The organism is Leptothoe sp. PORK10 BA2 (assembly GCF_034932105.1).
GTDB lineage: Bacteria > Cyanobacteriota > Cyanobacteriia > Phormidesmidales > Phormidesmidaceae > Leptothoe.
In genome coordinates, this window is the sequence record NZ_JAYGIG010000023.1 from 1 (window position 1) to 51,334 (window position 51,334).

41 protein-coding genes and 1 tRNA gene are annotated in these 51,334 nt (G+C 51.6%); 29 read left to right on the top strand and 13 right to left on the bottom strand.

Features of this window, described 5'->3' with window-relative positions:
* Both VB741_RS08265 and VB741_RS08270 read left to right on the top strand, forming a co-directional pair.
* Positions 1 to 362: hypothetical protein (locus VB741_RS08265; RefSeq protein ID WP_323364688.1), on the top strand; the 362-nt coding region annotated here is incomplete at its 5' end.
* Between the two features lie 79 nt (positions 363 to 441).
* The gene (locus tag VB741_RS08270; RefSeq protein WP_323364689.1) at positions 442 to 831 is read left to right on the top strand and encodes a hypothetical protein; all 390 of its coding nucleotides are present in this window, start codon (positions 442 to 444) and stop codon (positions 829 to 831) included.
* A 150-nt stretch (positions 832 to 981) separates the two neighbouring features.
* Here the strand turns inward: VB741_RS08270 and VB741_RS08275 are convergent, their stop codons facing one another.
* Positions 982 to 1,377 (bottom strand): hypothetical protein, encoded by a 396-nt coding sequence (locus VB741_RS08275; RefSeq protein ID WP_323364690.1) that lies wholly within the window; start codon positions 1,375 to 1,377, stop codon positions 982 to 984.
* Between the two features lie 460 nt (positions 1,378 to 1,837).
* On the opposite strand from VB741_RS08275, the gene VB741_RS08280 reads away from it, so the two are divergent.
* Positions 1,838 to 2,224 carry a hypothetical protein gene (locus VB741_RS08280; RefSeq protein ID WP_323364691.1) on the top strand — a complete coding sequence of 129 codons (387 nt, stop codon included), beginning with the start codon at positions 1,838 to 1,840 and terminating at the stop codon, positions 2,222 to 2,224.
* A 64-nt stretch (positions 2,225 to 2,288) separates the two neighbouring features.
* Here the strand turns inward: VB741_RS08280 and VB741_RS08285 are convergent, their stop codons facing one another.
* Positions 2,289 to 3,416, bottom strand: a complete 1,128-nt coding sequence (locus tag VB741_RS08285; protein WP_323364692.1) for a tyrosine-type recombinase/integrase — start codon at positions 3,414 to 3,416, stop codon at positions 2,289 to 2,291.
* A 132-nt stretch (positions 3,417 to 3,548) separates the two neighbouring features.
* Positions 3,549 to 3,622, bottom strand: a tRNA-Val gene (locus VB741_RS08290).
* A 204-nt stretch (positions 3,623 to 3,826) separates the two neighbouring features.
* On the opposite strand from VB741_RS08290, the gene VB741_RS08295 reads away from it, so the two are divergent.
* From VB741_RS08295 to rpsU, 4 genes are all read left to right on the top strand, one after another.
* Positions 3,827 to 4,597: a DUF1350 family protein gene (locus VB741_RS08295; protein WP_323364693.1), complete on the top strand. Its 771-nt coding sequence runs from the start codon at positions 3,827 to 3,829 to the stop codon at positions 4,595 to 4,597.
* A 247-nt stretch (positions 4,598 to 4,844) separates the two neighbouring features.
* The gene (locus VB741_RS08300) at positions 4,845 to 5,045 is read left to right on the top strand and encodes a hypothetical protein (protein WP_323364694.1); all 201 of its coding nucleotides are present in this window, start codon (positions 4,845 to 4,847) and stop codon (positions 5,043 to 5,045) included.
* Entirely contained in the window at positions 5,027 to 6,466 is a 1,440-nt protein-coding gene (locus VB741_RS08305) for a tetratricopeptide repeat protein (RefSeq protein WP_323364695.1), read from the top strand. The genes VB741_RS08300 and VB741_RS08305 overlap by 19 nt, the downstream gene beginning before the upstream one ends.
* A 337-nt stretch (positions 6,467 to 6,803) precedes the next feature.
* Positions 6,804 to 7,013 carry a 30S ribosomal protein S21 gene (gene rpsU / locus VB741_RS08310; RefSeq protein ID WP_323364696.1) on the top strand — a complete coding sequence of 70 codons (210 nt, stop codon included), beginning with the start codon at positions 6,804 to 6,806 and terminating at the stop codon, positions 7,011 to 7,013.
* A 296-nt stretch (positions 7,014 to 7,309) separates the two neighbouring features.
* Here the strand turns inward: rpsU and gloA2 are convergent, their stop codons facing one another.
* Positions 7,310 to 7,693, bottom strand: a complete 384-nt coding sequence (gene gloA2, locus VB741_RS08315) for an SMU1112c/YaeR family gloxylase I-like metalloprotein (RefSeq protein ID WP_323364697.1) — start codon at positions 7,691 to 7,693, stop codon at positions 7,310 to 7,312.
* A 354-nt stretch (positions 7,694 to 8,047) separates the two neighbouring features.
* A complete protein-coding gene (locus tag VB741_RS08320) occupies positions 8,048 to 9,175 on the bottom strand; it encodes a metallophosphoesterase family protein (RefSeq protein ID WP_323364698.1) in 1,128 nt (375 codons plus the stop codon).
* 51 nt (positions 9,176 to 9,226) lie between these two features.
* Between VB741_RS08320 and trmB the strand changes: the two genes are divergently transcribed.
* Positions 9,227 to 9,883, top strand: coding sequence for a tRNA (guanosine(46)-N7)-methyltransferase TrmB (gene trmB, locus VB741_RS08325; protein ID WP_323364699.1), 657 nt, complete (start codon positions 9,227 to 9,229; stop codon positions 9,881 to 9,883).
* Positions 9,884 to 9,926: 43 nt separating this feature from the next.
* On the opposite strand, the gene VB741_RS08330 is transcribed toward trmB, so the two are convergent.
* The 3 genes from VB741_RS08330 to VB741_RS08340 form a co-directional block, all read right to left on the bottom strand.
* Positions 9,927 to 10,394 carry a hypothetical protein gene (locus tag VB741_RS08330; protein WP_323364700.1) on the bottom strand — a complete coding sequence of 156 codons (468 nt, stop codon included), beginning with the start codon at positions 10,392 to 10,394 and terminating at the stop codon, positions 9,927 to 9,929.
* 221 nt (positions 10,395 to 10,615) lie between these two features.
* On the bottom strand, positions 10,616 to 11,371 hold the full coding sequence (locus VB741_RS08335; RefSeq protein ID WP_323364701.1) for an aspartate/glutamate racemase family protein: 756 nt from the start codon (positions 11,369 to 11,371) through the stop codon (positions 10,616 to 10,618).
* Between the two features lie 124 nt (positions 11,372 to 11,495).
* Positions 11,496 to 13,946, bottom strand: coding sequence for a glycoside hydrolase family 9 protein (locus VB741_RS08340; protein ID WP_323364702.1), 2,451 nt, complete (start codon positions 13,944 to 13,946; stop codon positions 11,496 to 11,498).
* Positions 13,947 to 14,377: 431 nt separating this feature from the next.
* Here VB741_RS08340 and VB741_RS08345 point away from each other — a divergent pair, with 431 nt between their 5' ends.
* Genes VB741_RS08345 through VB741_RS08355 form a run of 3 tightly spaced genes read left to right on the top strand, consistent with a single transcriptional unit; the run spans position 14,378 to position 18,581 of the window.
* Positions 14,378 to 15,796, top strand: a complete 1,419-nt coding sequence (locus VB741_RS08345) for a GAF domain-containing protein (RefSeq protein ID WP_323364703.1) — start codon at positions 14,378 to 14,380, stop codon at positions 15,794 to 15,796.
* A gap of 2 nt (positions 15,797 to 15,798) precedes the next feature.
* Entirely contained in the window at positions 15,799 to 16,248 is a 450-nt protein-coding gene (locus VB741_RS08350) for a response regulator (protein ID WP_323364704.1), read from the top strand.
* 14 nt (positions 16,249 to 16,262) lie between these two features.
* Positions 16,263 to 18,581, top strand: coding sequence for a hybrid sensor histidine kinase/response regulator (locus tag VB741_RS08355; RefSeq protein WP_323364705.1), 2,319 nt, complete (start codon positions 16,263 to 16,265; stop codon positions 18,579 to 18,581).
* A 199-nt stretch (positions 18,582 to 18,780) separates the two neighbouring features.
* On the opposite strand, the gene VB741_RS08360 is transcribed toward VB741_RS08355, so the two are convergent.
* The gene (locus VB741_RS08360; protein ID WP_323364706.1) at positions 18,781 to 20,205 is read right to left on the bottom strand and encodes a calcium-binding protein; all 1,425 of its coding nucleotides are present in this window, start codon (positions 20,203 to 20,205) and stop codon (positions 18,781 to 18,783) included.
* 456 nt (positions 20,206 to 20,661) lie between these two features.
* On the opposite strand from VB741_RS08360, the gene VB741_RS08365 reads away from it, so the two are divergent.
* From VB741_RS08365 to VB741_RS08390, 6 genes are all read left to right on the top strand, one after another.
* Positions 20,662 to 21,555 (top strand): hypothetical protein, encoded by an 894-nt coding sequence (locus VB741_RS08365; RefSeq protein WP_323364707.1) that lies wholly within the window; start codon positions 20,662 to 20,664, stop codon positions 21,553 to 21,555.
* A gap of 310 nt (positions 21,556 to 21,865) precedes the next feature.
* On the top strand, positions 21,866 to 22,795 hold the full coding sequence (locus VB741_RS08370) for a DUF1822 family protein (RefSeq protein WP_323364708.1): 930 nt from the start codon (positions 21,866 to 21,868) through the stop codon (positions 22,793 to 22,795).
* A 4-nt stretch (positions 22,796 to 22,799) separates the two neighbouring features.
* On the top strand, positions 22,800 to 25,157 hold the full coding sequence (locus VB741_RS08375) for a CHASE2 domain-containing protein (protein WP_323364709.1): 2,358 nt from the start codon (positions 22,800 to 22,802) through the stop codon (positions 25,155 to 25,157).
* Between the two features lie 104 nt (positions 25,158 to 25,261).
* Positions 25,262 to 26,017, top strand: coding sequence for a DUF928 domain-containing protein (locus VB741_RS08380; protein WP_323364710.1), 756 nt, complete (start codon positions 25,262 to 25,264; stop codon positions 26,015 to 26,017).
* Between the two features lie 69 nt (positions 26,018 to 26,086).
* Positions 26,087 to 30,676, top strand: a complete 4,590-nt coding sequence (locus tag VB741_RS08385; RefSeq protein WP_323364711.1) for an ELWxxDGT repeat protein — start codon at positions 26,087 to 26,089, stop codon at positions 30,674 to 30,676.
* Between the two features lie 28 nt (positions 30,677 to 30,704).
* Complete coding sequence (locus VB741_RS08390) at positions 30,705 to 33,182, top strand: CHAT domain-containing protein (protein WP_323364712.1); 2,478 nt, start codon at positions 30,705 to 30,707, stop codon at positions 33,180 to 33,182.
* 351 nt (positions 33,183 to 33,533) lie between these two features.
* Here the strand turns inward: VB741_RS08390 and VB741_RS08395 are convergent, their stop codons facing one another.
* Positions 33,534 to 34,013, bottom strand: coding sequence for an Lrp/AsnC family transcriptional regulator (locus tag VB741_RS08395; RefSeq protein WP_323364713.1), 480 nt, complete (start codon positions 34,011 to 34,013; stop codon positions 33,534 to 33,536).
* A gap of 393 nt (positions 34,014 to 34,406) precedes the next feature.
* Here VB741_RS08395 and VB741_RS08400 point away from each other — a divergent pair, with 393 nt between their 5' ends.
* The 6 genes from VB741_RS08400 (at position 34,407) to VB741_RS08425 (ending at position 41,206) form a co-directional block, all read left to right on the top strand.
* The gene (locus VB741_RS08400; RefSeq protein ID WP_323364714.1) at positions 34,407 to 35,630 is read left to right on the top strand and encodes an ABC transporter substrate-binding protein; all 1,224 of its coding nucleotides are present in this window, start codon (positions 34,407 to 34,409) and stop codon (positions 35,628 to 35,630) included.
* Positions 35,631 to 35,633: 3 nt separating this feature from the next.
* On the top strand, positions 35,634 to 36,788 hold the full coding sequence (locus tag VB741_RS08405; RefSeq protein ID WP_323364715.1) for an ABC transporter ATP-binding protein: 1,155 nt from the start codon (positions 35,634 to 35,636) through the stop codon (positions 36,786 to 36,788).
* A gap of 14 nt (positions 36,789 to 36,802) precedes the next feature.
* Complete coding sequence (locus tag VB741_RS08410) at positions 36,803 to 37,705, top strand: ABC transporter permease (protein ID WP_323364716.1); 903 nt, start codon at positions 36,803 to 36,805, stop codon at positions 37,703 to 37,705.
* A 4-nt stretch (positions 37,706 to 37,709) separates the two neighbouring features.
* Entirely contained in the window at positions 37,710 to 38,543 is an 834-nt protein-coding gene (locus VB741_RS08415) for an ABC transporter permease (protein WP_323364717.1), read from the top strand.
* Positions 38,544 to 38,650: 107 nt separating this feature from the next.
* On the top strand, positions 38,651 to 40,186 hold the full coding sequence (locus VB741_RS08420) for an amidohydrolase family protein (protein WP_323364718.1): 1,536 nt from the start codon (positions 38,651 to 38,653) through the stop codon (positions 40,184 to 40,186).
* 24 nt (positions 40,187 to 40,210) lie between these two features.
* Positions 40,211 to 41,206, top strand: a complete 996-nt coding sequence (locus tag VB741_RS08425; protein WP_323364719.1) for an aromatic ring-hydroxylating dioxygenase subunit alpha — start codon at positions 40,211 to 40,213, stop codon at positions 41,204 to 41,206.
* Positions 41,207 to 41,262: 56 nt separating this feature from the next.
* Here the strand turns inward: VB741_RS08425 and VB741_RS08430 are convergent, their stop codons facing one another.
* On the bottom strand, positions 41,263 to 42,666 hold the full coding sequence (locus VB741_RS08430) for an aldehyde dehydrogenase family protein (protein ID WP_323364720.1): 1,404 nt from the start codon (positions 42,664 to 42,666) through the stop codon (positions 41,263 to 41,265).
* A gap of 85 nt (positions 42,667 to 42,751) precedes the next feature.
* Positions 42,752 to 43,933 carry an iron-containing alcohol dehydrogenase gene (locus tag VB741_RS08435; protein ID WP_323364721.1) on the bottom strand — a complete coding sequence of 394 codons (1,182 nt, stop codon included), beginning with the start codon at positions 43,931 to 43,933 and terminating at the stop codon, positions 42,752 to 42,754.
* Between the two features lie 750 nt (positions 43,934 to 44,683).
* On the opposite strand from VB741_RS08435, the gene VB741_RS08440 reads away from it, so the two are divergent.
* The gene (locus tag VB741_RS08440) at positions 44,684 to 44,827 is read left to right on the top strand and encodes a hypothetical protein (RefSeq protein WP_323364722.1); all 144 of its coding nucleotides are present in this window, start codon (positions 44,684 to 44,686) and stop codon (positions 44,825 to 44,827) included.
* Here VB741_RS08440 and glnT (VB741_RS08445) read toward each other — a convergent pair.
* On the bottom strand, positions 44,817 to 46,142 hold the full coding sequence (glnT, locus tag VB741_RS08445; RefSeq protein ID WP_323364723.1) for a type III glutamate--ammonia ligase: 1,326 nt from the start codon (positions 46,140 to 46,142) through the stop codon (positions 44,817 to 44,819). The two genes, VB741_RS08440 and glnT (VB741_RS08445), sit on opposite strands and share 11 nt — an antisense overlap.
* Positions 46,143 to 46,375: 233 nt before the next feature.
* Here glnT (VB741_RS08445) and VB741_RS08450 point away from each other — a divergent pair, with 233 nt between their 5' ends.
* From VB741_RS08450 to VB741_RS26275, 5 genes are all read left to right on the top strand, one after another.
* Positions 46,376 to 47,149 carry a type 1 glutamine amidotransferase gene (locus VB741_RS08450; RefSeq protein ID WP_323364724.1) on the top strand — a complete coding sequence of 258 codons (774 nt, stop codon included), beginning with the start codon at positions 46,376 to 46,378 and terminating at the stop codon, positions 47,147 to 47,149.
* A gap of 52 nt (positions 47,150 to 47,201) precedes the next feature.
* A complete protein-coding gene (glnT, locus tag VB741_RS08455) occupies positions 47,202 to 48,563 on the top strand; it encodes a type III glutamate--ammonia ligase (protein WP_323364725.1) in 1,362 nt (453 codons plus the stop codon).
* Positions 48,564 to 48,627: 64 nt separating this feature from the next.
* Complete coding sequence (locus VB741_RS08460; protein WP_323364726.1) at positions 48,628 to 49,389, top strand: class II aldolase/adducin family protein; 762 nt, start codon at positions 48,628 to 48,630, stop codon at positions 49,387 to 49,389.
* Positions 49,390 to 49,605: 216 nt separating this feature from the next.
* The gene (locus tag VB741_RS08465; RefSeq protein WP_323364727.1) at positions 49,606 to 50,265 is read left to right on the top strand and encodes a flavodoxin family protein; all 660 of its coding nucleotides are present in this window, start codon (positions 49,606 to 49,608) and stop codon (positions 50,263 to 50,265) included.
* A gap of 676 nt (positions 50,266 to 50,941) precedes the next feature.
* A complete protein-coding gene (locus tag VB741_RS26275; protein ID WP_442786324.1) occupies positions 50,942 to 51,169 on the top strand; it encodes a DUF6597 domain-containing transcriptional factor in 228 nt (75 codons plus the stop codon).
* Positions 51,170 to 51,334 lie beyond the last annotated feature (165 nt).

The window sequence follows — 51,334 nt, forward strand, 5'->3', positions numbered from 1 at the left end:
CAGCCTTTTATCGTCCGCTGGCGGAAGAGGAGCGGGAGGAGATGAGTGAGGAGCAGGTGCAGGCGGTGGCCAGTGTCTGTGTGGAACAGTTAGTGAAGCAGATTGATAACTTGTGCGATCGCTACCAGCTGCCTAATCCCATCACCGGTCGTCCAGGCTCAGCGGCTATTTCGGGCGACCGGCTAGAGAGCATCCTGGAATCCGGCTTTCAGACCATTGCTGAGGCCATTCGGGGCAGTGGATTATCGGTAGATAGTCCGCTGCTGTCTCCGCTAGATTTAGAGCAAGGTGTCGTTATGGATGGGAGTGAGCTAGGGGACATGGAAGAGTATGAAATCGATTTCCCTGAGGAGATTTGCTAACGATTCTTGTGATCAGCCATCCTACTTGGGTGGATTTTTTCTAACCCTTTTGCAATAACCTTGTTTTCTAAGCCATATCGTGAGCGATCTACCTAAACCTCCAGACACCCGCACCGAAGCAGCCAAAGCAGCCCGAGAGAGTTACCTTGAGCTGGCGCGACGGGTGATCGGTGAGCCAACTATTGACTACACCCAGCTCTACCAACGGTTCATTCAAAATGAATGGTCCGCGCTTAAGTTGGATGATGAGGTGTCTTTGGCCGCGCTCAAGTCTGGGAAATCGGCGAAAGATGCCTGTATAACATTGCTGCAAAGCCCTTATGTGCAGCATCAGGTCTATGTCAAAGAGGTGCTCAGAGCTACGATGACTCGCTACGCAAAGGCAACCGTGCAGGAGGCTTTGAACCAGTTAAAGGGGCGACGACAGCCACGAATACAGAAACCCCCAGAGTCAGAGTTAGAACGTTAAGTCACGTTCTATGTAACTTTTGGATGAGGCGGTGGCGCTGAAGGGATTGATTGTGGGGCATTCGCCCGAGATTGAACGCTTCTCATAGTTTTGTAAATGGCTGGTTTTATTCAACATACAAGGCCATGCCATAAGCATGGCCTTGTATGTCTAATCCACCCTGACTCGCTTAGTCAGAATCGCCATTACCTCAGTAGGCCGACCCGTGGCTAACGGACGGCTCCAGTCGTTGGGCTCGGCGTAGTTGAGCTTAAACAGTAAGGCAATGGTATTTTGCACCGCGATGAGGCTGCCCAACAGCAGTAACCGCACATCCTCATAGTTATGTTCAGGTAAGGTTACGCTGACAGGCTGATCTGTGGGCACACCTGCGCCCTGGTTAGTATCAATAAACATGGACTCTGATCTCCAATAAACAACGAGGAGGAAACCAGAGACCATAAAATAGCCACCCCGTGCATAGGTGCAATCCGGGGTGGCATCAGGTACATTAAACCTGCGTTTCCAGGCTGCTTGCTCAGCTTGGAGGGCGTATGTCATCGGCATGGTGTTCCCGCACCTGCCGATGGCGCTAAATTATGGGCTCTGTAGTAAGGCCGTGAACAGCCTAAGGCTTAGATTAGCCACACCATCTGACTGAGTCAAGGGGCAATTTAGTCAATGAGTTTAGATTTTTATAGGGGCTGGAGTTCAATCAAAACAGTAGTTTCAAGGGCTATGCTGATCAGTTAATCAGACATAACTGGTTAGCTTCCTTATATAGTCACTTTATGCTGACACCTTTGGTAGATCCCTTCAAAACCCAGGGTTTTAGGTGACTTGAGTTCAGTCGCGTAGGTTAAAAAAGGTGTCAATCCACCTATATGAAATATTCGACCAAAAACTAAATTAAGTAATATTTCTTTGTCAGCATATAGTCAGCCCAATCTTTGTGTTTTGAATATGATGATCCTATCGAGGCTCATCTTGTCAGAACTAAAAGCGTTTCGTTTGAGGAAAACGGATCATGCTGAACAACACGACAGAACTGTTGCAGCAGATTTCAGTGCAACTTAACCAGGTACTGGATCGCAATCAGAATCTGGAGCAACGGGTAGCCTATCTCACTGATCAACTAGATACCCTCTGCGAGAGATTAGATGGTAAGTCTGCTGACCCTTATCCTATTGGCGGTAAAGATAGTGTTGCCAAGATTTTGGGTGTCCAACCTAATTCCGTTAGAAACTATCACCGTTTCTGGCAAAAGGACCTGCATTACACCAAACCCAGCCCTGGTAAAACAGTTTATAATCTCACCCTGATCAAAGACTGGCAGCTCAATCGCAGTAAGCCAGAACTCCACATTAGAGCGGTTGAAGCCTATGCCCGTCATGATCAAAAATTGCGTGCTTAAATTACATCCAAGTTAAAGCCTACTTTTCTTAATACAAACCTTAAGATTTGAACGTGAAAAAGATTCAGATTCCAATATCTGGCAGGGTTTTTGACCCATCGCTGTTACCGACATAATGCCGGTAAATAGTTTCCACCCGGTCGCCAACAATCTCAGCGACTTTTGCTGGGGTAGCCCCACTGGCCAGAGCATGGGAAATAAATGTGGAACGAGTGTTATAAAGCTTGCGGTGGGGCACGCCTGCTCGTTGTAATGTGAGGGTCCATACCCGCTTGCTTAAGTTGTTGTCGTTAATATAGCCCCCTGTTCTCGGTGCAGGAAAAACTAGGGTGCTTTGACCATAATTATTGGGTCTAATACCTAATAGGAGGCTTTGTATTTTTTTGGAAGGATATATGGTGCGAGCCTTGTGCATCTTGGTAGCCCCTCGCGCACTGTCTCGCTTATAACTCTCCCCAATCCAAATTTGAGAGACATCTTCAGCAATTACCCCCCACCGCAAACCAAGGGCCTCCCCCGTACGACAGCCCGTACCAAAGAGAAAACGAATCAGGGGCGTATAGTACCGATAGGCTCTGGACTCGTCCAGGGCACTGATAATGGCTCGGATTTCATCCAGGGTAAAGGGTTGGGGGGACTCCATGGGCGGCACCTTAAATGCCGAAATCATCGCCGTCCATGGATTTTCCTTGAGTAACCCTGACGCAATGCCCCATTCCCATGCAGCATTGATCACTGAGAAGTATTCCGCTGCGCTAATGGGAGAAATCTGAGTCAGCAGATAGTCCCGAAATAATATAGTGGTGCGCTCGGTGTAGTCAGCAGCCAGCTTGGTGCTGGCAAATTTGGCCAGCTTTTTTTCAACATGCTGATATTTTTCCAGAGTTTTAGCGGCCAATAGTTTGGCCTTGGCCTTGGCAAACTCTGCTAGCAATGACTGACCGGTCAGTTCACGGGAGGCCCTTGCCGTATCGCTCCTATATTTCACTAGGCTGGGTTCAAAGTGCCCAGTGGCCATGTCTATCTCGATTTGCCGGGCTTTCATCTCCGCTGCGGCCCGTCCGATGGACTCGTCAATCAGCCCCAAACTGAATTGGTACCGTTTTCCCTGCCACGACCAGCGCAAGGATAAACGCCCATTACGTTCCAGAATAGCTACTGTACCTGCTTTTGCTTTAGATCGGACTGCCATATTCTTTTGCACCAATCTTGCACCAATATCTTACGTTTTTGGTGCAAATTTATCGAATCTGATGCAACTTAGAACACTCTTATGGAGTATCCTAAGCGTCCAAAACTAACTTATATCAAGTATTTCAGAGAATGGACGTACGCCGACTCGAACGGCGGACCTCATCGATGTCAACGATGCGCTCTAACCAACTGAGCTATACGTCCTTAATGGTCTATTAGATTAACATGCTCGTTCCGTCTGGAGCAACGGATTTTAGAAAGATTACGGAAACCGTCAGGGAGGCATTGTCCGCCTGACCATCACGGGAATGACATCTCCCATGGTTATCCAAGCAAGGGTAGAAGACCGAATCACGGGTCCAGCTAAATTCATCTAGGATAAATCAGAATGTAGAGGGCGACTGATTTATGGACTGGCGAGAAGTGGCGGGTAACTGGCTATTAATACCGCCAAACCCAGTGGGGATTATTCATTTTCTGGGGGGTGCCTTTGTGGCGGCAGCTCCTAGTGTCACCTATGGCTGGCTATTGGAAAACCTCTACGCCCATGGCTATGTCATTATTGCCACGCCGTTTATTAATACCTTTGACCACGGCGCGATCGCAACTGAAGTCCTCACCACCTTTGACCAAGCCATGATCTATCTGCGCCGCCAGGTGATCGGCGATCGCTACCTGCCGATCTATGGCATGGGCCACAGTATGGGTTGCAAAGTCCATTTGCTGATCGCCAGTCTTTACAATGTGGACCGGGCTGGCAATATTCTGATTTCCTTTAATAATTACCCCGCCCGCAAGTCCATTCCCCTATGGGAGCAGGTCGTCCAGTTCGTCCCGGACTTTGCCCCAAATTTTGACATTGAATTCACCCCTAGCCCTGGCCAAACCTTAGAACTCGTTCGCGATCGCTACACCGTTGGCCGCAACCTACTGATCAAATTCCGTAAAGACACCATCGACCAAACCTACGACCTCAGCGATGTCCTATACCAGCGGTTTCCCCAGTTGACCGCCATCCAGATTCTCAAAGGAACCCACACCACCCCCATTGCCCAGGATGTGCGCTGGCAGTCGGGCACATCCTTTACCCCACTCGATGCCCTGGGCCAGTTTGTCAAACAAGAATTTTATCGGGATTTGGCCCAGCTCAAGGAAACCGTCATTCAGTGGTTACAGTAAAAACTGGGGTTCGTCAAAGAACGGTCGTTCAGTGGCTACGGTAAAAGCAGGGCTCGTCAAAGAACGGTCGTTCAGTGGCTACGGTAAAAGCAGGGCTCGTCAAAGAACGGTCGTTCAGTGGCTACGGTAAAAGCAGGGCTCGTCAAAGAACGGGCGTGCAATGGCTACGGTTAAAGCCAGGGCTCGTAAAAGAACGGGCGTTCAATGGCTACGGTAAAAGCTGGGGCTCGTAAAAAACGGTCGTGCAATGGCTACGGCAAAAGCTGAGGTTATCGAAAGGCTTATGGTGCAAGGGTTCGGTGAGGAAAATGCACAAAAAAACGGACAGCACCAGCCAATCAAAAATTCAGCCTACGATGGGACGACGTTCCTAGCATTTGCTGTTAGGGTGGATGAATTCTTCTTTCCTACTGTATTTGGCTATACACTATGCTGCTTCGCTTTCTGACGTTAGGGACTGCCGGTCTATTACTGACAGCTACAGGGCAATCGGCCTGGGCCAATGGGTCCACCTATGGGTCCAACTTGATCGCCCAGGCCGATGAGATCGCCATTCCTGAAACTCCAGAGCCAGACGGCATTACCGCCCCAGATCCGCAGCAGACCCCAGATCCGGTGGACGAGATGATCGGGGCCGGTCTGACCCAGTATCAAAATCAGAATCTGGATGGAGCTAAGGGGATATTTGAACAGGCCCTCGCCGCTGCCCGGACCAACGAAAATCTTCCCCAGGAGTCCTTTTCCCTCACCATGTTGAGCCTAGTAACGGTCAACCAAGGGGACTATGCCACCGCCGCCGATTATAGCCAGCAGGCGATCACGGCCTTAGAAAATGTGGATGATCCCCAGTCCACGGTGGTGGCCCTCAATGTATTGGCTCTTTCCACCCAAGCCCAGGGCAATTTTCCCGATGCCATTGTCCACAGCCAAGAGGCCCTTAAGTTAGCCGAAAGCATTGAGTTTGAGGCGGGAAAACTCAATGCTTTGAGCGTTCTGGCCACTAGCTATAGAACGGTGGGCCAATATCCCTTGGCGTTGGATGCCGCCCAGCTGGCGATTCCGCTGGCGCAGTCACAACGCAATGGCCAAGCTTTTCTCAGTGCCCTCAACGTGGCTAGCTCTTCGCTGCTGGGGCTAGGGGACTATGAAACGGCTCTGCTGGCTTCCCAAGATGCCCTGTCCGTGGCCACCGAACTGGACAGTCAGCCGGATCGAGCCCTGGCGCTGAGTAATCTAGGGCTGGCCCAGTATCGCCTGGCGGATTTTGACCAGGCCATTGAGACCCAAACCAAGGCCTTAGAACTGGCGCAGGAAGTGGATGCCTTGGATGTGCAGTTTACGGCGCTGTATGTGCTGGCCCTGGCCCACTATGACCAGGAAGATTTTGATACGGCGATTGACTTTTATCAGCAGCGGCTAGATCTGAGCCGTCAGACTAATGCCGTCGGTGCAGAACTGCAATCGCTGCTGGGCATGAGTTCGGCCTACTTGGATAATGATAAGTATGAAGATGCGATCGCATCCTTTGAGACCCTCCTCGCCCTGGCGGAAGAGCGCGATCAGCCCATATTTAAAAGCCTTAGCCTGGCTGGCCTAGGCTTTGCCAATGTACAACTGGAAAACTATCCCGTCGCCCAAGGGCATCTGGAAGCAGCCCTGACCCTAGCCAAGGAGCTAGGCGATATCGAAGCCGAATATGGTCTCTTAAGTCTGTTGGCTGAAGTTCACCAAGCCCAGAACGACCCCCAAAAAGCCCAAGAATACGCAGCCCAAGCGGCGGCTCTCGAGGCGGAAGCGGCGGCCGAAGCAGCAGCCGCTAATGAGGCGACAGGTGAGACTTTGGATGAGACCCCAGAAAATCCAGAGTAAGGGGTCAGTAAGACTGATGGGGGAACGGCTGCCCCAGTTCCCCCGCCCCTGTTTGAACTATGGGCGCAAAGCTATATATTAATATTCAAAGCTGTTTGAAACATTGTCTTCGAACAGCTTTTTGATGCTATAAATCTTGAATTTTGTATAGAACAGTTGACTAAAATTAGCTGGTGGTCTTCCAGAAAGTTGTACCCCCTACCCTGCGGTCAAAAAAGTTTTGGTCGTCAATGTTGTTGTGACTAATATTGCATCGCAAACTGTAGATGGCAGACCGCTTAGACTTTGTTTTTTTCTGTCCCCAAATCTAGTGATGAATCAAGGAGTGTTAGGTTAAATGGCCCAGGTCATTGTTGGTGAAAATGAAGGTATCGAATCAGCGCTACGCCGCTTCAAGCGTCAGGTGTCCAGGGCAGATATTTTCTCAGATATAAAAAAGAAACGTTATTTCGAAACGCCGATTGAACGGGCCAAGCGTAAAGCCATCGCCCGCCGTCGTAAACGCCGCTTCACCGACAGCAATAGAGATAGCAATAGAACAGACTGATAGCGCAGCCCCCATCCACACCCCATCCACAACAGAGAAGGGGCGTTGAAGTTAATCTTCAACACCCCTTCGCCATAATTAAAGCTTTAGCCTTTAGGTGGCTCTGCCTAGAATAGTGCCAAACCCCTTAAGGGCAAGCAGTTTAGACATAATGTTTTCTGCTATGTCCTAACTGTACTCCAGCCCAAGGGTGAGCAACGTGCGTCAAATCACATATCTTTAGGATTCACATCACACAAGGGCCTCAAACCCTAGGTAAATTACGGATGCAGCATCAATTTAAATTTACTAGTTGCTCAAATTTCATAGAGTTCTAGGGGCAGCCCATCGGGATCTTGGAAAAATGTAAAACGCTTACCGGTGAGTTCATCGAACCGAATCGGTTCCACTGGGATATGGTGACGCTGGAGATGGGCGATGTTGGGCTCCAGATTTTCGACCCCTAGGGCTAGGTGACGTAACCCACAGGCTTCGGGATGAGTGGGGCGTGGGGGTGGAGCGGGAAATGAAAACAGCTCGATCTGGGCAGTGCCCAGGCGGAGGTCAAGCTTGTGGGAGCGTCGCTGCTCACGCCAGGTTTCGCAAATGATGTCGGCACCGAGCAGGTCGACGTAAAAATGCTTGGAGCGTTCGTAGTTGGAGCAAATAATGGCGATGTGATGGATGGCTTTGATTTGCATGGGAATAAGGGGTGGAATGGGGAATGGGGCGGACGGCCCACCTGGGGTGGAACGGAACAAATGCCCGTAATGCCAGAGGGACTGTTAACCCCATTGCAGGGATTATGACCAAAAGCTGACTTTAAAAAACGCCTATGGTCGACGCTTCGTGTTGGATGGTTTTTCGGGTGGTCTAGGCGATTCACTTTCGCCAGCTCCCCTGGTAGATTGGGGGTGGCTGAAGAAATGCTCGGTGCATTCATCCATTAAAACTAACTTGGCAATTACCCCGGTCCATATGTGGCTGGGGTTTCACTTTGTAGGGCTTTCTTTGTAGGGCTTTTTTGGGGGTAGGGTCTTTAAGCTAGATAGCGCTTAGTTTTTTAGCCATAGGGTGGCGTTGTTATCGATGCAGTGGGGCTGCCCATTGGCGGCGGTGGCGCTAAAGGTGTTGAAATAGCGCTGTAGCTTGGGGGTCAGCTCAGGGAAATCAAACAGGCCATCGCCAGCGGCCACCCCAGACCAAAAGTCCTGCAGTCTTGGGGCCACTTGTTCGGCCTCAGACTGGGATAAGCTCAGCGGTTTGCTGGTCAGTAGCTTCACCATGAAGGAAAATGAGCGTTCGGCCATCCACTGGCGGGAGGTGGCTTGTAGGGTGGGCCAGTCGGGGACGGCCTCGATGCGATGGGAGGTAATGTCTAGTCGGTGGCCTGGGGCGGTTGAACTGGCGGTCAGTTCACAGAGGCGATACGGATGGGGATAGCTGACGAGGGAGCCCGTGGTCACTTCGTACAGCTGGTCAGCCTGGGCCACGTCCTGCACATGGAGATGGCCGGTAAACATGACGGGCACATGGGCCGCCTGCAATCGTTCGGTCAGGGCGCTGGCATTGTTCACCATATAGCGCTGTCCCATGGGGCTGCGGGACTGGTGGGGCAAATGTTCTAGGGCGTTGTGGTGCAGCATCACTAGGGTGAGTTGCTCGGTTTGCGGCTCGCTTAATTGCTCCAGCTGCTGATCCAGCCAGTCCAGCTGTTCTGGGTCCAGATGGCCGCTGTAAAAGGGCTCACCATTGGCCTTAAAGCCGTTGGAGTTGAGGCCAATCAGATGCAGACCGTCTAGGAGCTGATGGTGGTAGTAGGGACGGCTGGGGTCGGTATAGCCAAAGCCCTGGTACAGGTTGACAAATTCGTCTAGGGAAATGGTGCGATCGCATCCCCCATACTTCACCACATCATGGTTACCCGGCACCACATACACCGGAAACGGCAGCTGTGCCAAACGCCGCACTAACCACTGATGGTTTTCCCGCTCCCCATGCTGGACCAGATCCCCCGGCAGCAACAAAAAATCTATTTTCACCTGTTCCAGGTGGTCTAAAATCTGCTCAAACGCCGGAATACTCACCTCCACCAGGTGAAACCGCATGGGCGAATCCCAGATGGTATGGGGCAAAGCGATGTGCAGATCGCTCACCACCGCAAAACGAGCCAAAAGAGCCATAGGAGTTGATAAGGTAGGTAAGCCTAGTACCCATCATCGCCTTTTTCGACCATGTCCCGTGTGCGCCAGCATGTCAATCCCCTTAACAATCGCTATAGCACACCGGTAACACCGCCTCCCTGGGCGGACGTATTTGCCAACCCCCACCAGCCTTTACACATTGATATCGGCTGTGCCAAGGGCTATTTCATTCGGGACATGGCCCTAGCCTGCTCAAACTGGAATTTTCTCGGCCTAGAGATTCGAGAGCCCCTAGTACAGCAATGCCTCCAGCAGCGCCATGAATTGGGCCTGGGCAACATGCATGCCCTATTTTGCAATGCCAATAACTCCCTACGGCCCCTGTTAAACAGCTTGCCTCAGCCGCCCCAGCGGGTAAGCATTCAGTTTCCTGACCCCTGGTTCAAAACACGGCATCAAAAGCGCCGGGTCACCCAACCGCAGCTAGTGGCCGACCTGGCTGAGTATATGCCCCAGGGCGGGTGGGTGTGGCTCCAGTCCGACGTGGAAACCGTGGCTGAGGATATGGTGGAAGTCTTTGCCGCCAATGGCCAATTTAAGCGGTTTCTGGAACCGCCCCATCTGCCCCAACCGGGTGCCACCGGTCCATGGCTGGCGAACAATCCCTTGGCGGCCCCCACCGATCGTGAGCGGGTTACCCTAGCCCAAGGTAAACCCGTCTATCGGGCCTTATTTATTAGGGCCTAGGACAAACCGCGAAAAAACCGTCCGTTGGGATGTGCCGCAGGGGCTATTCCGAAATCTTCAGGGTATAGCGATGGCGACCATCTTGATCAAAAGAGCCCACCCACACTTGATACGCCCCCTTGGGAAACGTACCTTGAATTTGGGCATCCCGACTTTGGCGGCTGGCGTTGTCATTACACCAGACGCTGCCATTCGGCCCTTGAATCAATAATGTGGTATCTGCACCACCGCTATCCACGGCAATGGCGAGCTGGCTAAAATCTTGCTCTAGGGTCAACACATGGTCTGGACTAAGGTCAGCATAGCCCAGGCAAAATTCGCCCCGACTATCCCGGCTGACAATATTGGCGAGGCCATAGGAACCCACGGTTTGACCACCCACTTGGGTGGTTGTAAAGCCCACTGCCAGTCTCATTTCAGTGGCGGCTTGGGCAGCGGCCGCTAATACCAAAGGCAGGACAAGACCGGTCAATTTGAAGGCTGTAGACTTAAACATTGTTGACTTAAACATAGTCACACCTCAGGATCACACACAGAAGATCGGATAGCTCTAACCTATCCACTTTCTCAAAGCTATATAGGGCTAAGATGACGCTTTTAAACACTGGTACAACACCGTCCAGTATCAGGATAAAAAACAACAATCTTAATTTTTAGATTGAGCCCCTGGCAGGCCCCTGGAGATCGCTGGCAACAGCCGGTAGAATCGGGTCAACAGCTGCCAGGGATAGCCTAAGAACGAAATTTCTCAGCCTGGAAATGGGCCCCATAGCCTTGGATAGTTTTGAGTTCCGGTAGACGATATGTTAACTGTTTGCTAGTTGTTTTTCTTAAGCTCACTAAAGACTCTGCCATTTTGACCGCCGCTGCGATCGCATCAATCACCGGCACCCCCAGCCGGTCTTCCAACTGTTGCTCCAGTCCGCTCATGCCCGCACACCCCAGACAAATGGCCTCCGCCCCATCTGTATGAATCGCCAGCAGGCTAGCCTCCGTCAACACATCCAACGTAGCCGCCCGATCCTGTTCCGTATCCAACACCGACAGCGTTGTCGTCCGGACCGAAGCGCATCGCGCCGTTAACCCGGTTTTATGCACTGTTTTTTCCACCATGTCACGCACCCGGTGCAGGGTGGTGACCACACTCCACTTAGCCGCCAGCATATTGGCCACATAGAGACTGGCCTCCGCAATGCCCACCACCGGTCTCGCCGTAATCTCACGGGCCGCTTCAATACCCGGATCTCCCCAACAGGCCAAAATAAAAGCATCGGACTCAGTATCTAAAATAATCTGTTCCAAAATGCCGGGAATCGCCAAATATTCATCATAAAAACTCTCAATGGACTCTGGACCAGTCTGGGGCTGCACCGTCACAATTTCAGTCTGGGGAAACTTAGCACCCTGGGCCGAAGCGTTGATATTAACCGTCATCGGTCCACAGGTATTACCATTGATAATTTTGATGCGGCAGGTGGGCAGGTCCATAGGATGGGGGACAATAACATCCCGCCCATTTTGCCTTATTTATCCAGAATTAACCCAGGAGCCTGGCCATCCCATCCTCTCCCCCGGCACCCTCTATTTCCCCGATCTCTCTCCAGTTTCTACCTTACTGATCCGGTTTCACGCCAACCCCAGATGCTGCGCCAGCACCTTCTTTCTGATCACTGGCCGCCAGGTAACCCCAAGCATAGGCCGTGGGGCCAATGGACTGATGGACCGTAAATTCGGTCACCGGCACATAGTAATAGGAGTCAAAATAGGATTCAGATGTGGGCCATTCCACAGGTGTGGGGCTCGTTTCCTTGGCAAACATGTCCACAGCCCATTGCCATCTTTCACCATGCCCTTGCTCATCTTGCAGATCCATCGGGCCGTAAATCGTAATGCCCGGTGGCGGATCCTGCCCCAACGCCCGCACATCCGCCATCAAGGGCGACTTAGGATTTCTGTGGCCCACACCGATGGTATAAACCATGTTGCTAGGGTTGGCACCGGCGGCAAACTGGGTGGCTAACAGGCCCGCCCGCAAATAGGCGTCGTCCCCCGTCAAGGCATGGGCATGGAACAGGCTATGGGTATGGGGGGTGGTCATGGTGCCCCAGCCAATCGGCAACCCTGAGTCGTTCCACTTAAAGCCCGTACGCTCTATATTCTCAATGTCAGCCTTGGCAGTGCGCACCAACGTGTTGATGGCATTTTGTCGGATCGTCTGATCGGTGGGATGCTCAGTCCGGGCATAGACAAATGCAGCGTCACTATGATTGTGGTTATCCCATTCCTTTAATGGAGCATCCGCATTGGTAAAAACGGTGGTGTCGAGGAAAATCCGATGCCATTGCTCATCCCCTGTCAGGCGATAGAGTTCGGCAGCGGCCAGGTTACGCTCATCATGAACCATGGAATATAGGAAAAAATCTGGGTCCTCTGGCTGTTTCGCCAACTCAGCATTGGCCCAGTTCATCGCCCGAATAGCACTTTCTTGATAGGTGTTAGCTAAGGTCTGGTCATAGGCTGCCAGGACATAGGCCGCCCGCGCCGCCACATTGGCATACATGTAGCTAGACCAAATATCTGGACCGTACACCATGATCGTTTGCGACTCTTGCCAACTCCCTTCTGGCCGCAGGGGATGTCCGGAGGATTCGATGCCACCGGAGACGCCACCCGCCTCATTTTGGAGACGGCGGAACACATCCAACCCCCACAGAGCTTCATCCACAATGTCCGGCAAATTGTTGCCAGATTCAGGCAGGTTGAGGCTGATATCGTTAAAGTACTCTGGATAAAGCTCCACCAGCTCTAGAAATGACCGACTGACCGACAGGTGTGAAATGCGCCGATCCCAGTCGCCTGCATCCATCCAACCGCCCCAAGCCTCTGGCACTTTCTCCTCAGTCCGGGTGGCCATAAGGGCTTCAAAAGAATCAAGGGCGTCCCGATAGTTGAATCCCATTTGGGTATCCATCAGGGGCACGGTGGAACGATAAATCTCCACCCCATCATCGGGATGAAATGGCCGGGGACGCTCATAGTCGGTGTAGGGCTGCTCCAGGGCAATGCCGCTGCGCTGGTGGTACATCCCCCGCGCCGACACATAAAACGCATTCCGCCAGGTATGTTCGCCAATTTCAAATTCATAGGAGGTGCCCACTCCGTCCACATAGACGCGGTACCGCCCCGGCGTGGAAAATTGGCTGAAGTCCATCATGAACACGTCGGTGTCATTATGGTTTCTGCCGCGCTTATTTTTCTCGTCAGCCGCTTGGGAGAGGGTGATTTTCCCGGCATAGACTTTCTCCCCCGTAGCCGTGTCAATCAACCAGAATGCTTTGCCCGCTTCGTAGCTCAGGCCACCCCCATGGCCCATCCAGGTGGACAAGAACGCCACCTTGGCTACGTCATCCGGATCAAAGCCTAGGTGGGATACCTGCACGGCTTCACTGCGGGTTTGTTCGGGTTGATAAACAAACTCAGTATCCTGGAGAAAATTATCGGCAAAGCTGAACCGATAGACTTCGCCGGGGACCAGGGCTGCTGGCAGCTCTAGAAATACGGTGTGCACCATGGGCCACTCAAAGTCCCACGGTCCTGTTTGGGCCATGCCATCGATTTTGCTTTTGCGATAGACCTGGCTGGGGTGAATCTTGTCCCCATCCGCAGTCCTGATTTGGTAACGGCTTAAATCATCGGCACAGTTCGTATCGAGCTTGGAGCCTAGGTATTGATCGGGTAGTAAAATTAGCCCTGGGTCTCCCGGAACGACCTGCCCTAAGGCTTTTCCATTGCGAAATGTCCAACCTTCTTTGCCCTTAACCACGTCACGGGGATGTGCCTCATAGGCCACTTGCTTACCCCGCACCACCTCACCAGTTTCTATCCGTAACGCCACTACGTTTTCACTGACGGTATAAATGTAGGGAACCGGCAGGCGGGTCTGATCACTATCGTTGGTCGAGGCGACGTTAACTAGGCCCAGACTATGGTTAGAGGAGGGCTGAGAGTTACACTGGCCAACGTTGGTCCAACCAAGAAGAAAAGAGAGGAGGCTTTCTAACATCTGCGTACCAGGGAGACGACTGGGAACGGTAGAACTAAGCGATCAATGTCTGATTTTTCTCTGGAAAGTTCCCTATTTTTTATGAACCCTACGGCATGACCAAAGCCAAAGTCTTCACAAACTTCACCCATGCCCCGTGTAACCGTCCCACAGACAATGTTCTCTCTGTATTCACCATGACGAGGGCAACAGGGCTATGCTCACCGCCGCCAATACAAGACCAGGGAAAAAGACACCCTAGAGAAAATATTCGACATTTTTTGAATAGTGTTTGAGTAAACGTGTTGTTAGTAACATTTACCTGCGCCCATTGGCATGGCCTGATAATACGCCCATTAACGATCCTGAACCCTGAGGACAGTTCCTCGATCTGCTAAAGTGACTGTTCAGGCAAGCATTTAGCGACTTCAAGCACAAGCGAGCTGAGCGTTATGAATCCAAATCTATTGGCCAGATTACGCAGTATTTGTCACGATGAAGCTGAGTTGGAGCAGATCCAAGCACTCTTAAGTGAAGAATTTCAAGCGTTGGAACTGCAGGTTCATCACGCTCATTGTCAAATTGATCAGCAGCAAACGTTATTCCGACTGATTACTCGGCTCCGGGAACCCCTGGATCTAGAAAGCATTTTTAAATTGACTGCGGCTGAAGTCCGACAACTTCTGTCGGCAGATCGGGTGGGGATGTTTCGTTTCCATCCCGATACGGGCTGGAATGATGGGGAATTTGTGTCTGAGGATGTGGACCCTGAATTTGATTCTGCGATCGCAAAAAAAATCCACGATCACTGCTTTGGCGATCAGTTTGCCAGCCATTACCAGGAAGGTCAAATCCAGAACGTCACAGATATTCATGATGCCGGGTTGAGCGATTGTCACATCCAGATCCTGGCCCAATTCCAGGTACGGGCAAATCTAGTGGTGCCCCTGTTGCAAGGTCGTCACCTGTGGGGGTTGCTCTGCATTCATCAATGCCGCGCTCCGCGCCAGTGGCAGGAAACAGAAATCGAGTTCGTCCGACAGATTGCGAGTCACCTGGCGGTTGCCCTCCAGCATGCGGAACTATGGGCAGACCTACAAGCAGAAGTGGTCGAACGCCAGCAGGCTGAGCAACGGGCCCAAGAGCTAAACCGAGGATTGCAACAAGCCATTATAGAACTGAAGGCGGTCAATCAAGAACTGGAAGCCTTTAGCTATTCCGTTTCCCATGACTTGCGGGCCCCCTTACGCAGCATTGATGGCTTTAGCCAGGCCCTGCTAGAAGACTGCCTAGAAAACTTAGACGAAAACGGCCAAAACTACTTACACCGAATTCGCTCGGCCACCCAGCGCATGGGAGCATTGATCGATGATTTGATCACCCTATCCCGCGTGACCCGCAACGATATGCACAAAGGAGCGGTTAACCTGAGCCAATTAGCCCATCGCATTTGCCGGGATTTACAACAAGCGTCTCCAGAACGGCAAGTAGCGTGGGAGATCCACCCGGAAATGGTGGCCTATGGGGACCGCCCCCTGCTACAGGTAATGTTGGATAATTTGTTGAATAATGCCTGGAAATATACCTCTAAGCAGCCCCACCCTGAAATTGAGTTTGGGGTAATTATTCAGGAGAATGGTATGACAGCTTACTTTGTGCGCGATAATGGAGTGGGTTTTGATATTTCCTTTGTCGATAAATTATTTCACCCTTTTCAGCGATTGCACGGTATGCATGAATTTTCTGGCAATGGCATCGGTCTAGCCACTGTGCAACGCATTATCCATCGCCATGGGGGACAGGTGTGGGCTGAAGGAATATTAGAGCAAGGGGCCACCTTCTACTTCACGTTGCCAGAAGAGGACGTTTAAGCATGAGCGGACAGGTTGATCATAAAGTCATTCTCTTGGTAGAGGATAATCCCGATGATGAGGCTTTAACCATCCGTGCCCTCAATCGCAACCATATTGGCAATCAGGTGGTCGTGGCCCATGATGGCGTCGAAGCGCTCGATTATCTTTTTGCCACCGGACTGTATGCGAACCGAGATACCAGCCTCAAGCCCGCTGTGATTTTACTGGATCTCAAGCTGCCCCGTCTGAACGGTTTGGAAGTGTTACGCCGCTTACGAGGGAATGACCTGACAAAACTTTTGCCCGTGGTGATCTTAACCACGTCCAACGAAGAGCAAGATTTACTCGATAGTTATAACCTGGGATGTAATAGTTACATTCGCAAACCAGTCGATTTTCTCCAGTTTTCCGAAGCCATCCGGCAGCTGGGGATGTACTGGTTACTGATGAATCAATCCCCGCCGACTTAGGAAGGTAATTGCCTGTGACTGCCCATCTGCGTGTTCTGGTTGTAGAGGATGTAGAAGACGACTTGCTTTTGACGTTGCGGGCGCTACGTCGTGGTGGCTACACCCTGGATTACCTCCGGGTAGAAACGCCAGAGGAAATGCAATCGGCCCTTGATCACCAAGATTGGCACTTGGTAATTGCTGATTACACCTTACCTAAATTTAGTGCCATAGCGGCGTTAAAACTGTTGCAGGCTCACCAGCAGGATCTTCCTTTTATCATTGTTTCCGGCACCATTGGTGAAGAGACAGCAGTTGCTGCCATGAAAGCAGGGGCCCATGACTACATTCTCAAAGGGAATCTTGCCCGGTTAGTGCCTGCCGTTGAGCGAGAATTAAGGGAAGCGGAAGAACGACAAAAACGACAGCAAGCAGAACAGGCTTTGCGGGAAAGCGAAGCCGCGCTGCGACAAAGCCAGCACCAATATCAATCCCTAGCAGAAACCTCCCCCGTTGGCATTTTTCGGACGGATACCCAGGGAAATTATGTGTATGTGAATCGGCAATGGTGTGACATGACCGGGCTGACATTTGAGCAAGCCCGCCAAACAGAGAGTCTTACCCACGCCTTACATCCAGACGACCGTGACCATGTAGTGCAGGCTTGGCAAGCCGCCCTGAAAAAAGGACTGCCGTTTCGGTTAGAGTATCGATTTCAACGTCCCAATGGCACGATTACTTGGGTCTTTGGGCAGGCAGTGCCGGAGCGCAGTAATGATGCAGATGTCTTGGGGTATGTAGGGACTATTACTGATATTAGCGATCGCAAATTCGCCCAGCACCAAGTCCGAGAACAAGCCGCACTTTTAGATGTGACCACCGATGCCATTCTGGTACGAGGCATGAATGGCATTATATCATTTTGGAATAAAGGGGCTGAAACCCTCTATGGTTGGTCTGCAGAGGAAGCCCTCGGCCAAGATGCCGATCAGTTGTTGTATGCAGATGAACCCGATGATGAAGAAATTTACCAATCTTTGATGCGCGAAGGCAGTTGGAAGGGTGAGCGCAAACAAGTGACACAGACGGGGCAAGCCATCACAGTCATGAGTCGATGGACGTTAGTCACCGATGAGCAAGGCCAGCCCAATGCAATTTTGACCGTCAATACCGATATCACCCAGGCCAAGCAATTAGAATCTCGCTTTTTGCGCGCTCAACGATTAGAGAGCATTGGCATCCTTGCCAGCGGGATTGCCCACGATCTCAACAATATTTTGACGCCCATCTATGGTGTGGCCGATCTCTTGCCATTACAGTTACCTGATGTGGACGAAGTCATCCAAAATGAGTTCGAAATCTTGAAAAACAGCGCCAAACGAGGGTCTCAGATCATTAACCAGATGCTCTTGTTTGCCAAAGGCGTAGAGGGTGACCGGTCGCTCCTATCCATCAGATATTTAATTAAAGAAATCAGGAGCTTTGTCCACAATACATTTCCAAAATCCATCGAGATTGCGGTGGATTTGCCTAAAAATATCGATTCTGTAAAAGGTGATGAGACCCAACTCCACCAAGTGTTTATGAATCTCTTTGTCAATGCCCGTGATGCCATGCCCGATGGTGGAAAATTAACCATATCGGCGATGAATCTACAGCTTGATCGGGCTTTTGTCTCCAGTCATCTAAATGTAGAAGCAGGCCCCTATGTTGTTGTCACGGTTGCCGATACCGGCACTGGCATACCGTCGGATAAACTAGCTTACATTTTCGATCCGTTCTTTAGTACAAAACAGGCCCATGGAGGGACTGGATTGGGGCTATCCACGGTTCATGGCATCATTCAAAGTCACGGTGGATTTATCACCGTCGATACCGAGGTCGGCCAGGGCACTCAATTTAGGGTGTACTTGCCCGCCATTGAAGCAGAAGAGATAGTTGAGGCAGAAGTCCTTTCGTTTCCCCTGAGCAAAGGAGACGGAGTCTTAGTCGTAGATGATGAAGCCCCCATTCGTGAAATTGCCCAAAGAATTTTAGAAAGTCATAACTATAAGGTGATAGTAGCAACGGATGGGATAGATGCCATCGCCCAATATACTAAGCATCAAAGCGACATCAAGGTTGTTTTGATGGATATGACGATGCCTTCCTTAGGGGGGGCAAAGGCGATCCAAGTTATGCAAAGAATTAACCCTGAAGTAAAGGTGATTGCGGTCAGTGGTTTACCCAGTAATGAGAAAATTGCATTATCCCTGGGGGAAAACGTTAAAGCCTTTCTCCCCAAACCTTATAATGCGACTGACTTGCTAAGCACTATCCCTACTGTACTTCAGCCTGACTCCACAGTCGGTTAAACCTAGGCTATTCGTGCCCAGGGACCGATTGACCAACGAATACCTAGGTCCATGCGGTGGACGATTTTGTTACTCAATAGTTAATAGTTAGTGAAGCATAGGAAAAGCCGATCGGGTAAACCGATCGGCTTGCACAGTCAATTAGAATGGATCAACTCAGTCAGCTAATTTATTGACAACTGAGCCGACTAAATGATGATTAAACAAACTGGAAGTCTGCTCCTAGAACAACGTTAGTGGTGTCTTGGACAACACCAATCAAGTCGCTCTTGTAGTAGATGGCCGTGTCATTAGCAGCGGTTCCACCGAAGTTCAAGGTCTTGTTGAGGGAGTAGTCGCCAATGCCACCACTCACCTGGAATTTGTCACCTTCGGCATGGTAGAAGTCCTTAATGGTGGCATAGCCTGCACCGAGGTAGAAGGCCTGGGAAGAATCTCCTAAAATAAAGGTATCTGCTCCATCGCTGACTCCCTGGACTCCAGGTGTTGAGGTGCTGAAGTCACCGGACAGAATATCGTATTCGCCTGTGGTGCCGCCGTAGCCGTTGAGACGGTCGTTGCCGCTGCCACCGACGAGGGTATCTGTCCCAGCTGCGCCCAAGATGTAGTCATTACCTGCATAACCAGAGAGGTAGTTGTCGCCTGCGTTACCCGTAATGCTGTTGCTGAGGCTGTTGCCGTAGCCATTGATGTTGCCAGCCCCAGTCAGGATCAGTCGCTCAACGTTGGCACTGAGGGCCTCGGTAATCGATGCTCTAACCGTGTCATAGCCAGCCCCGGCGGATTCGTTAACGGTATCGCCAACATTCTCGACGTAGTAGGTGTCGTTGCCGGTGCCACCATGCATAGAATCAGCGCCCGTACCGCCGTTCATGATGTCGTTGCCTGCGTAGCCGTACATAAAGTCATTGCCTGCGGCCCCCCAGAGGTAGTTGTTACCGCTGTTGCCGGAGATGCTGTTGTTCAGCGCATTTCCGTAGCCGTAGTTATTGCCAGTCCCGGTTAGAATCAAGCGCTCAACATTGGTGCTCAGGATTTCTGAGATCGAGGATCTAACGGTATCGTAGCCAGCCCCGGCGGATTCGTTAACGGTATCGCCCACATTCTCGACGTAGTAGGTGTCGTTGCCGGTGCCACCATACATGGCATCAGCACCCGTACCACCGTTCATGGTGTCGTTGCCTGCGTAGCCGTACATAAAGTCATTGCCTGCGGCCCCCCAGAGGTAGTTGTTACCGCTGTTGCCGGAGATGCTGTTGCCCAGTGAATTTCCGTAGCCGTAATTATTGCCAGTCCCTGTTAAAATCAATCGCTCAACATTGGCGCTTAAGATTTCTGAGATGGAGGAATAAACGGTGTCGTAGCCAGCCCCGGCGGATTCGTTAACGGTATCGCCTACATTGTCGACAATGTAGGTGTCGTTACCAGTACCACCGTACATGGCGTCAGCACCGGTGCCGCCGTTGAGGTAATCATTGCCTGCGAAGCCATACATTCTGTCGTTGCCTGCGTAGCCGTACATAAAGTCATTGGCATTGGTGCCATACAGACTGGGACGATAGATGAAGGGAAAACCGTTGGTGGTGCTGTTGTCGTTGTAATTGCTGCCGTAAACGTTAGCCATGTCTTTTTTCTCCGGGTCAACTAAAGAGTGATTATCAAGTGGTTGGAAGTAGTAGCCATGTTGTGTTGGCTGTTTTCCGTCCGTTCAGTGGTCACTCATGGAGCTAAGCCTGGTTTTATGCAAAAAAATGATTTTTTTTGAAACGGGATGATAGCTAACGGCTACAGCCTTTGTTGTGAAAGGCTTAATGGATTTTTTAAAATAGTGCTTAATGGCTTTAATACTGGAGTTCCAGGATATGGATCATGGGTGTTGCGGATCCTGAGGATGATTTAGCCTAAAAAAACTGGCCCAGGGCCTTTTTGATCGATGGCTGCATCGTGTAAATCAGCAACGGCGAAAATTTATTGCATTTTGCATAAAAAATGATCGATTTTAATGAGTTGGGGGGAAAGGGGTCGATAATCTTGAGGACATCTATATGAATATGCCAATCAAACTTCGTCAATATCGCTTATGGAATCGCATTTTAATCAGCTTATTCTGACTCTTCAGGGTCAATCATCTGAGATGGATGAGGATACCTGTTCTGAGCTAGTGGATATGATGATGCGATCGCGAAAAGTAGGTCGTCCCCCCCGAGGTCAACCCCTCGCAGGGATTTATAAGGAAATTTGCGATCGCATCCGCCACCAGCTCACCCAGCTACTCCAGGACTGCATCGCCAAAGGACTGCTCCAGCCTGACCCCACCTGGGGTTATCAGCTACGCACCCAAGCCACCCAGGAGGCCCTAACCGACCCGCTGCTCAAGGGCCTTGCCCTCGAAGCCCAAAGCCAGCCTCACCCCAGTAGCCTGCGGCAGCATGCCCTACTGCAGCTGGTGGAGGCCATCCGCGCTTGTGGTCGCCTAGCTCGGCCACATCGAGCCAAGTTCACCCCATCGTTTTACACCCTGTTGTACGAGGAGGCCGTCAACCGCACCCTGGTGTACGTTTGTCAAAAGATTGACACCTATGACCCCCATCGGGGCCAGTCCCAAAAGTTCATGAACTGGGTGAATTTTCGTTTGGACCGCATGGTGATTGAGTGCCGTCGTCAATTTAGCGATCGCAATGCCCAAGAACTACCCAACCTGAACGATCTAGAACGGCTATCCCAGCCAGAACCTCCATCCTCCCTGGCCAATGATGTCCGAGACTACATCGCCAATGACCCGGAGGATCTGTTCAAATCCACCCACATTCGCAAGCGTCCCGATGCCAACTTTCAGACCATTGCCCTAGCCCGATTTGCCAATCAAAGCTGGGAGGAGATTTCCACCCAGTTGGAGATCAAAATCCCCACCCTGAGTAGTTTCTTTCAACGCTGTTGTGATAAATTTTCTGACCGGTTCCAAGAGCTGATTTAACGTTTTCTAAGCCCTGGTTTTTATTGTCTACTTTGGTGGGCGCGTTCTACAAATTTTCAATCTTTTCTGTGCGGTTTTGGTGGGCGATGCCCACTCTACAAATTTTCAATCTTTTTCGTGCGGTTTTGGTGGGCGATGCCCACCCTACAATCTTTCAATCTTTTCTCTGCGGTTTTGGTGGGCGATGCCCACCCTACAAACAAATTTTCAATCTTTTCCTTTTGATTTTGGTGGCGGTACCCACCCTCCGGGATTTACCCCTTTTCCCCTTTTCCCCTTCCTTCCCACTGTTCAGCAAAAGAGACCGGCCATGACCTTATCCCTGACTGACTTTACGGTTCCCCTTACCTTAGAACCACACCACCAAGCGGAACAATTTCGGAAACATCAGACATCTGCCCAAAAGGGTAAACAAGTTTATCTCAATACTCTGGCGATTTATGCCACTCAGTTTTACCTGGAATGCCTAGGCTATGAGCTGGATGTAGCCGCCAGTGATGGTTTAAACCCGGTGCAGCAGATGTTGCTGGGCACAGCGGCCCTGGCGGTAAAAGGCTATGGTCAGTTGGAATGTTGCCCCATGGTGGATGGAGAAATGGAGTTTGCGATCGCACCCGAACTGCACCAAGACCGCATCGGCTATGTCGCTGTCCATCTGGACCCCAGCCTCCGCACCGCCACAATGCTAGGATTTGTGACCGAGGCCGCCGACCGAGTCACCCTCTCCCAACTGCAACCCATGGCAAATCTTACCGGGCTACTCACCCCCAGTTTGGCGCAACAGGCAAACGAACAGCTGACCCAGCTCAGTGACTGGCTACAAGATCGGGCCGACGACACTTGGCAAGCATTAGATAACTTTATCAACCCTGCCACCGTTGCCTTTAGAAGCCAAACCACCGAGCCCACCGAAACCACCGAGCCCACCCCCACAAACATCATTGCCCGCAGCAAACGCATTAGCCTCAACGACCATGACATCACCCTGGCCGTTGGCCTCCTACCCCTGGCGGACAACCAAACCGAAATCCAGGTCCAGGTGTACTCCGGGCAGGCCCAAACCTATCTCCCCCCCCAGTTGCGCCTGGTGGTCCAAGATGCCGACAATCTAGACGTGATGCAAGCCGAGGCCCGAGCCACGGAAGCCATCCAGCTAAAATTTACCGGCACCCCCGGCGAACAATTCAGCCTCAAACTGGCCCTCCAAAACGCCAGCATCGCCGAGAGGTTTGTCATCTAAACCCATGGCAGAGAAACTCGTCACCCTAAAACTAGAAGGAGATTGGGAAACTAACGGCTTCCACGTTCTCCTAGAAATTGGCCAAGACGGCGCGCGCCCCGATATCGAAGCCATTGGCACCCTCCCCCCCAATCCGGCCCTGCTCCAACAGCTGCAGGATTGGCAACAGAGCTATCGTTTACTCGATGCCCCATCTCGCATTAAGCCCTTAGAAATCACCTACGTGGGGTCGCTGCACACGGTGGAAACCTGCCATCAGGAGGCCGAAAAACTCGGTAATCAACTCAAATCCTGGCTGCGGTCCGCCCCCTTTATGCCCATCGATCAACCCCTGCGGGAAGAACTCAGCCCAACGGATACCGTGCGCCTGGTGATTCGCACCACCAATCCTCACCTACAGCATTTGCCCTGGCATCTGTGGGATCTGATCGACCGCTATCCCCAGATTGAGCTGGCCTTGGGTACCCCCACCCTCAAACGCCTAGCAGAACGACCCGTCCATCACTCAACGGTCAAGATTCTGGCCATTTTAGGCGACAGCAGTGGCATTGATACCGTCGCCGACCGCCAGCTCCTAGCCTCCATCCCCGGTGCCGAGGTGACATTCCTCGTCGAACCCCAGCGCCAACAGATTACCGATCAACTGTGGGAACAACCCTGGGATTTACTTTTCTTTGCCGGTCATGGCCGCACCGAAGCCGGAGCAGGCAAGATTTTCATTAACCCCCAGGAAAGTCTCACCCTAGAAGAACTGAAATACGGTCTCCGGGAGGCCGTTCGCCAGGGCCTACAGCTAGCAATTTTCAACGCCTGTGATGGCCTCGGTTTAGCCAACGCCTTAGCGCCCCTAGGATTACCCCAAATGATCCTCATGCGAGAGCCCATCCCCGACCAGGTGGCCCAAACCTTCCTAAAATACTTTTTAGACGCCTATGTGACCGGCGAATCTCTATACCTAGCCGCTCGACAGGCTCGAGAACGACTCCAGGGTCTGGAAGACCGCTTCCCCTGCGCCAGTTGGCTACCGATCATTTTTCAAGTCAATCCGGTGCTGCCCCTGCGGTGGTCCCAGCTCACGGTGACCACCGCAGGGGCCAATCCATCGACTCGCTCCGCCCTCAGACCGTTACTCAAACCATCGGTGGGCGGCCACCTCCCCCTCAAAACCCTACTCACCCTCAGCGCCGTCGTCACGGCCAGTGTCGGCATCCTACGCTGGACCGGCGTGCTCCAGCGTCCAGAGTTAGCCGCCTACGACCAGCTCATGCGCCAGCAGCCTGCCCAAACCGTGACCCAGCGAGTGTTGATCGTTGAAGCGACGACGGAAGATGTCAATACCTACGGCTATCCCCTACCGGATCAGGTGTTGGCCCAGGCCATAGACCAGCTCAGTCCCCACCAGCCACGGGTGATTGGTCTAGATATCTTTCGCCCGGAGGCCACACCGTCCAATCCCCTAGGACAACGCTTCCAGGAAAATAATGTAGTCGCCCTGTGCAGCTTTGGCCAGGCCGGGGGGGGTAACCAAGCTGGGATTGCCCCTCCTCCGGAATTACCTGAAGAACAGGTGGGGTTTAGTAATGTGGTGATTGATCCGGATGGCATTCTCCGACGCCAGCTACTCTTTGCCCAACCAGACACCACCAGTTCCTGTACCAGTCGCACCTCCCTAGCCATGCTCACGACCCTACATTACTTAGATGTCCAGGGCATTCAGCTAGAAAATCTAGACCACCAGCGTCTGCGACTCGGGGCGGCCACCCTCGCCCCCATGGGCACCCGCAGTGGAGGCTATCAACACATTGATGATCGAGGGTTTCAGATACTGTTGCGGTATACCCATGCACCGGTGGCCCAGCGCATTACCCTGTCTGAATTAATCGGTGGGGAGGGGGACCTAGAAGACTTGACTGACCATGTCGTCCTCATGGGTATGAGTGCGCCCACATCCAACCCAACAGATTATTTTCTAACCCCCATGGGGACGACGCAATGGACCCAAACGAAAGTACCTGGCAAAGTACCTGGCATTGATATCCATGCCCAGACCATTAATCATCTTTTAGCCGCTGCCTTGGATGAGCAAGCTTTGTTAAAAACTATGCCTGCTATGGTCGACTGGCTATGGATTGCAGGATGGACGTTGATCGGCTGCGGACTAACGGTTAAACGACGGCCCTGGATTCTGTGGCTCTTGGGTTTGGGCATAGGGACGTTGGCACTGTATGGCATTAGTTTTTGGCTATTTACCATCGGGCTGTGGGTGCCCCTAGTGCCCGGTGCCCTGGCTTTAGTGGGGGCCGCTGGCGGGGCCGCTGTCATCCCCCAGGGACAAAAGACGAGCCCCCAAAAAGCAGACTAAAAACTACGACAAAAGCCCCACACCCCAAGCAAAGCCAATGCCAATTCCTGAAAGCTCACTGAAACCATCGTAGTTACAACTTATACGAAGAGGGAATCTATCCTATGTCTCGACTATCGTATTTAACTAATAAATACCTGATTAGCTCTGTCACTGCCCTCATCACGGCCCTCAGTGCGTTACTGACCATGGGGTTACCAGGGCTGGCCCTACAGTACAATCCACCCAACCGGGGAGCCCCCTCAAATACCTGGGATGCAGGCAGCCGCACAGGTCCCTGTGGCGATCTCACAGCGGTCCAGCCCACGGAAACTAACTGGGGGGAAACCCTCAGGTCGCACCCCACCTTTGGTATCTATGTATCTGAACCCGCCACCAACCTGACCTTTGAACTCAAGCATGAGGGCTCCCAAGAGATCCTTCACCGGGTAACGTTTGAGCAATTAGACGGACCAGGCATGAGTCTCTATACCTTGCCAGACTCAGCGCCAGCCCTAGAACCTGACCAGCATTACCGCTGGCAGGTCAGTCTTGAGTGCGAACAATTTAACACCGTCCATATTCAATACAACGATTCCCGAGCAGCGGGCGGCATGATCATACGTCGGGTGGCTAGCGACGAACTGCAGGCTCATTTAGCCACCACCACCGACGCCGATAAACCAGCCCTATTAGGGGCCAATGGCTTTTGGTATGACATGGTCCATACCCTGTTGATACAGCAAGTCCAACAGCCAGAAACAGAACAGTGGACCGATGCCTGGCAACGTGTTTTATTGCACCCCATGGTACAGCTCAATACCCTGATGGAGGCCACAGTTGTGGATGCCTGTTTAGTCCCTAAACCACTGTCAGAGTGAAGGAGGCTTTAATTTTAAATTCTAATCTGCCTCCTCAAACGGTCCTTTAAATTCACGGAGTTTTCTCCCATGCTGCCAGTCGCCCTCCTTGCAGTTACCCTTCAGCCCAGTGCCCTACCTGCTGAACAATCCATAGAGCCTACGGTTCCTAGCGTGCTAGCTCCATCAGGCCAACCGTTGTTTAGCAATGGGACTAGGCCGCCCCTGCTAGCGCAGTCGATCACCCCCGCTGATGCGGGCACAATTGTTACCCCGAATGGCAACCAAATTGACATTACTGGGGGACAGGTTTCCGGTGATGGGGCCAACCTGTTCCACAGCTTCCAACAGTTTGGTCTGAGTGAACAAAAGACGGCTAACTTTGTTGCCAATCCCGAAGTGCAGAATGTATTGGGCCGAGTATTGGGGGGAGATGCCTCCTATATCGACGGCATTTTACGCATCAGCAACAGCGATGCCAATCTGTATCTGATCAATCCAGCAGGCATTCTCTTTGGTCCAAATGCCCGATTAGATTTGACCAGCAGTTTTACCGCAGCTACTGCCGATCGCATAGGGTTTGGCAACAGCTGGTGGGAGGGCTCAGGCACCAGCGACTACGGGCAACTGGTGGGGGACCCTGACCAGTTTTCCTTTAGAACTTTCCAGCCGGGCAGTGTGGTGAATCTTGGCGACTTAGCCGTTGGTGAAAACCAGGACCTGACGTTGCTGGGGGGTAATGTGGTGAATACCGGCAGCGTCTCTGCCCCCGGTGGACGCCTCACCCTGGCCTCCATCACCGGTCCCCAGACGGTGACCCTGGGAGCGATGGAGGGTCTCCTCACCATGGAGCTATCTCCAGAAGAGATTGATTTCACCCTCTCACCCTTGTCTCTTCCCCAGTTGCTAACGGGGGGCAACATCAATGAAGACAGCGGTTTAGTGGTTTCTCCCGATGGCACGGTGTCACTCCAGGGAGTGACCATGCCAGAAGATGGGGGAACTACTGCAGTGGCAGGGGATGTGGCCGCTCGTGCAGGGGGCGAAGTCAATTTATTGGGTCCTCGGGTGGCTTTGGTGGGGGCTACCGTGGATGCCTCTGGGATAGACGGCGGCGGGACTACTCGTGTGGGCGGTGGCTATCAGGGAAATGACAATGTTCCGAATGCGGCCCAGACCTATGTCAGTGCAGATTCAGTCATTCGTGCCGATGCCCTCAGCAACGGCGATGGTGGTCAGATAATTGTGTGGGCTGATCATACCACTCAATTTTTAGGTGAGATTACGGCACGCGGTGGGGCCAGTTCTGGTAATGGTGGCTTTGTTGAGGTATCTGGCAAAGAAAACCTGGCGTTTGTTGGCGATGTAGATGTCAGTGCACCGGCAGGGATTAATGGCCTACTACTGTTGGATCCCCAAAGGGTTGTGATTGGTGCCAATGGTGCAGATAACGCTGAGCTAGATGATGGGGAAATTTTTGCCAGCGATCCAGGCGGTACCTTTAATATATCCAGTGCCAAATTAGTCGAAATCTTAAACAACGGCGATGTGACCATTGCTGCCAGTGAGACCATCACCGTTGAGACCGACATTGATGCCTCTGGGAATGCCAGTAACAACGGTTTGACACTGACCTCTGATTTGATTGCCCTCAATGCTTCAATAATGACGAATAATGGCGATCTTACGTTTGTTGGCCCCGTGTTTATTGGTAACAATCTGGCTCTAAATACGGGCGGTGGCGGTGGCGATATCACCTTCCAGGACACCTTAAATGGCGTCGAAAATAGCTATGATCTAACGCTATTTACAGGGACGGGCGACATTCAGTTTCAAGATGCGGTCGGTGTTTTTAGAAATATCCCAGGAAGCAGTGCCCTGACGTTTCAAATTGCTGATATCAATCCTGATGGCAGTTCCTCTGCGGGGCCATTTACGCCCATCGGTGGCCTGGTGTATTTTGCCGCCGATGACGGCATTGTGGGTAGAGAACTCTGGCGCAGTGATGGCACCGAGGCTGGGACGTTGCTGGTGCGCGATATTTACCCCGGGACAAATAGCTTTGGCAATGCCAACAGTTCGTCTCCCGGTGAGCTCACCAATGTTGATGGGACGCTGTTTTTTACTGCTGAAGATGGTGCTGTGGGTAGAGAGCTTTGGCGCAGTGATGGTACAGAAGTTGGCACCCAGTTGGTGCGAGATATTTACTCAGGTGTCGATGGATTTGATCGTCCCAATGACTCATCTCCGTCAGAGTTGATTAACGTCGACGGGACTCTGTTTTTTACTGCTAAAGATGGTGCTGTTGGCATAGAGCTCTGGCGTAGCGATGGTACCGAAGCTGGCACCCAGTTGGTACGGGATATTTATACTGGAGTGAATGGAGTGGGTGCTCCCAATAGTTCCTCTCCTTTAGAGCTAACCAATGTAAATAATACGCTATTTTTTAGAGCTAACAATGATGTCTTTGGCAGAGAACTCTGGCGCAGTGATGGCACCGAAGCTGGCACTCAGCTAGTACGGGATATCTATGCTGGAATAGATGGATTTGGTAATCCTAACAACGCCTCTCCAGAGGAGCTGACTGATGTCAATGGGACTCTATTCTTTACGGCTGTTGATGGGGTTAATGGCAGAGAGCTTTGGCGTAGTGACGGTACCGTAGTAGGCACTCAACTGGTGGCCAATATCAAACCGGGAGATAGTGCATTTGATGGTCCGACTGTTTTGACTAATGTCAATGGCACCTTGTTCTTTACGGCTGATGACGATGTCAATGGACGAGAGCTTTGGAGTAGCGACGGGACTGGGCCAGGCACTCAACTGGTAGCCGATATTAATCCAGGAGGAGATGACGCCTTTGAGACCTCATTTTCTACTTCGGATCGGAATGGGCTGCTAACCAATGTCAATGGGACGCTATTTTTTACAGCAGATGATGGCACCAATGGACGAGAGCTTTGGAGTAGTGATGGCACCGGGGCAGGCACTCAACTGGTGGCTAATATTAATCCAGGTGTTAGCTCATTTAACGGACCAACCTCTTTGACCAATGTCGATGGCACTCTATTCTTTACCGCTATTGATGGCACTAATGGACGAGAGCTTTGGCGCAGCGACGGCACCGGGGCAGGCACTCAACTGGTGGCTAATATTAATCCAGAAGCTAGCTCATTTAACGGGCCAAATGCTTTGACCAATGTCGGTGGCACCTTATTCTTTACCGTAGACAATGGTGTAAGTGGGACAGAAATCTGGCAAACAAATGGCGTCCCCGCTCCGTTTGTTTTAGGTCAAGTGGGCTTACAAGTGACCGATCCGGGCAATGAGTATAGTGCTAATAATTTCACCGCCCAAGGCGATGTTTTAACAGCAGGGATGACGATAGAAACCCTGGCCGATATAGATGTCGATGGTGACCTCTCAAGTGTGGGTGGGAATCCTATCATGCTTGAAAGTCTTGGCAATATTAAAACCGGGACGATTACCAGTTCTGCCAATGCACCGATTACGCTCAATAGCGCTGGCGACATTACCACGGGTGCGATTCGTGTGCGTGGAGATGCTGCGGTAGATGGGGGAGCGATTTCGGTGACAGCAGGAGGCAGCATTGTGACTACATCAGTGGTTGATGGACAGCCAGCCGAAGTAACGTCACCGGGTCAAAACATTGAACTGACGGCGGGGGACAATATCCTGGTGGGTGCCATCGATACCAATGGATTTAGCACGGATAGTGGAGTCACTCTTCTCACAGAAAATGGAGATATCCAGGTTGATTATGTTGATACCGGTGCCGGGGGGATCGATATTACAGCGGCGGGCTCTTTCAGGGCGGTGGATTCCTTTATAAATAATTTCTCCCCCGGGCCAATCAATTATCCTCCCCTGGTGGACTACCTGGTATCCCAAGGGTATGATCGAGACGAAATTTTAGCTGGTAATGTCTCTCTAGCCAATGCTTTTTTGCCGGTTAGTTTGATTGCTCGTCCTGATGGCTCAAGTCTGCCTGCGGGTGCTTTGAATGCACCGATTACGGTGCGATATGGGGATGCTACGCGGGAAATTGCTAATGTTGAGTATCAAATTGGTGGTAGAGATAGTCGAATTTTAATCCAGGGAGATAGCCAGGAACGGTTTGTTTCAGGGCCTTTTTATGAGGGGCCAGAATTTGTTCCCGTTAACTCTGGTGACAGTCTAGAAGATTTTGATCCAGCCGCCCCGTTTGCCTTTACTAGCGGTGATGGCACACCCTATACCTATCCCTCTGAGGAGTTTCCTGTGGATACAAGTGGTTTAGCCGCTGGGATTGCCATTGGTGAAGGCACTGATAGTAGTCTATATGGTTCGTTGCAAAGTCAGCTATTTGAGGGGGTTGACGGCGGTGGCGGCGGCGGCGGTGGTGGCGGTGGCGGCGGTGGTGGCGGTGGCGGCACTGGTGGCGGTGGCGATAACGTTGTTAAGAATGAAGTTACCACTGTGGCAGAGGTACCTCAGTCAGTTGAGCAAATTGAGAATGACGGGAATTCGAATATATGTGATGAGAACCCAGATAATATTGTCGCCACTAACGATATTCTTTCCATTGATGATGAACTGGTAGCTGACGCTCGATCGGCCTCTAGCCAGCTGATGTCTAATTGTGGTGTTGATGGGGAGGAGGAATCCATAGAGAACTAAATTACAGTTGTCTATGGGGAGAAATGGTATGGGTCACTATCGGCGGCTGTGTAGATTTTTAGGGGGGTTTTTGCTATCCCTATGGCTTACGGTCGGGATTGGGTTTCAGGGGCTGAGAGCGGTGGCGCGCGCTCCATCACTGTCTGAGCAGACTAATCAAGCCCAGACTAATCAAGCCCAGGCTAATCAAGCCCAAGGCCACCTTGAGCAGGGGATGGCGGCCTATCGGTCTGGACAATTGCTAGAGGCCATTGACCATTGGCAACAGGCTGCAGAATTATTTCAAGCACCTCAACAACGGGCGCGGATGTTGGCCAATTTAGCGGTGGCCTATTATGAAACGGGACAATATTTGAATGCTCTGGAAACCAATAAAACAGCGTTGGCGTTATTTTTAGCCCTAGACCAAACGGCGGCTGTAGGTAAGGTGCAGAGCAATTTGGGAAATGTGTATGAGGCGCTTGGAGACTATGCCAGTGCCATAGAGGTCTATAGTGCTAGCCGAGACATTGCTCGGAGGATGGGCAATCAACGAGCAGAAGGGGTGAGTATCGCTAACCTGGGGTATATCTATTCTGTTCAAGGCGATCAAGATGCCGCTCTGGCGCTGTACCGGGAGAGTCTTGCGATCGCAACCGCCCTAAACGACTCCGAAGGCACAAGCCATCGCCTTTTAAACATGGGTCTTGCCTACCATGTCCTAGGCAATATCTCCCAAGCCACCGAACTCTATGAACAGAGTCTGGCCATTGCCCAGGAAAATAACTACGCCACCCTAGAAGCCACCGCCATGAGAAGTCTGGGCATGGCAGCGGAGGATCGCAACAACTATGACCAGGCCATTGACTACTACCACCAGAGTCTGGCCATCATCGAGCCGCTGCACCACCCAGAACTAACGGCCCAGATCCTCAATAACCTGGGCCACACCTATCTGATCGCCCATCGCCTTCCAGAGGCCGAAAATAGCCTCAGGGAGGCGATTCAGCAACTGGACAACCTGCGGGCCAACCTGAACGATGCCCAAGGGGTATCTGTCTTTGACACCCAAATTTATAGCTATAATCTGTTAACCCAAATCTTAGTGGCCCAGGACAAGATTGAAGCCGCGTTGGAAATTGCCGAGTTGGGCCGAGCCCGGGCCTTTGTCAAACTGATTGCCGAACGTTCCGACGATGCCCAACTGGCAGCGGCTAACCAGACACCCAGTATTCAACAAATTCGCCAAATTGCCCAAGACCAACGGGCTACCCTGGTGGAATATACCCTCGTACCAGACGAAAGCTTTAAGGTCCTGGGTAAGCAGCGGGGCAATGCAGAACGGCTATATATTTGGGTGGTTCAGCCGACGGGGCAGGTGGACTTTCGCCAGGTGGATCTGTCCCCCCTACAACAGGAGAAGGGCCTGTCCATTGGCAAGCTGGTGGAAACCAGTCGCGATCGCAGCGGCATTCGAGGCGACACCCGTGGCCGGATCCAACCCGGTGACCAGGTGCGACGCGAAGGCGAGCCCCTGGACTGGAAACCCTATGACGTCATCGCCATCGATCCCCGGGTGGGCACCGTTACCCTGAGTCATCCCGACTTTACCCTGCCCAATCCCGTTGTGCCCCTCAGCGACGTTTATCCAGTCAACGCCTCGTCCTTTACCCCTGTTTTAAAACCCACATCCCAATGGCAAGATCTACACCAACTGTTGATTGCCCCCATTGCCGACCTGTTACCCCAGGACCCTGAGGAGCGAGTAGTTTTTATTCCCCAGGAGCAGTTGTTTCTGGTCCCATTTCCCGCTCTCCAAGCGGCAGATGGCAGCTACCTAATTGAGCACCACACCATCCTCAGTGCCCCGGCAATTCAGATTTTGGGCCTAACTAACCGTCACAATAGTCTCGGCGAGGAACAGCGAGAAAAACAGCCCGTAGGACCGCCCCTGGTGGTCGGCAACCCCAGCCCCATGCCCGAAAACCTCCAGGCCCTGCCCCATGCCGCGACGGAAGCCAATGGCATTGCCACTGTCCTGTCCACCCGAGCCTTAACCGGCCATACCGCCACAGAAACCGCCATCAAACACCGGCTATCCACCGCCCCCCTAATTCACCTAGCCACCCACGGGTTCTTTAACGAAACCAATCCACTCCAAGGCTCCCTGGCCCTCGCCCCCAGCGACGACCAAGACGGTTTTCTCACCGCCGAAGAAATTCTCACCCAGTCCCTCAGGGCTAATTTAGTCGTACTGAGCGCTTGTGATACCGGACGTGGGCAGATTACCGGCGACGGTGTGATTGGTCTATCCCGATCATTTCTAGCCGCAGGGGCAGAAAATGTCATGGTTTCCCTATGGCAGGTGCCCGACGATGCCACCGCCCAGCTGATGATCGAGTTTTATCGACAGCGACAGCATTTGGACAATGCCCAAGCCCTGCGCCAGGCCATGTTGACCACTCGGCAGCAGTACCAGAATCCATTAGCATGGGCCGCCTTTACCCTGATTGGTGCCATGAATTAGGACCCCTGGCATAGCCTGAGGTTCAAATTGCACTGCTTAACACTAACTGCGCTGCTAAAACGTAAATTCGAAATAGCGAACCCATCAGGCTATAACTCTGGAAGTGGATGCAACAGCATTGTCTCCCGAATCACCCGTCGTCATAGGTTCAACATAGTCACCGTGAATCAACCAGTTGCGTATTGTAGAATACCAGACTGAAATCTGTTCTTTAGATCAAGGATTCGACATAGATGGGGTCTAACAACAAGGCTTGAGCAAAGGGGTTAACAAAGGGTCAAACTCAAGAATCTAGCAACTTTAGCGGTTTGAAGATACGAATACCTGAAGCTTCAATAAAATTTAGGATGGCTAACTCAAAATATATTTGTACTCGGCTTTTAGGAGTTTCATGACCACCTGGGATTCATAGCGAATTACCCCTGGAATTTTGTGGAGTTTATCGTAGAAGGCCAACATTTCATCGTGGGCGCCAAAGCAGACATCAATGACAATATTGTGATGGCCAGCGGTAATGGCCACAAACTGAACCTCTTCAATGTCAACGAGGGCCGCCGCCACCGATTCAATTTTATTGGTTTCTACAAAAAGCTGAACAATGACCACATGGGGCGTACCCAAATGCTGCGGATTTGGGGTGGCGTGAACTTTGACAATTTTGGATTTCAGCAGTCGTTGCACCCGGTAGCGGGCAGTGGCTTCCGGTAGACTCAGACGCTTGGATACTTCAGTAAAGGACAGACGACCATCGATTTTTAATAGGCTAATAATTTTGCGATCGAGATCGTCAACGGCAAACAGGGTATTGGATTCAGCGTTTATCTGAGCCATGGCCAAAAAAACAAGTTTTGAGTACTATCTTACTATTTTAGCAATTATTTATCTTGAGATGACTATTGTATTAAATTTGACTATTTAGAATTGCTACTTACTTTAGACTTGCATTCTAGATTTAAGACTTTAGTAACAGGACGATGATCTTATGGATTGTTGGAGGTATGCTTAGTTTTCTCTTTAAAGAACCGAACAACTGGTAGGCGTAGCTGTGGAGTGGGGCATGCGTTTAGGTTGAGGTAATCGTTTCACGTCTAGATTTCTTGCCTGGGCAGGCAGGGCTCAACCCTAACCAGAATATTGTTTGCGGACCACTTTCCTGATATCGCCGCCAGTATGGCGAGCACTTCACCAATCTTTCTTGAACTGTTTTCACATTCGGAGAATTCTATGAACCAGCGATATAACCCCTTGGTGACAGGTCGGGAAATGACCTTTAGCTCCTTGTCTCGCCGCCGTTTTATTCGCTATAGCTCTCTAGCTGCAGGGGCATTAGCCGCCACAAAGTTGACGAGTTGTGGATCTAGTCCAGCCCCCACTGAAACCGAGGCTGCGGATGCTGGAGAGGTTGTCGCAGAGGGTGGTGACAAAATCCTCAGAATCCTTTCTTGGTCGGGTTACGATGAGCCGGAAATCATCGGTCCCTTTGAAGAGGAAATGGGGGTTAAGGTTGAGTTTAAAACCTATGTGGGCGGTGAGCAGATGCTCCAATTTTTTAACCAGTCGCCCCCTGGTACGTTTGACGGCATCATTTCGGATGGAGAGTATGTTGTTAAACTGATGGAGTTGGGTGCCATTACGCCCCTGACGGCTGCTGACTTTCCAAATTTGTCCGACTACAACGCTGTCTATAAGGAATTCCCGGCGTTCTCCCCAGAGGGCAAACTGATGGCGGTCGGGACCCGCTTTGGTAACTACGGTATTGCCTTTAACACTAAGTTTCTGAAGCCGGAAGAGGTGACTAGTTGGGACGTTCTGGCCCGGGAAGATTTGAAGGGTAAGGTAGGTTTCTTTGATTGGTATTTGCCTAACATGGGAAATGCCAGCCTGGCGCTTTTCCCAGACAATCCTAACCCCTACGACCTGACTGATGATCAGCTGGTGCAAGTGAAGGATTGGCTGGTGAAGATTAAACCCAACGTGACGTTGATTACCCCCAATATTCAGGATATTACCAATGCCTTTATTAATGAGAGCATTGTGGCAGGGCCGGTGGGTGACTGGTTGATTCAGAATGCGATCGCAGATGGAAAAACTCAATTCGCTGCGGTTGTCCCCAAGGAAGGGGCTATTCGCTGGAGTGAAGGGGCCACCGTCGCCGCCCAAAGTAAGAATCCGGAACTAGCGCTAGAGTGGGCTAAGTACATGAGTACTCCTGAGGTTCAGGCTCGTCTGGCCAATGCTAAGGCCTACAAGGGGTTGGCCCCTAACTTGAAGGCCGTTGACCACCTGAGCGAGGCAGAGAAAGAACTGCTGGGTTACATTCCTGACCCTGCAAATCCTGGTAAAACCATCATGGAAACCCAACTGGGGCTCACCCGTGCTCGCCAGCTACCCGTCAACCAACCCGAACAGGCCTGGCAAGATTATTACAACGAATTTAAGACCAGCTAACCTATGAACCCATCGCTCTCATCTATGGCGATTGAACCGCCCCAGGCCAGCGCCGCACCTGCGGTTTCCCAGAATCTGGAACTGCGTCAGGTGTCAAAGTTCTATGGTCGCCAGCGGGTCCTCCATGACATTGACTTGAGCGTCAAGCAGGGAGAATTCATCGCCATCATGGGACCGAGCGGTTGTGGCAAAACTACTCTGCTGCGGGTCGTGGCGGGGCTGGAGGGGATCGCTGCTGGCTCGGTGGTTTTGCAAGGAGAAGACATTACCCAGCGTCCTGTACATCACCGTAATACACCGATGGTGTGGCAGAGTTTTGCGCTGTTTCCCCATTTGAATGTGCAGCAAAACATCGCCTTTGGGCTCACCTTGGTGCCGCATCGCAAAGCAGAGGTACGGCAAAAGGTGAAAACCATGGCGTCGCTGATGCATTTAGACGAGTTGCTGAATCGTCGGATCAGTCAACTCAGTGGTGGACAAAAGCAGCGAGTTGCGATCGCCAGAGCCCTAATTACAGAACCCCCCATTCTGCTCCTCGACGAACCCATGAGTGCCCTCGACCCCCACTTGAGGGTGAGAATGCAGGGGGAACTGAAGCGACTACAGCAGTCCTTGGGGATTTCTTTTTTCTACGTCACCCACAACCAGAACGAAGCCTTTTCCATGGCGGATCGCGTCGTGGTAATGAACCAGGGGCGAATTGAGCAGATCGGGACCCCAGCGGAAATCTACAACCAGCCAGCCACTCATTTTGTGGCGGAGTTTGTGGGGAATAACAACCTGTTTGATGGCCAGGTGGTAACGGTCAATGGCACCACGGTCACGGTGAAATGTCCCCAGGGGATTATGCAATCCATCTCAGAGGTGCCCCACGCTCCGAGTGACCAGGTGACGGTAGTTGTTCCAGCCGATCGGATTGAGCTGACGACCCAACCCAGTTCAGGGCAAAACACCATTCAGGCTATTTTGCGGGGGCGAGAATTCCTCGGTTCTCAGGTGATCTACTTGCTAGAAACCGCTACTGGTCATGAGGTGCGGGTCATTCGTCAGGAGTCCTTGAGCGACAGTTTAGGCACCCCGATCAACGCCGACCTTTACCTGTCCTGGCGGACCCAGGATACGGTTTTGCTAGAAAACGGAGGCCCAAACGGACGTTAGCCATGCGCCTACCCATGCAACGCCCCAAGGCCAGCTGGACCCCTGACGAGGCCAGCTCTCTGAAATACATCTGTCTGGCTCCTGTGGTGCTCTACGACAGTCTATTTTTTCTGTTGCCCCTGGTGTTTTTAATTTGGATTGGCTTCTGGTCAGTGGAAAATTATCAGGCGATACCAGGGTTTTCCTTGGCGAACTATGGCGATATTTTCAGCCAGTTGTTCACCAAGTCTCGGTATGCCTTTGCCATTGCCCAATCCCTTTGGGTGGCGACCACCACCACTTTGCTGGGGCTGTTGTTGTGCTATCCCTTTGCCCTGGTGCTTGCCTTTGTGGTGCCGCCATCCCTGCAGCGGTTTGCCCTGGTGTTGGCGATTGCCCCTTTCTGGACCAGTTACATTTTGCGGCTCTACGCCTGGCAAACGGTGATCAATACAAACGGATTGCTCAATTCCCTGCTAGTGCAATTGGGCTGGATTGAAACGCCGCTACAGATCATTTTTACCCAAGTGGGTACTCGCATTGGGCTGATTCACTATCTGGCTCCAATTATGATTTTGATCTTGTATCTGGTATTGCGCAGCATTGATCCCACCCTGCTCAGGGCTTCCCAAAACCTGGGAGCGACCACTTGGCAAACCTTTTGTCGAGTGTTGCTGCCCCTGAGCAAGCCCGGGATTGTTTACAGTGCTGTGTTTGGCTCGATCATTAGCCTCGGGGATGTGCTGTCGGGCATTATCCTCGGGGGAGGGACAGGGAAGTCAATTTTAGGGTCTTTCCCTTTGTTTTCGACGGTCATTTTCAATGAATATGCCGCATCGACTAATCTGCCTCGCACCTCGGCTTTGGCCACATTGCTGATTGGCATCATGGTGTTAATTTTGGTGGCAGGTTTGCAATTTTCAACGGTGGAGGAATAGGACCATGCCATCAAAATCTTGGTCAACTCGGGCCTGGTCAAGCCAGGCACTTACCCTAGGCGGCTGGATTTATCTGGTGCTGGGGTATGGTCTACTGATGCTACCGATTATCACCCTGGTGGTCTTTTCCTTTGAAAACTCTCGTTTTCCCACCTTGCCTTGGACGGGGTGGACCTGGGCCTGGTACCAAGATCTATTTCAGGATGGCACCCTGATTCAGGCCTTGCAAGCGAGTTTGTTGGTTTCTCCGTTGGCGGCTGCGATCGCAACTATCCTCGGGTTCTTTGGAGCCTATGCCCTCAATCGGTTTGAGTTTCGGGGCAAACAAGCCCTGACTATTTTGTTGATTGTGCCTATTTTGGTGCCGCCTTTGATTCTCGGGGTAGCCTTTTTGGGATTGCTTTCGCGGGTCAACCTCCAGGGTCAGCTGTATAGCATTCTGATTACCCACGTGGTCATTCTGTTACCGACGGCAATCGCCCTGATTACCCTACGGTTAATACAAATGCCCAAAGCCATTGAGCAAGCTGCTTGGAATCTGGGGGCAACAGAATGGCAGGCACTCTGGCGAGTGGTTTTACCCTGGACGTTACCAGGGATTGCCGGAGCCTTTTTACTGGCCTTCACCTTTTCCTTTGATGAGTTTGTGATTGCTTGGTTTGTGTCGGGGTTTGAACCCACCTTGCCAGTGGCCATTTACAACTTTTTAGGATCTAATTTGTCCCCTTCCCTCAACGCCATCGGTACCCTGGTATTTTTACTTTCCATCGTGCTGTTGGTGGGGGTGGAATTGTTGCTGATTCCCATGCTGCTGAACAAACCGGCCCAATCTCGCTGACCAAACCGGCCCAATCTCTCTAGTCCCAACTTCTTTATACCCAAGGAGATGGGGTCCAATTTCGTTAACTAGACCATCTCGCAGTGGGCATTGCTCACCATACGGCCATGACAACCAGTCGATATTTAATCCAGCAAGCCACGATCATGCCCTGCACCCTACAACCGGATGGGGCTTTAGATTTAGTCCCTCGCGTCCAGGATGTGCTGATTGTAGGGGATCAGATCGTTGAAGTTGCCGACCACATTGAACCGGGGCCTGAAACCACCCAGGTCATCAATGCCCGTAACCATCTGCTGGTGCCTGGCTTTGTCAATGCCCATGCCCACTCCGCTGAGATTTTGGAAAAGGGCCGCTATGAAGCCTTACCGTTAGAACTCTGGATGCTCTATTCCTACCCTCCCCTCAAGGGGAAGCACCTGAGTCCCCGCATGTGTTATCTGCGCACGGTGATCGGAGCACTGGAAGTCATTAAGACCGGCACCACCACCCTCCAGGATGATCTGATTGAGCTGCCTTACATTACCCCAGAGATTTTTGCAGCGGTGGCCCAGGCCTATATCGACGTGGGTTTGCGGGTTAGCCTCACCCACCATGTGATCAACCTGCCCCTGTATAAAACCATTCCCTACCTGGACGAATTCTTGCCCGACGATGTGCGGCAGGACCTCGATGCCATGACAGGGCTGGATGATGACGCCTGGCTCTCCTTGTTCAAAGCGTCCTACGCTGACTGGCACGGCAAAAATGGGCTGATCACCCTCGCCCTCGCCCCCTCTGCCCCCCAACGGGTGACGCCAGATTTGATGCATCAGATTGGGGAAATCTCAGAGTCTCTGGACATTCCCATCCACACCCACATGCTGGAAACCAAAACCCAGGCGGTGACAGGCCCTGAGTTTTACGGTCCCGGCGAGTCCGTGGTGAGCTATGGCAAACAGCATGGTATTTTGACCCATCGAACGGCCATTGCCCATGGCATCTGGTTAACTGATCAAGATGTGGAACTGATTGCGGCAGCTGGAGCGACGGTTATTCATAACGTAGTTAGCAACCACCGGCTGTGCAGTGGGATTGCGCCGATTCGTCAGTTGATGGATGCCGGGGTGAATATTGCCCTCGGGTCTGACGGCATGAGTTCCAATGATTCTTTCAATATGTTTGATGTGCTGAAGATGGCAGGACTGGTTCATTCTGTTACTCGGCCTGACTATTCTCGTGCTCCTCGCGCTCGGGATGTATTGAAGTGGGCGACCTATGGGGGGGCCAGGTCAGCGCTATTGCAGGATCAGGTGGGTGCGATCGCACCCGGTTTTAAGGCCGACTGTGTCCTCTACGATCTGAACACCACCAGCTTCATTCCTCGCGGTGAGTTGCCCATTCATCTGGTTTACGCTGAGCACGGCGCATCGATTCGTAAAGTCTTCATCAATGGCCAGTTGGTAGTGGCAGACGGTACGGTGCTAACGGTCGACGAATCTGCCCTGTTAGAAGAATTGCAGGATTTACTCACCGAGTATGAGCCAGAACGGGCCGAACTCTACCGCCAGGCCGAACGCCTGCTGCCCGCCGTCGAAGCAACCTACCAAAAAGCCATGGCTCAACCCCTAGCCATCGAGCGTTTCACCCGGATTGAAGAATAACTGAATCAGGGCTCCACCCGAATTATGTTGACTGTCAACCCACCCCCTTTAACCGATCCCGTTCTATACAATGCCTGGCACGTAGTCGCTCTGGCGACAAGCTTGGGCTGCCAAAAACCTCTCCAGGTGCATTTGTTGGGGGAGAAAATTGTCCTTTGGCGAGATGGCGAGCGCATTATTGCCTGTCAGGATCGCTGTCCCCATCGGGGGGTGTCGCTGGCCATGGGAGAGGTGAGCTGCAACCATACCCTGGTTTGTCCATATCACGCCATGGAGTTTGACCCAGAGGGTCTCTGCACAAGAATTCCGGCGGATTTGAAGCTGACGACATTCCCCCAAGGGGCCAACCTGCGCACCTACGCCGTTCAAGAAAAATACGGGTTTATTTGGGTGGCCTTGGGAGAGCCGGTCCAGGAAATTCCCCAGTTTGTGGAATGGGGGAAACCCGATACGATCTCGTTTCAATGTGGTCCATATGCCATCAATACCAGCGCACCGCGCATTCTGGAAAACTTTGTCGACATTGCCCACTTGCCCTTTATCCATCGGGATCTGTTGGGGGATCCAGAGTTTCCAGAGGTTTCAGACTATAAGCTGACGGTGCACAAGGATGAAATCATTGCTAGCGATATTCACTTTTATCAACCCAACCCCGAGGGCACGGGTGAAGCTAAGTCCGTGACCTATGTGTATAAGATTGTGCGGCCCATGGTTGCTTGGTTTCGAAAGGGGGATGACCATCGGCAGTTTTCCATTTTTATTGTAGTAACGCCGGTGGAAGAGACCCGGAGTATTGTCTGGTTGGGCGTGGCTCGAAACTATTCGCCGGAGGTCTCGAATGATACATTGCGCGCATTTCAGGATAATGTTATGGCCCAAGATGTGCCGATGGTAGAGTCCCAGCGACCCCAGAAATTACCCCTTGACCTGCAACAAGAGTTTCACTTTCCCTGTGACAAGATGTCCATTGCCTACCGTAAATGGCTGAAGCAACTGGGGCTTAAGTTTGGCACCTGTTAAACGGTCTCAGACGGCGCAGGCCAAACAGTTTCTGGAGCGCGCCGGGTTAAGGGAGATTATCCTTGCTTCAAATGCCAGCCCCGGGGCTGCAAAAAGACAGAGATCCCTAAGGTGGAGAGGGTGGAGCCTATACCAGAATGGTTTCGGCCGGTCCAGGGCAGTTGGGGGCTGACGCGATCGCAACAGTTCCAATAGGCTGTACCACTACTCACTTGGGCCAAAATTCCCACGGCTCTTTCTCGCTGAGAGCTATACACCGCAGCCGTGAGGCCATAGTTGGTATCATTCATCAGGGCCACGGCGGCCTCATCACTGTCCACCCGTTGAATGCCAATGATGGGGCCAAAGGTTTCTTCGACCATGACGGTCATGTCATGGGTGACATCCGTTAGCACCGTCGGGGCAAAATACCAGCCGGGGCGGTCCACTTGCTGTCCCCCGCAGAGGACGGTAGCCCCTTTGTGGATGGCATCTTGCAGCTGCTGTTCAATAACTGACAGCTGAGGTTTACGACTCAAGGGGCCTAGATAGGTGTTGGCATCCGTTGGGTCACCCAGCTTAAATCCTTGCACCGTCTGCACAAAGGCTTCCACAAAGGGTTCGTAGATATCGGTGTGGACATAAATTCTCTCTACGGCACAGCAGCTTTGGCCATTGTTATAGAAAGCGCCATCGGCCAACGCGGCGGCGACGGCGGCCACATCCACCACATCGTCACAAATATAGGCGGGGTCTTTGCCCCCCAGTTCTAACTGCACTTTGAGTAGCTTGGGGGCCACGGCCACGGCAATTTTTTGGCCGGTGCCATAGGAGCCGGTAAAGAATACACCGTCGATGGGTTGTTCGAGCAGGGCGGCTCCGGCTAGTCCTGTGCCGATAATGGGAACAAAAATGTCGGGGGGGATGCCGGATTCATGGAGGAGATTTGCGATCGCAAGTCCCGTCATTGTGGCGATCTCCGATGGTTTATAGACCACGGCATTGCCTGTGAGTAGGGCTGGGACAAAGACATTTGAGCCGACAAAATAGGGATAGTTCCAAGCGGAGATATTGGCGACTACCCCCAGGGGATCGAAAGTAAGGACTTCTTCTAGCTGGCCGGTGCCGGGTATTGCTTGCCAGGGGTCTTGATGCACCCGTTTGGGGGTGAGTACCTGGGCGACATTTGCCAGGAAAAAATCAATCCGGGGAGGGGTACCTAGAATTTCGTTTTTAGCTAGGGTGATGGGTTTGCCAGTTTCGGCAGAGAGGATGGCTGCTAGGGCATCTGCTCGTTCTAGTAACAGATTTTTGAAGGTTTTGATGGACTCGATGCGGTCTGTTAGGGGCTTAGCAGCCCAGGCGGGCTGGGCATTACGGGCTTGTTTTACCTTTTGTGCGATCGCAGCAGGTTCATCGACCGGAATCTCTTTGATTAATTCTTCTGTGGCGGGGTTGATAACAGAAAGTGTCTGGGACATGGGGCTTTTTTAGGGGTTGTTAAAGAGTGGGTTTATGGTTTTAGGGGTAGTGATTATGGGGAAGAGGATGCTGTTTAGTGACTCCTTAGGCGGCAAACGCATCTTGGTAAATGGCATAAAAATCAGCTTCGGTCACTGGTCTGGGGTTACATGGATGACAACCATCGTCAATGGCTATGCTCACCAGCTCACTCACCGTTGCTGTTGATATGCCTAAGGCACTGAGGCAGGAAGGAATGCCAATGGCGTCTGATAAGACTACAATCCAGTCGATCAAAGCCTGACCATTTTCGGCGGAGGGGTCAACAACCCGAGCCATGCGTAGAAACTTTTCGGGTTCGGCTTCGAGGTTAAACCGCATGGCGGCGGGCAGCATGATGCCGTTAGCTAACCCATGGTGGGTGTCGCATAGGGTGGAGAGGGCATGGGCACAAGAATGGGTGACGCCGAGACCTTTTTGAAATGAGATCGCGCCCATCATGGAGGCATTTAACATACCGGCCCGAGCTGCTAAATGGGCAGCTGGGTCAATTTCCTCACCGGCAGCTTGTTTTTGAGCAAATGTGACACAGTCCTTAAGATGGTGGGCCACCAGATGGATTCCTTCTAGGGCAATGCCATCACATAGGGGATTTGTCCCCTTGGCGAGGAAGGCTTCAATTAAATGGGTGAGGGCGTCCATCCCCGTGGCAGCTGTAATTTTGGCAGGTAATCCTAAGAGTAATTCGGGATCGGCCAGCACCACCTTAGGTAACAGTTGGGGATCAAAGACAATCTTTTTAGCGTGGGTCTCATCGTCAGAAATGACGGCACTGCGGCCTACTTCACTGCCCGTACCGGCGGTGCTGGGGATGGCAACAATGGGGGGAATCGGCTGATCGATGGGGCGGGTACTGTTGCCATCTTCGTAGTCAAACAGGTGACCCGGATGGTGGGCCATGAGGGCAATGGCCTTGGCCACATCCATGGGGGCACCCCCACCCACGGCGACAATACCATCGGCATTGTGGTCCTGATATACGGCAACACCGGTCGTCACTTGAGACACCACTGGGTTGCCCCATACACCGCTGAAGGTGACTGCTGCCATGTCCCTTAGGGAGTCTTCTATGGTGGTAAACCAAGGCAGTTTTGCCACATCCCGATCGGTTACTATCAGCGGCCGCTGAATGCCCAGGGCAGCAAGTTCTGTTGTAAGTTCATGGCAAGAACCTGGACCGAATCGTATTTTGGTTGGAAAGTTATAGGTGCTGATGTCAGAGGCCATAGGGTTTAGTTTGAACAGTAACGGTCAGTGACGGTTGTGGTTTTGACTCTCAGGGTTGACCCACCCCGTTGCCCCTCCCAGGAGGGGATGAGGTCTGGGATGAGCGATATTAAATCCTGCATGGGCATTGCTCTCCTGGGTAAACTATCTCAGAGGCAGACTATCCCCTCCTGGGAGGGGTGTCCAACGGACGGGGTGGGTCAACCATTAACGCCAGTATAGAAATACCCCTCAAGTATTCTCAAATATTTATTAATGTGGTATCCAACGGTTGTGGTTTTGACTCATCAGGGGTGACCCACCCCGTTGCCCCTCCCAGGAGGGGATGAAGTCTGGGATGAGCGATATTGAATACTGCATGAGCATTATTCTCCTGGGTACACTCTCTCAGAGGCAGACTATCCCCTCCTGGGAGGGGTGTCCAACGGACGGGGTGGGTCAACCGTTAACGCCTCCATAGAAATACCCCTCAAATATTAATGTACTGCTCCCAGGAGGGGATGAAGTCTGGGATGAGCGATATTAAATCCTGCATGAGCATCATTCTCCTGGGTAAATTATCTCAGAGGCAGACTATCCCCTCCTGGGAGGGGTGTCCAACGGACGGGGTGGGTCAACCGTTAACGCCAGTATAGAAATACCCCTCAAGTATTCTCAAATATTTATTAATGTGGTATTCAACAGTTGTGGTTTTGACTCATCAGGGGTGACCCACACCGTTGCCCCTCCCAGGAGGGGATGAGGTCTGGGATGAGCGATATTAAATACTGCATTAGCATTATTCTCCTGGGTAAACCTATCTCAGAAGCAGACTATCCCCTCCTGGGAGGGGTGTCCAACGGACGGGGTGGGTCAACCGTTAACGCCAGTATAGAAATACCCCTCAAATATTAATGTACTGATTCATCTCCCAGTCAGTTACCTGGGAACAGAATGCGTTCCATTCTTTTTGCTTAAACTCAAAGAATGTCTTCGCCCCTAATTCTCCTAAGGTCTCCATTAGCAACTCATTTTTCTTTAACGTTTCCAGAGCCTCATACAGATTAGTGGGCAGCGTTTCTAAATCAGGAAACTCAGACCCACGGGCAAATAGATTTTCATCAATCCGTTTGCCTGGGGAGGTTTGATTTTTGATGCCGTCCACCCCGGCGGCGAGCAACCCGGCCAGGGCCAGATATAGGTTGGCAGCTCCGTCGATGAGGCGGCATTCAAAACGGCCTGCTTCGGGAATGCGGAGCATGTGGGAGCGATTGTTGCCACCATAGGAAATGTAGCGGGGGGTCCAGGTACTACCGGATGCGGTCATGCTAGCGCCCAGGCGTCGATAGGAATTGACCGTGGGGGCAAACAGAGCGGTTAAGCCTTTGGCATGGTTGAGTACGCCCCCCAGGAAGTGATACCCCACGGGGGATAAACCACCCTCGTCGGCTCCCTCTGCAAAGCTGTTGGTCGCCCCCTGCCACAGGCTGTTGTGGACATGGCCACCGCTGCCGGTGATGTGGCTAAAGGGCTTGGGCATGAAGGTGGCGGTGTACCCCCGCTGTTCGGCCAGGGTTTTGACCATATATTTGAAGAAGACGTGGCGATCGCAAGTGGTGCGGGCATCGCTGTAGGTCCAGTTCAGCTCAAACTGGCCGTTGGCGTCTTCATGGTCACATTGGTAAGGTCCCCAGCCCAACTGTTCCATGTAGTCTACCAGGGTGGAGATCAGATCAAACTGGCGCATCAGATTGACCTGGTCGTAGCAGGGCCGTTCTGCTGTGTCTAAATCGTCGGCAATGGCATACCCTGTTTCTGTTTTTTTAAGTAGGAAAAACTCGGCTTCCACCCCCGCCTTGTAGGTGTATCCCAGCTCGGTACACTGGTCTAATACCCGATTGAGGATCATGCGAGGAGCGGCGGGAAAGGGTTTGCCTTCAAAATACACATCGCTAGCGACCCAACCCACAGTGGGCTCCCACGGCAGCTGAATGAGAGAGTCTGGATCGGGAATAGCCGCAATCTCTGGCGCATCCGGTCCTAGACCTAGGTTAGAGGCAAAGGAACAAAAGAAAGCACCGTCCTTTTCCACCGACGCAATTTGTGTAGCTGGCACCAGCTTGGCCCGAGTACCCCCTAATAGATCGGTATAGGATACGAGGAAAAATTTAATTCCCAGTTCCTTTGCTTTTTCTACTAGTGTTTTTGTCTGCGTGAGCGTTCCCACCATAGTTCTGAGGATCCCTAGCGTATGACCTCAGTAAAACAGTGCAAATGAGATACTTTTGTAGCTGAGGCTACCGTCTGCTCAGGGTCTAGGATTGATTGACCTTGGCTGACTCTTTGCCGAATTGTGACATTTTGTTTTAAAGCGATGATCGGTTAAAGGGCAGGTTAAACAGCATATTTTAGGGGGAGAGTTCGTCAGCATTCAAACAGTTTTACTGGCAAGATCTTGCTAATATGGCCAGGAATAAATATTGTGAGAAATTTGGGGTTGCGATCGCAATGAAAATCCTAGTTATCCAAAATAGTGTTCGAGATCCCATCGGCCTTTTGGGTGACCAGCTTGTCCAATTGGGGGCAGAGCTTTCCACCTGGTTGCCAGAACAGCAGCTTATGTCACCTAACGGTGACTTTTCCGGGCTCATTATCCTAGGGGGCCACATGAACGCCCATGAGGATGCTCAATATCCCCATCTCAAGCAGGTGGTTGAACTCATCCATCAGTTCCATGCAGAAAACAAGCCCATTATGGGGGTGTGTTTGGGCGCTCAGCTGATTGCCCGTGCCTTTGGTTCCCAGGTCTATCCCCATAGCAAACCAGAGCTAGGATTCTCTCCCTTGAGAGTTGTAGAAGCTCTGGCCCCAGAGCTCTGGCTACAGAATTGCCCCTTGGATTTACACATTATGCAGTGGCATTTCGACACCTTTGATCTGCCGGTGCAAGCAACCCTGTTAATGACCAATGATCTCTGTGCCCATCAGGCCTATCGCATTGGCACCAATATCTACGGGTTTCAATTTCATCTGGAAGTAACACCAGACATCATTACCGATTGGCTAACGGCAAAAAGTGAGTGGATTGAGACCAACTATCCCCAGCTAGATCAGCAAATCCAGACCCAGATCCAGGCCCATGCCGAGGGTGCAGCTACCTTTGCCGCCCAGGTTGCCCAGGACTGGTCAGCACTGTGTCTAGATGCCAACCCAACCCAGAAGATTGTTTCTGTTTAGGAGACAAGTTTCTCTCCCCTGCCCCCCAACTCCCCTGCCCCTCTCCCCCACCATGTACCCCCACATCTCCCCCCTCTCCCCTAAACTCCAATCCCTCCAGGATTCCCTCAAAGAAAAGGGTGTCAAGTATGCCATGGCCAGCTTTGTGGACATCCATGGCATGTGCAAGGGAAAAGTTGTTCCCATGGCTCACTTTGATCGCATGATGCAGGGTTCAGAATTGTTTACAGGGGCCGCCCTCGATGGGGTGCCCCAAGCCATTAACGATGACGAAGTCGGCACCATGCCTGACCCGGACAGTGCCACTGTGCTGCCCTGGAATTCAGAGATCGTCTGGTTTGCAAGTGATTTGCATCTGGTGGGTCAACCCTTTGAAGCCTGTTGTCGCACAATTCTGAAAAATGTGCTCAAGCAAGCGGCGGACATGGGCTTCCGTTTTAATCTAGGGATTGAGACAGAGTTCTTTATCTTAAAAGAAAATGAAACGGGGTTTGGGCCAGTTAGCGATCGCGACACGCTACCAAAAGCGGCCTATGCTCTGCCCACGGTGTTAGATAACTATAAAATTCTAGACAAAATTGTCAGCGCCATGAACAGCCTGGGTTGGGATGTGTATTCCTTTGACCATGAGGATGCCCAGGGCCAGTTTGAGACAGATTTTACCTACTGTGATGCGCTAAAAATGGCGGACCGGCTCACATTCTTCCGATTTATGGTGAAGGAACTAGCGAGGGAGGAAGGGTATTTTGCCAGCTTTATGCCCAAACCCTATGCCAATCAGACAGGAAGCGGTGCCCATTACAATATGTCCCTGGCGGACCCTGAAACTGGGAAAAATCTGTTTGAAGATGCCAGCGATCCAAATGGTCTTTCTAAATTAGGGTATCAGTTTATTGCGGGCGTACTCAAACACGCTAAGGCCATTGTGTCAGTCACCTGTCCCACGGTGAATAGCTATAAACGACTGGTGCGTAAGGGTAGTATGTCCGGCTTTACCTGGGCTCCGGTCTATATTTGCTATGGCAATAATAACCGCACTAACATGCTACGGATTCCCCTGGGGGGTGGTCGAGTAGAATGTCGGGCAGCGGACATTGCCACCAATCTCTACTTGGGGGCAGCGATGATCTTGGCGGCAGGTTTAGAAGGCATTCGGGAAGGGATGGATCCGGGGGAGCCCCATACGGAGAATATGTATCTGTATTCCCTGGAGGAACTGAAGGCGATGGGCATAGAGACATTGCCAAAGACGTTGGGGGATGCCATATCCGACTTTGCTGCTGATCCTCTGAGTAAAGAGGTGATGGGACCCTTGATGTATAAGACCTATGTGGACTTCAAAACCCAGGAATGGGAAGAGTACCACTGCCATGTATCAGACTGGGAGATCCAGCGCTATCTAAAGTTCTTTTGACAATCCATTAGTAGTTTGGCCAAAGTTAGCTTGAATAGGGGGTGCGTCTATATGAGGTAAGGACATGTCAAACCTGAGTTTCCCCACTCCACCCACCTTTGACCATTGGGAAGATGAGCGCCGTCATCGCCAACAGCGCTTAGCCGCCGCCTTTCGGCTATTTGCCCATTATGGGTTCGATGAAGGGGTGGCTGGACACATCACTGTGCGCGATCCTGAATGGCCAGATTGCTTTTGGGTAAATCCGTTTGGCATGTACTTTGGTCACATTCGGGTCTCTGATCTGTTGTTGGTTAATCACAAAGGGGAGGTGATCCAAGGGGATAAGCCCATCAATGCAGCAGCGTTTGCGATCCACTCCCAAATTCACCAGGCCCGACCCGATGCTAATGCGGCGGCCCACGCCCACTCACTCCATGGTAAAACTTGGTCCACCCTGGGGCGTTTATTGGATCCACTAACCCAGGATGCCTGTGCGTTTTACGAAGACCATGGGTTGTTCGATGACTATACCGGGGTGGTGCTGGATCTCGAGGAGGGTAAACGCATTGCCCATACCCTGGGGGACCGAAAAGCAGTGATCTTGCGTAACCATGGTTTACTCACCGTTGGCCATACGGTGGATGAGGCCGCCTGGTGGTTTATCACGATGGATCGCTCTTGCCAGGCACAACTGATGGCAGAAGCAGCGGGCAAGCCAGTGTTGATTGAGCCCGAAACAGCCAGCTTAACTTACAGCCAGATTGGTTCCCATCGCATTGGGTGGTTTAGTTTTCAGTCCCTATATGACAAGATCGTTCGTCAGGAGCCCGATTTGTTGGAGTAGCGTAAGAGGCACCGAAAGTTTTTACCACGCTGAGAGGTTAACCGGACTGAAAATTTGACCTATATCTGCCCAATATAAGCAGGCTATAGGTCAAACTTGAAGTGGGGTTGAACCTGACTCAGTGCAAGATTTGTGTATCTCTACCTGCGGATCAAAACCTGCAGATCAAAGCAATCGGACGTTCGTTAAATTTATTTAGTAACCAACCGTTTTGGCATGAATCATTCAAAAAAGCTACTTATTATTGTCGGTAGTCCTCGTCGAACGGGTAACTCGGCCACCCTTGCCGCCGCCGTTCAGCGGGGAGCTGAAGCAGCAGAAATGCAGGTATCGCTACGCTTTATTGACGATTCGATTACAAGCTTTTTACGGGATTGTCGTCAGTGTCGTCTGCCCAACGGGGAATGTGCCATTGAAGATAATTTCCGGGCGTTATTTTTTGATGACTTTTTGCCAGCGGATGGAGTCGTTTTTTGCTCACCCGTTTATTGGTATGGGTTGTCTGCCCAAACGAAAGTGTTTTTTGATCGGACATTTTGCTACTACGCGGCTTCCTATCCTGACTCTGCCCAAGTTATGCATCAGATGACCCACAAACGCATCGGTCTGGTACTGGCATCCGAGGAAACCTATCCGGGGGCATCGCTGGGGATTGTCCATCAGATTCAGGAATATTGCCGTTATACCCATTCTGAGTTTGTCGGTGTGGTGCATGGTGTGGGCAACAGTCGCAGTGAAGTGTTGCGCGATCCGAGTGCCCCCATTGTGGCAGCTGAGCAGCTGGGGCGAGAGATTTTTAATCGCAAATACTCTGACTTTCGGATCGATACTGAACGCAGCGGGCGGGTTTGGCCTCAAGATGACGGCCAATCTTGATCTCTACCAGTATGGAGTTCAAACCCCAAGAGTGGGAAGAGTAACGCTACCCTCAGTACGGGGCAAAAGTTTGAAACATACACATCCTTCTAAATTTGACTCAACCCCAGCAGCAGAAAGCCTTTCAGAAGGTCATTATAGTTTTGCCCTGTACATAGGAACGTAGATTGCTTCAGTTCGATAGGAATAATGCTTCAGCCGAATAGCATCACGTACCTGGTCGAGTCATTTCTTAGGACGAGGCTCAGACGATGACATGGAATGAAGGCAAAGGAGCAGAGGGTAAATAAATCCTAAGCAGCACCAGCCGTATATAGAAGGGATGCTTATACTGAAACTTTCCACCTAATCACCCATATAGGTGAATTAGGCTGACGTATTTCTACCTAATCACCCGCATAGGGATCTTAAGCAGAAATATTTCCACCTAATCATCTGTATGGGCTAGATAGGTGGAAACTTTCCCTCTAAGTAATAGTTATACCTCACGAGTTCCACATATACCCTCCCATGCCTTCAATATCGGAAAATCTCACACCGATGCTTGGTGGTTCGAGATTTCCTACTCGCAATTTTTACACTGGTTTTTCTGTCCCTCACCGTCACTCTTTTGCAAGTAATGCTTGCTATTCACGTTAAATAACAGAGTATAAAATGTTATGAATTAAGACAAGTTATGTATAATCCAATCCGAGACGGTATAGAAAAAACGGTACGATCAGTTCGATATACTGAGACGAAACCACCGAATAATTTGTCTGGATTGGTACATTGTTTTTGGGAACTCAAAACAGATAGTGCGCTAACAAACGATTTTTGTCTTCATGCTTTGCCCGATGCCTGCGTGAACATTCTATTTAACCAAGCAGACACAAAAATAGCGGGGGGTTACCAGACTGCGTAATACTTTCGAGGTGCTTAATCTGGGCAAGATGTTTCATTAGCGTCATCGTTATCATTGTCAGAGCTGTGAGCGAGATTTTGATGACCTGACGAAAAGTATCTTCTCGGGGCGTCATCAGCCGCTTCGCGTGTGGGTGGTCTGCTTATATCTAATGGGGCTTAACCT

Excerpts from the sequence above, each read along its gene's own strand:
- VB741_RS08390 (WP_323364712.1), top strand. The coding sequence starts at position 30,705 with ATGGGTCACTATCGGCGGCTGTGTAGATTTTTAGGGGGGTTTTTGCTA.
- VB741_RS08385 (WP_323364711.1), top strand. The coding sequence starts at position 26,087 with ATGCTGCCAGTCGCCCTCCTTGCAGTTACCCTTCAGCCCAGTGCCCTA.
- VB741_RS08275 (WP_323364690.1), bottom strand. The coding sequence starts at position 1,377 with ATGCCGATGACATACGCCCTCCAAGCTGAGCAAGCAGCCTGGAAACGC.
- VB741_RS08380 (WP_323364710.1), top strand. The coding sequence starts at position 25,262 with ATGTCTCGACTATCGTATTTAACTAATAAATACCTGATTAGCTCTGTC.
- VB741_RS08360 (WP_323364706.1), bottom strand. The coding sequence starts at position 20,205 with ATGGCTAACGTTTACGGCAGCAATTACAACGACAACAGCACCACCAAC.
- VB741_RS08320 (WP_323364698.1), bottom strand. The coding sequence starts at position 9,175 with ATGGCTCTTTTGGCTCGTTTTGCGGTGGTGAGCGATCTGCACATCGCT.
- VB741_RS08425 (WP_323364719.1), top strand. The coding sequence starts at position 40,211 with ATGTTGACTGTCAACCCACCCCCTTTAACCGATCCCGTTCTATACAAT.
- VB741_RS08365 (WP_323364707.1), top strand. The coding sequence starts at position 20,662 with ATGGAATCGCATTTTAATCAGCTTATTCTGACTCTTCAGGGTCAATCA.
- VB741_RS08440 (WP_323364722.1), top strand. The coding sequence starts at position 44,684 with ATGAGCGATATTAAATACTGCATTAGCATTATTCTCCTGGGTAAACCT.
- VB741_RS08400 (WP_323364714.1), top strand. The coding sequence starts at position 34,407 with ATGAACCAGCGATATAACCCCTTGGTGACAGGTCGGGAAATGACCTTT.
- VB741_RS26275 (WP_442786324.1), top strand. The coding sequence starts at position 50,942 with ATGTATAATCCAATCCGAGACGGTATAGAAAAAACGGTACGATCAGTT.
- VB741_RS08395 (WP_323364713.1), bottom strand. The coding sequence starts at position 34,013 with ATGGCTCAGATAAACGCTGAATCCAATACCCTGTTTGCCGTTGACGAT.
- VB741_RS08345 (WP_323364703.1), top strand. The coding sequence starts at position 14,378 with ATGAATCCAAATCTATTGGCCAGATTACGCAGTATTTGTCACGATGAA.
- VB741_RS08420 (WP_323364718.1), top strand. The coding sequence starts at position 38,651 with ATGACAACCAGTCGATATTTAATCCAGCAAGCCACGATCATGCCCTGC.
- trmB (WP_323364699.1), top strand. The coding sequence starts at position 9,227 with ATGTCCCGTGTGCGCCAGCATGTCAATCCCCTTAACAATCGCTATAGC.
- VB741_RS08335 (WP_323364701.1), bottom strand. The coding sequence starts at position 11,371 with ATGGACCTGCCCACCTGCCGCATCAAAATTATCAATGGTAATACCTGT.
- VB741_RS08410 (WP_323364716.1), top strand. The coding sequence starts at position 36,803 with ATGCAACGCCCCAAGGCCAGCTGGACCCCTGACGAGGCCAGCTCTCTG.
- VB741_RS08280 (WP_323364691.1), top strand. The coding sequence starts at position 1,838 with ATGCTGAACAACACGACAGAACTGTTGCAGCAGATTTCAGTGCAACTT.
- VB741_RS08375 (WP_323364709.1), top strand. The coding sequence starts at position 22,800 with ATGGCAGAGAAACTCGTCACCCTAAAACTAGAAGGAGATTGGGAAACT.
- VB741_RS08305 (WP_323364695.1), top strand. The coding sequence starts at position 5,027 with ATGCTGCTTCGCTTTCTGACGTTAGGGACTGCCGGTCTATTACTGACA.
- glnT (WP_323364725.1), top strand. The coding sequence starts at position 47,202 with ATGTACCCCCACATCTCCCCCCTCTCCCCTAAACTCCAATCCCTCCAG.
- VB741_RS08415 (WP_323364717.1), top strand. The coding sequence starts at position 37,710 with ATGCCATCAAAATCTTGGTCAACTCGGGCCTGGTCAAGCCAGGCACTT.
- VB741_RS08405 (WP_323364715.1), top strand. The coding sequence starts at position 35,634 with ATGAACCCATCGCTCTCATCTATGGCGATTGAACCGCCCCAGGCCAGC.
- rpsU (WP_323364696.1), top strand. The coding sequence starts at position 6,804 with ATGGCCCAGGTCATTGTTGGTGAAAATGAAGGTATCGAATCAGCGCTA.
- VB741_RS08340 (WP_323364702.1), bottom strand. The coding sequence starts at position 13,946 with ATGTTAGAAAGCCTCCTCTCTTTTCTTCTTGGTTGGACCAACGTTGGC.
- VB741_RS08465 (WP_323364727.1), top strand. The coding sequence starts at position 49,606 with ATGAATCATTCAAAAAAGCTACTTATTATTGTCGGTAGTCCTCGTCGA.
- VB741_RS08460 (WP_323364726.1), top strand. The coding sequence starts at position 48,628 with ATGTCAAACCTGAGTTTCCCCACTCCACCCACCTTTGACCATTGGGAA.
- VB741_RS08330 (WP_323364700.1), bottom strand. The coding sequence starts at position 10,394 with ATGTTTAAGTCAACAATGTTTAAGTCTACAGCCTTCAAATTGACCGGT.
- VB741_RS08300 (WP_323364694.1), top strand. The coding sequence starts at position 4,845 with ATGGCTACGGCAAAAGCTGAGGTTATCGAAAGGCTTATGGTGCAAGGG.
- VB741_RS08435 (WP_323364721.1), bottom strand. The coding sequence starts at position 43,933 with ATGGCCTCTGACATCAGCACCTATAACTTTCCAACCAAAATACGATTC.
- VB741_RS08295 (WP_323364693.1), top strand. The coding sequence starts at position 3,827 with ATGGACTGGCGAGAAGTGGCGGGTAACTGGCTATTAATACCGCCAAAC.
- VB741_RS08285 (WP_323364692.1), bottom strand. The coding sequence starts at position 3,416 with ATGGCAGTCCGATCTAAAGCAAAAGCAGGTACAGTAGCTATTCTGGAA.
- VB741_RS08370 (WP_323364708.1), top strand. The coding sequence starts at position 21,866 with ATGACCTTATCCCTGACTGACTTTACGGTTCCCCTTACCTTAGAACCA.
- glnT (WP_323364723.1), bottom strand. The coding sequence starts at position 46,142 with ATGGTGGGAACGCTCACGCAGACAAAAACACTAGTAGAAAAAGCAAAG.
- gloA2 (WP_323364697.1), bottom strand. The coding sequence starts at position 7,693 with ATGCAAATCAAAGCCATCCATCACATCGCCATTATTTGCTCCAACTAC.
- VB741_RS08430 (WP_323364720.1), bottom strand. The coding sequence starts at position 42,666 with ATGTCCCAGACACTTTCTGTTATCAACCCCGCCACAGAAGAATTAATC.
- VB741_RS08450 (WP_323364724.1), top strand. The coding sequence starts at position 46,376 with ATGGCCAGGAATAAATATTGTGAGAAATTTGGGGTTGCGATCGCAATG.
- VB741_RS08350 (WP_323364704.1), top strand. The coding sequence starts at position 15,799 with ATGAGCGGACAGGTTGATCATAAAGTCATTCTCTTGGTAGAGGATAAT.